Genomic DNA, 55,697 nt, shown 5'->3' with positions numbered 1-55,697 from the left:
GGAGGTGACATTGCTGCCCGCTTCCGGCGACGCCTGGCACCTGGCTGACGTACGCCTCAGCCGCAGGGAATCCGATGACGCCGCAGACACCGAGGCGGCCACGCTCCACTCGGCTCTCCGTGAGAGGCACACCAGCCGTTTCCCCTTCACGGAGGAGCGGGTTCCGGCCGAGGTCATGGCGAGGCTGAGCACTGCCGCGGCCCGTGAGGGCTGCCGGCTGGACGTGCCCGGGGACTGGTTCGCCGACGTCCTCATGGAGCTCGTACGCGACTCCGAGCGCCTGGAGGCCGCCGACCCCCGGATGCGTGCCGAGGTCGCCGCGTGGACGCGCACAGCGGCAGAGTGGGGCGGGGACGCGGCGGCGGAGGGGATACCCGCATACGCCTTCGGCCCCCGACAGTACGACGTGACCTCGCCGGTGCGCGACTTCGAGCCTCCGCACCCAGGACCTTCCCGTACCTCGGCCCGCTTCGAGAAGCGTCCCCAGATGGCCCTGCTCGGCACGAGCAACGACACACCGCGTGACTGGCTTGTCGCTGGGCAGGCCCTGCACCGGGTACTGCTCCAAGCCACAGCGGACGGCCTGTCCACGTCGCTCATGTCCCAGCCGCTGGAGTGGCCGGAGCTGCGGGCGCTGTCGCGCGACCCCCGGTCCGCGTCGGGCTTCGTCCACATGCTGCTGCGCCTGGGGTACGGGCCGCGTGGGCGGGCGACTCCGCGACGGCCGGTCTCCGACGTCCTCGTCTTCGTCTGATCAGCCCGAGATCGCCCCTGCGGCGCCCGACGGCCCCCCGACGCCGGGGGACGCGTACACCGCTCACAGCCGGAACCAGCGCTCCTCCCCCGGCGTGACGCAGATCCTTCGGCCGTCCGGCAGCAGGACGGGGACCGGCCCCCGGGGGGATTCGGGCACGCGGACGGCTAGCCGCCCGGGCAGCACGCGGACCCGGACCCCCTGGTGGCCCCGGAAGCAGATCGTGAAGGAGAAACGGGGTATTTGTGCAAGGGGAACGGGCTTGACCCGTAGCCCCTCGGGCCCGGCCTCCAGGCCAGTGATGCCGCGCTCGACCAAATCGACCGTTCCTGCCATAGCTCCGAGGTGGATGCCCTCGCCTGTCGTGCCGCCCTGCAGGTCGGCCACGTCCCCCAGGAGAGCGTCCCTGCAGTAGCGCCAGGCGTCCGCGCCCATGTCCCGCGCGCTCAGCCAGCCGTGGACGAGGCTGCTGAGCGTCGAACCGTGGCTGGTGCGGTGCAGACAGTACGCCTCTGTCGCGCGCCAGGTGCTGGCGTCCAGGCGATAGCCGAGCCGGGCGAACAGTTCATTCAGCTCCCGGGGCCGGAAGAGGTAGCCGAGCATGAGGGTGTCGGCCTGTTTGGTGGCTTGGTAGCGGTTCACGGTGTCGCCCTCGGCCTCCAGGATGCGGTCGAGGCGGCGGATGTCGCCGTAGCGGGCCCGGTAACCCTCCCAGTCCAGTTCCTCCAGATCTCCGTAGCCCTCGAACTGGTCGATCACCCCGTGGTGGAACGGGATGTGCAGGCGGCGCGACACCTCGTCCCACCGCGCCAGCTCCTCGGTGTCGAGAGACAGATCCTGTGCCAGTTCCGCACGTCGTGCGGCAGGCAGTTCGTCCAACAGGGCGAGACCGCGGGTGAGGACCCAGGCCGCGGTGGCGTTCGTGTACGCGTTGTCGTCGATGCCCGGTCCGCCCGCGCCGGGATAGGCGTCGTGGTATTCGTCGGGCCCGACCACGCCGCGGATTCGGTACCTGCGCAGATCCGCGTCGTACCGGGCGGCCCACGCCCAGTACCGGGCCACCTCAAGGATGATCTCGGCACCCGCCGAGTGGAGGAAGGCGCGGTCGCCGGTGGTCTGCGCGTACCGCCAGACGTCGTAGGCAACGGCCGACCCCACGTGCCGCTGGAGCCGTGAGTGGTCGGGCAGCCATCGCCCTGAGCGCGGATTGAGGTGCAGCTCCTGGGTCTCCTCCTGCCCCGAACCGGCGCTCTGCCACGGGTAGAGGGCGCCCGGGGCCCCGAGGTCGCGGGCCGTCGCGCGCGCGGCGGGGAGCCGGCGGTGGCGGTACATGAGCAGGGCCCTCGCCACTTCGGGGAAGTGCAGGTTCAGATAGGGCAGGACGAACAGCTCGTCCCAGAAGACGTGCCCGCGGTACGCCTCTCCGTGCAGCCCCCTGGCGGGGACGCCGGCGTCGAGGTCCGCGGTGTGCGGGGACAGCGTCTGCAGTACGTGGAACACGTGCAGGCGCAGGATGCGGCCGGCGGCGCCGGGTACGTGCAGCTCGCCCTGCTCCCACAGGCGCCGCCAAGCCGCCGCGTGCGCGGCCAGGAAACGGGGAAAGGCGGACGCGCGGGCGACAGCGGCGCACGCCTCCGCGCGAGGGTCGCCGGCCGGGCGGTCGGCCGAGGTACGCAGCGCCAGGGTCTTCACGACGCTCACCGTGTGGCGCGGGGCGACAGGCAGGCGGAACGCCTGGACGGACGCCGTGGGTGTGGCCGTCTGCGCGGCGGGAACCGGAGGTGTGGTAACCGTGCGGACGGCCAGCACCAGGCGGGTGCCGTCGTCCCCTGCGCGGCAGGTCAGCCAAGCGGTGCCGCCGGATTCGAAACCGCTTAGGTGGCCATTGAGATGGCGGCCCTCCAGGTTCCGGTACCGCTGGACTCCGGCATTGGTGACGGCTCCGTCAATGACGGCCTTTACCTCCACGACGCCGCTCCACCCGTAGGCACGGAACGTGCTGCGCTGGGCGGCCAGGTGCGGATCGCCCATGTGCACGATCCGCGTGTGGACAACGCGCAGTCCTCGTCCCCGCGCGTCCCGGAAGAGCATCTGCCGAGTGAGCGTCCCGGAGCGTAGATCCAGCCGCACGTGGTGGTGGCGCAGGTCCGCGGAGTCGGGCGTCAACCAAGGGCCGGGCGGTCCGTCGTCCGGGAGGCAGCGGTAGCGCAGCAGCGTCCAGTTGGGCAGGTTGACCATGTCCTCGTTCGTCACCCTGCGGCCCGCCACGGTCGAGGTGCGCCGGTCGTAGCAGCCGGCGAGATAGGTGCCCGGGTAGTGGACGGCGCCCGCAGGACACTCGGGGGCGGAGCCCCTGGTGGCGAATCTGCCGTTGCCGAGTGCGCACAGCGACTCGACCAGCCGTTCCCGTTCCGGTTCGTAGCGGTCGTATATCCACGTCCACCCGGTGCTCATGCTTGTTCGCCCCGGATTTCCCGCACCATGGCCAGAAGGTCCGGGACGACCACGTCGGTGCCCTCCTGTCGCAGGGCGCGTGCGCCGTGCGCATCGGAGCTGCGGTCCACGCCGACGACGCGACCGAAGCCTCCATGCCGCCCCGCCGCTACGTCGGCCAGTGCGTCCTCCACCGTGGCGGTGTCGTGAGGGGGTCCGAGCCGGCCGACCGCGTTGAGGGAGAGCGCGGGGTCCGGCTTTACGGGCGGCAGGGGTCGGACTGTGTCCTCGCCCTTGACGACGACGGCGTGAAGCCGGTCCAGTCCGGTGTCCGCGAGCAGGATCCGGGCATGCGGAGGCGCCCCAGCGGGAGCACGGTGGATCCCGCGCTCAGGGGGCGCTGTCAGCGCTTCCTCGGCCCCTGCGTGGGCGGCGGGGTGGGCGTCGAGCGACTTCCACGCGGCCGCGTGTACGAAGGCGGAGTCGCCCGGGGCACCGTCGGTGTCGAGCATCACTGTGCGCTGTGTCCGTGACGGCCCGCAGCCGGCGTTCACGCGGCGGCCGGTGGGCCGGGCACCTGCACGGCTGTGTGCTGCGGCGCGCCGAGCACGACCTTGATGGCACCCGTGTCGGCCGCACGGCCGAACACGTCGTACGCCTCCTCCATCTCCCCGAGTGCGAAGCGGTGGGTGACCAGCTCCGACGTCTCCAGGCGGCCGGCCGCCAGCATGCGCAGCAGCATGGGCGTGGACGCGGTGTCCACCAGGCCTGTGGTAAGCGTGACGTCCTTGATCCACAGCTCTTCGAGGTGGAGTGTTGCGGGCTTGCCATGTACCCCGATGTTGGCGACGTGGCCTCCTGGCCGGACCATGCGGGTGCAGCTCTCGAACGCCTCGGGCACGCCCACCGCCTCCATAACCACATCGGCGCCCAGGCCGTCCGTCAGGTCGGCGACGAGCTGTTCCGGCTCCTCGTCGGCGCCCACGGTGGCGTCGGCACCCAGCGCCCGTGCCGCAGCCAGCCGCGAGGCGGCGAAGTCGACGGCGACGATCCGGCCAGGGCTGTACAGACGTGCCGTGGTGATCGCGGCGAGGCCGATCGGGCCGGCGCCCACAACGACGACCGTATCGGCGGGCCGCACGTGGCCGTTGAGGACGCCCACCTCGTAGGACGTGGGGAAGATGTCGGCGAGCAGGACGGCGTCCGCGCTGTCCACGGCGCTGGGGAGCGGGTGGAGGGACAGGTCGGCGTACGGGACCCGGACGTACTCCGCTTGTGTCCCGTCGATGGTGTGCCCGAGGATCCAGCCGCCTCCGCCCAGGCACTGCCCGTAGCGGCCCTCCCGGCAGTACCGACAGCGGCCGCAGGCCGTGATGCATGAGATGAGAACCCGGTCTCCGGGCCGCACGGTACGAACGTCCCGTCCGGCCTCGACAACGGTGCCGACCGCTTCGTGGCCCAGGACCCGGCCCGGTGTGACCTCGGCGACGTCGCCCTTGAGTATGTGCAGGTCGGTTCCGCAGATGGTGACGAGGTCGACCCGCACCACGACGTCGCCCTGGTCCACGATGTCCGGGTCGGGTACGTCCTGCCAGGCGATGCCGCCCGATCCCTGAAAGACAGCGGCCCTCATGCTGTCCACCTTCCTCCTGCACGGCTTACGGGTTGCCCCTCTTCCAGGTTCGGCCGTCGCCCTCTGCGGCGCATGGGCCGGTCGGCCCTGGCCGAGGGCCGCTCGGACCCTGTCGGGGCTCCGCACTTCTGCGGCTGCGGCGGCGCCGGGCGCGTCGCAACTCGTCGGTGCCCCAGACCAGGAACGGGAAGGCCGCCAGCAGGAGCACCACGTCGGGCGGAAGGGCGGCGGTGCCGAAGAGGTGCTGGAGCGGAGGCGCGTAGACGAGCGCGGCCGTGAACGCGAGTTCGAAGGCGATTCCGGCGAGCAGGAGCGGGTTCGAGAGGACGCCGATCGCGCGAAGTGGCGCGTGGTCGGTCCGGGCGGCGAAGGCAGTACCGACCTGGCAGGCGACGATGCCGGCGAAGGTGGCCGTGGTGGCCGTGACGTAGGCGTGGTGCAGTGCGCTTCCCGGGCCAGTGGGGTCACCTGGCTGCCAGCCGGCGCGCCACAGGACGTAGAAGAAGCCCACCAGGACGAGAACGGCCGATACCGAACCGAGACAGCCCCAGCTGCGCACGAGCATGTCCCGGGAGATCACTCTTTGATCCCGTGGTCTCGGCGGGCGTGCCATGACACCGGGTTCGGAGCGCTCCCGGCCGAGAGCGAGCGCGGGAAAGGTGTCGGTGCCGAGGTCGATGGCGAGGATCTGGAGGACGGTCAGCGGCAGCGGCACAGCACCGGCGGTCAGTGCGAACAGGAGGAAGGGGACGATCTCCGGGGTGGCATGGGTGAAGATGTAGATGATGAACTTGCGGACGTTGTCGTAGACGCGGCGCCCGGCCTCGACGGCGGCCACGATGGTGGTGAAGTCGTCGTCCGTGAGCACCATGGCGGCGGCTTCGCGTGCGACATCGGTGCCGGAGCGCCCCATGGCGATGCCTATGTGGGCTCGGTGCAGGGCGGGGGCGTCGTTGACCCCGTCACCGGTCATGGCGACGATCTTCCCGTGTGCTCGCAGCGCGTCCGCGACCTTGAGCTTCGCCTCCGGTGAGGAACGGGCGAAGACGACTTCGCAGCCGGCGTTCAGTACCCGGTCCAGTTCCTCGTCCGTGAGGGACTCGGATGCGTCGATCACCTTCAGCTCGGGTACGCCGATGCCCACTTCGCGTGCGACCGCAGCGGCGGTGGCCCCGTTGTCGCCCGTCACCACGTGGACCATGACCCCGGCTTCGTGGCAGCGGCCGACGGCGGCCCTCACCTCGGGGCGCGGCGGGTCGTACAGGGCCACCAGGCCGAGCAGGGTGAGTCCTGCCTCGGCGTCCCGGCGTTCGGCGGGCGGCTCCGCCCCGGGGGCGATCTCGCGTACGGCCACCGCGAGGACGCGCATCCCGTTCTCGGCGAACCGTCGTGCGGCGGCACTTGCCTCCTGGACGGGTGAGCCGGGGCGGAGGCGGTCGATGACGGCTTCCGGTGCCCCCTTGACGATGATCCGTGCGGCGTGCGAGGTGTCCTCGGTCTGCACCACCGACATCAGCCGCAGCCGCGGGTCGAAGCGGAAATGAGCGCGCCGTCGCGCGTCCCGCGTGTCCGGGTCGACCGGAGTGTGATGGTCCATGGCGCCCAGGAGCAGCGCGGCTTCCATGGAATCACCGTGCAGCTCACCGCCGGCTTCACGCGTGACCGTCGTACACAGGGCTGCCGCCCGCACCAGTTCCCGCTCCCAGGGCCCGCCCTCCTCGCCATGGGCAGTCGTCCAGAACGCTCGCAACGCCATATGGTTCCGTGTCAGCGTGCCGGTCTTGTCCGTACAGATGACACTCGTCGAGCCGAGTGTCTCCACGGCGCTCAGCGGTTTGACCAGGGCCCCCCGGCGGGCCAGCGCCCGGACGCCGACCGCGAGGGAGAGGGTGATGATCGGCAGCAGACCCTCGGGGACGTTGGCGACGAGGAGCCCGATGGCGAACATCAACGAGTCGGTCACGGGAAGGCCGACGGCCACACCAACGGCGAGGAACGCCGCACCCATGCCCGTCGCCACGCCCGCGATGAGCCAGGCGGCCTTCCTCACCTGCCGCTCGAGCGGGCTCGACTCGCGGCGGGTGCGCTGGCTGAGGGCGGCGATGCGCCCCAGTTCGGTGCTGCCCCCGGTGGCGAAGACGATCGCCGTGGCCTGGCCTTCGACGCACGTGGTGCCGCTGAAGACCAGATTCGGTTCCTCGCTGAGCGGGGCTCCGAGGACGGCCTCGGCCGCCATCCGTTCGGCCGGCACGGATTCTCCGGTCAGCATCGACAGGTCGACTTCGACTCCTCCGTCGATGACTCGCGCGTCGGCGGGGACCTTATCGCCCTCTTCCAGGACGATCACGTCACCCGGTACAAGGTCGCGGGCCTCGACGGTGACGGGGTGGCCGTCCCGTACGGCGAGGGCGCGTTCGGGGAGGTAATGGGCGAGGGTCTCTACCGCGCGCTCGGCCTGGCGCTCCTGGAGGAGGGCGAAGGCCGCGTTGACCGCGATGACCGAGATGATCGCCCAGCCCAGGACCGCGATGTCCGCGACGAAGGCGAGTGCGGCGGCGGCCCACAGCAGCAGTGCCAAGGGGTGGGCCAGCTGTCCTGTCAGTTCTCGCACGAAGGAGGAGTGCTGTCGGCTGCGTACCTCGTTGGGTCCGTGTACGGCGAGACGGCGGGCTGCCTCCCGGGCCGATAGTCCCTCGGGCCCGGTGGCCAGTTCGCGGCGCAATCGGGGCAGCGGCTCCCTGGGATCGAGCGCCGCCCGGGGGCCGGTGCTGGTGGGCCCCGGGACGGTGTGCCTGGTGAAGTGGGCGTTCATCGTCGTCACCCGCTCGTGCGGGTGGTCAGTCCGGGGCGGCGGAGCATGGACGAGCCGGGTTCGCCGTCATGCCGCCTTTCATGTCCTCCCCGTGCCGCCACGCCTGACGGGCACACTCTGGCCGGCCTTCGGCGCCTTACCGGGCACAGGGGCCCGGACGGTCAGAAGACCGTCCGTGTACGTGGCGTCGATGCTGTCGGCCGGAACCGCCTGAGGAAGGCGCACGGTACGGCGGAAGGACCCGTACCGGAACTCCGAGTGCTCCTTGTCCTGGTCCGTCTCGTCGTGCTCCGCGCTCACGGTGACGAGGTTGTCGTCGACGGTGACACGGATGTCCTCCGGGTCCATCCCGGGCAGCTCGGCGCGCAGCACGTACATGCCGTCCTGCTGCGCGACCTCGACCGGGATGGAGTGGGGTGCTCCGCCCGGACGCCAGCCGGGCAGCCCCGGGAAGCCTCGCGCGAACCAGTCGTCGAAGTCCGGGGCGAGCCAGTGTTTGCTGTGTCCTGCCTTGCGTTCGGCCATGGCACTGTCCCTCGTTGCGGCCGGAGGCTCCCGGCACACGCTTCGGGCGCGGGACCGGGCGGTTCCGTACCCCGTTCCTCCAGCTTCACACCGCCCCCTGACAGGGGCGGCGGCCGTGCAGGGTGCATGGAAGGGCCGGAAGACCCCATTCGCGAGGGACCGGCCAGCCCCGGAACGAGGTCAGGTGGGAGCCGATCGGTCTCGCGCCGCAGAGGAGGCCCGCAGCCGGCTGTCTTCGCCTTCCGGACCACGTGACAGCGGCGGTACGGTGACGACCGGGCACTCCGCGTGGCGCAGGAGGCCGTGGACCACTGGGTCGAGCGGGGCAGCGACAGGACGGTCGCCGGGGGCGCGTCCGACGACCAGCGCGAGGGCCGAGTGGGAGACGAGGACGAGCTGTTCAACCGGAGGACCGTGCAAAACTTCCATGACGACGTCCAGTTCCGGGTGGCGTCCGGTCCATGTTCTCACGTACTCGGCAAGCATCCGCCAGCCCGTGTCAGGGCCGTCGTCGCCGCGAGGTGAGGCCGAGGGCGGCAGGACGCGGACGGCCCTGAGCCGGGCCCGGCGGAGCACCGCCTCCCGCGTACCGAAGGCCATGGCGGCCCGGCTTGCGGGGGTGTCGTCCACCGCGACGGCGAGCGTGCGCGGATGTACCTGCATGTGCTCCAGGGCTCGAACGACAACGACGGGGCAGTCCGCGAGCGCCGCCAGCAACGGCGCGACCGAGCTCTCGCCAAGGACCTCGGTGGGCCCATGCGGCGGGCGGTGCGCGCCGACCACGACGAGTGCCGCGTGCTCCGACCGTTCGCACAGCACGGGGACCGGCGGTCCGTCGATCAGTTCGGTCGCTGGTGACAGGTCGGGGTGAAGTTCGCGTACGACGTTCTCGGCGTTGGCGAGAGCCGACGCGGCACGGGCGCGCAGGGCACTGTGCCTGGAAAAGTCGCCGCGCGCGAGATGACGGCCGCCCTGTACCGCCGCCACCAAACGGATCCGGACGCCCCTGCGGGAGGCTTCGTCGGCGGCCCAGAACAGGGCCGGCACGGACGGCCGTAGGGGATCGACGCCCACCACGACGGCGTTCATGACCAGTTCCCTGATCCGGAATGCACTGCGCTGCCCAGGCCGGCGTGCTCTGCCACCGCCGTCCATGTGCGGCAGGCACGAGCCGGTCCGGGCCGAGCGGACATCGTGCTGCTCATGGCTCCTCCTCGACGGCGCCGACCTGCCTGGCAACTCCGGTGAACGACAGCTCCCACGCTCGCATTCCCGTACACCCGTGGGGATGGGCCGTTCGGGCCCGATCGATACCTGCCCGGCCCTGCTGAACCCCGCAGGGGAAAAGGCACGCTGAGGTTGTGGCCCCACACGAGGAGGTGCGTCATGACAGCACAAGTCATCGCCGGACTGGACGGCTCCGATGAAAGCCTCGCAGCCGTGGAATGGGCGGCGGAAGAGGCCCGGGCGCGGCAGGTACCGCTCGCTCTGCTGCACGTCCAAGAACTGCCCGCCAACCCGGAGGTACCTCTGGCGCAGGTCAGCGAGGCGGCCCAGCGTGCCGAGGAACTGCTCCGGGAGACGGCGGAGCGCCTGCGCGCCGAGCATGCCGGGCTGGACGTGTCCGCCTCGCAGACCACGGGCCGGGCGGCCGAGGAGTTGACGGCCGCGGCGAACACGGCCGACGTCACCGTCCTGGGGTCGCGGGGACTCGGCAGGGCGTCCGGCTTCCTCGCGGGCTCTGTCTCGCTCGCCATCGTCGGCGCCGCGCTGAACCCGGTCGTGCTGGTGCGGGCTCACGACGAACGGAAGGCGCCTCAGGGCGGCCTTCTAGTCGGCATCGACGTCGACCACGCGTCCGATGCGCTGCTCGCCTTCTCCTTCGCCGAAGCCGCCCGCCGCAAGATCTCCCTCCGGTTCGTGTACAGCTGGACCCTGCCGGCCTCGTACGGCTACGCCGCACTCATGGATCCGGCCCTCGGCATCGACCAGAGCGAACACCTCACCAGCACGATGCTGGACTTGATCGAGCCGTGGCGCCGGCAGTACCCGGAGGTGGAGGTCACCGCGAAAGCGGTCGTGGGGTCACCCGCTCTCCAGATGGTGGAGGCGTCCCGCGAGGCCGAACTGGTGGTCGTAGGTCGTCGCACCCGGCGGCTGCCGCTGGGCCCGCACCTCGGGCATGTCGCCCACGCCGTCATACACCACAGCCCCGCGCCGGTCGCGGTCGTGCCCCTCGCCTGAGACACGGGGTGCCTGAGCCGGCCCGAGCCTGGGGCGTACCTGAGCCCCCCGGACGCCGCGTGCGTCCGGGGGGCTCAGCGTGCCGACGTTGCGGGCAACGTCGGCCCTCAGCCGTTGCCGGCGTCCGGTTCGGACGCGGTGCCGGGGGCGCCGGGGACCAGGATGCGGCGGCCGGTGAGCCGTTTCGGGACGAGAGCCACCACTGTCGTACGTCCGTCCCCGGCCCAGGGTTCGGAGTCCCAGGTGCTTCGCAGGTGTTCGGACTCCGGACCGGCTGGAAGCGTACGGGTCGGGCCGACCGCCAAGACGCTCCAGCCCTGACTGAACGCCTCGTCCAGCCGGTCCAGCTCGAAGGCGACGTCGCCGCCAGCCGATGACGCCTGTGCAAGGCTCGACTCGGCGGCGGTCATGAAGACGATCCGCCCGCCTGTGACGTGGTAGTTCACGGGGAAGACCACAGGGCCCTCCGCTCCCGCCATCGCGATACGACCGACACCGTGGCCGTCGAGCAGCCTCCAGCACTCCGCTGCGTCGAGTTTCTCCATCCGCGGGTGGTGGCCTGCGGCGGCCCCGCCCTGCGGCAGATCCGCGTTGAATCCGGCAAGGTCTCGCACGGTCGTCTCCAGCGCGTCCGCGAGCCGGACGAGGAAGGCCGGTCCCGGAGCGGGCACCTGGTCCTCCACATAGGCGAGGTAGCTGGGCGTGGAGCCCGCCCGGTCCGCCACTTCCTCAAGGGACAGGCCGAGCTGGGCGCGCCTGGCTGCCGCGCGACGCCCCAGGTCTCCCGCGCCGTGCGCATCACGGGTTCCGCTCATCACGAGTCTCCTTCCATCTCCGCCTCCGGGGTACGGCGCGGAACGACGGCGACAGGGCACGAGGCGTGGTGCAGCGAGCGGTGGGCCACTCGGCCCAGCTCCAGCCCGATGAGTCCTTCCCTGCGTCGTGCTCCGACGACGAGCAGGTCCGCAGCCGCCGACCGTTCCGTCAGCACCCGATGGGGCAGGCCCTCGACCGTGCTCCTGCTCAGCTGGACCCCGGGGTAGGCGCGGGCCATGGGCTCAAGCGTCGGGTCGAGCAGTTCGGCGGCCCTCGTCTCGTAGCAGCCCGCCCCGCCGCCCGACATAAGCGGGTGCGCGGCAGGTTCATGGGCCGGCCGGCTCCAAACGCAGACGGCATCGAGTTCTGCTTCCCTCACAGCGGCTTCGCGGAACGCGAAGTGGAGGGCGGGCGAGTCCTCATCGTTCTCTGCGACCCCGAGCAGCACACGGCCGTGCCGTGACTCCAGTGCGCACCGGGCCCCCCGGACCACGACCACCGGGCCGCGGGAGCGCGCCGCCACGATGAGACCGACCGACCCAAGGAGCAGGTCGGCAAACCTGCTGCGTCCCCGGGAGCCCACTACGACGGCCGCAGCCTCAGTTCCCTCGCGCAGCAGCGCGCCCGCCGCGTCCTCCGCCAGCACCTCCGCAGTGATCTCCAGGTCCGATGCACGCCGCCGAGCTCTTTCCGCCGCAACCGCGACGACATTCTCCGCCAAGACCTGACCGGAAGGGCGATCGACCGTCCAGGCGGGCACCACTCCCTCGTACCGCTCCCACAAGGACGCGTGCACGACGCGTAGCGGGAAACCGTGCCGGACGGCCTCGTCGACAGCCCAGTCGAGTGCTTCGAGACTGGGATCCGAGCCATCGACACCCACCACTACAGGCAACCGCATCAGGCCCACCGCCTTCCACCTCCGCGGGGCTCCTCCTGCCACAGTCCCACCGCCGCACGGGGCCAGGAAGGGCCGGTCGGCCCCCTGTCGTGACCCGACGGGGGCCTGGCTCCGCACGGTGCCCGCCGGGCACGCTGCGTGCGGCCGTCAGGTGGCAGAAGGTACTGCCCTGGCAGCGGGGCGGCGCCTTCGTACGGGAGCCACGCACAGGGCCGAATGGCCCCGAAAGGGACCCTCACCGGCTCATGCACGGCAGGCGCCCGCCCGGAATGGTGGGCTACCCGGCCTCATGAACGTTCTCGGAGGTGCGTCGTGGATCGACCAGTCACCGTCGGACTGAACGGAACGCGGGCAAGCGACGCGGCTGCCGACTGGGGCGCCCAGGAGGCAGCCCTGAGACAACGCCCGCTGCGTCTGGTGAGCGCCTGGGAGTGGCAGCCCTACTCCCACACCCCTCTCACCGGAACCGAAACACCCGAACAGTGGTCGCGACGTCTGCCCCGGGAATCCGCAGCACGGCTGGCACAGAAGTATCCGCAATTGGTGATCGAGGCCGACCAACTCACCGGACCACCGCCCGAGATGCTCTGCCGAGCCGCCGCAGATGCCGAACTCCTCGCTCTCGGCAGCGCCGGGCTCGGGGCGCTCAAGGGCTTCTTCCTGGGCTCGGTCGCCATGTCTGCGGTCGCCCACGCCCACCAGCCCGTCGTTCTCGTCCGGCCGGACTCCACAGCCCCCGGCCTCGCTGCGCAAAGCCCAGCACGAGAAGCCCTCGGCTCGAAGGGGCAGGCCGCTGCTTCCGTCGTCGCCGGTATCGACCTCGGGCCCACCACGGACGGCGTGCTGCGCTTCGCCTTCGAGGCGGCAGCCGTTCGCTCGGCTGGTGTGGAAGTCCAGCACTGCTGGAACCCGCCGGTCGGGTACGTGCAAGGCATCGGCGGAGACCTGCGGTGGCGCACCGACATCGCCGCAGAAGGAACGGAAATGGTGCAGTCCCAACTCGCACCCTGGAAAGAGAAGTACCCCCAGATATCCGTGGAAGTGCGTTGCGAGATCGGATCGCCAGCGCGTCACCTCATCGATGCCGCCACCCATGCCTCACTGATCGCCGTCGGCCGGCGAGCCAGCCGCTACTGGCCCCACGAACCGCGCATCGGACACGTCACCCACGCCGTACTGCACCACTCCCCCGCCCCGGTCGCCGTAATTCCCCAGGACTGACCACCTCCCGCCCCGCCAGGACTTGGAGCAGTCCGTGCGAGCGAAACTGCTCGCCTCGCGGAACTCGTCAGATCCTCGGGGCTCCGTAAGTACCATCCGATTCCTGGTGCACGGCCCGTATCCGGGCGGCCGGCTTCGCGTCGGCCACCTGGCGGGCGGCCCGGGGTCCCGTGCTGTCGCACGGCGGTGAGGTCGTTGAGTGGAGCCGGGCAGCACGGGCGAGGCCCAGAGCAACCGTCCGAACGGGTCGGTGAGGACCCGGACGTTCATGCCGTGGCGCTTGCGCTTCCCGGAGTATGTCGGCGGCGATCCGGTCGATCGGCAGCAGGGTGCCGTCGAGGATGACGAACGCCTTCGCCCGGATCGCCTTGATCGGCTCGCTTTGATCGCCTAAGGGCTGTCCCGCAATTCCTGGTGGATCAGCGCGCGGCGTCGGATGCGGTGCATCGCAAGGCGGAGAGGCGCCCGCATACTGGATGTATTCGGGTGTTTCGGCAACACGGCGAGGTGCCGTAGCTGTCGTCGTGCGCCCGCCGGGCATTGCGGGACAGCCCTTAGGCCAGGGACGGGGCGAGGGTGGCCAGGATGTCGACGGCCTCGTGTATGTGGCGGAAGGCGATCGCGATCCCGATGCCGAAACGGGCCGCGAGCTGTGCGTAGGTGTCACCGCACCGCAGGTGGGCCAGGGCCAGCAGAGCCTGTCGCGCTGCGGGAAGCCGCCGCCACCGCGTGCCGATCTCCCTCCGCTGGACAGATCGATCGACGACGGGTAGACAAGCACACGAAGTTCCTGGCGGACACGGGTGATCTTGGTCGAGAACCCATCTCCAGGAGCTTCGTCGTTACGCAGGGCCGTCCAACTCGTGGTCAACGCCGCCAGCTTGGAGAAGGCTCCCTACGTTGTTCTGCGGGATGTGGTGAGCCCTTCGTATGGTTGACCCGCCCGGGGGTGCCGGGTTGTGCCACAAATTCCAGATCTGGATCCGCTTCGCCGACTGGCTCGGCGCGCGCGGTATCACCGAGCTCGCCCAGGTCACCACCGGCGACCTAAAGGCGTACGCCGAGCACCTGCGCCCGCTCGGCCGCCAGTGGCGCACCGACGCCAAGGCCCTGTGGGTGATCTCCCGGCTGTGGGGCCACGCCCCCTACCTCCCTGAGAGCGACCGGCTGGTCATGCCGCGGTGGGAGGACCCGGCCGCGGTCATGTCCGACTTCCTCGGCACCAACGACGACGCCCCGGGCGGCGAGAACAGCGTCGCGATCGTGCACCCGGCCGTCATGGCCCCGCTGCTGGTGTGGGCGCCGCGCACGGTCCTGGACCTGTCTCCAGACATCCTGGCCGCCGCCCGCGAGCAGCGCCGGCTGGTTGCCGCCATCCCCGACCGCCCCCCGCGCGGCGGCACCGAGACCGCGGTGGCCCACCTACGCGGCCTGCTCGCCGCCGGGCAGCAGCTGCCCTCCAGCGGTGCGCCCGGAGTGCGCCCAGGGGTGATGATGACCGAAGACCTGAGAAGTGCGGTGGACAGAAAGCCGGATGAGCCGGTCGACTGGGAGGCCGAGCGCCGCTGGAACGACCGGCCCTGGGTGCAGGTGGGGCTCATCGTGCTCGTCGCTGCCGGGGTGGCCATCGCCCTGAACGTCGCACTGAGCGTCACACTCGGGCATCCGAACAACGGGGGAATTGGTGGCGGCCTCGGTGCGGTGATCGCCTCATGGTGGAACGGCAGGCGTGTGCGTCGACAGATTGCCGAAGAGACCGGACTGAGCCCGTGGCAGGTGCCGATCGTCGGTCGGTGGCTGCGCCAGGGGCACATTCCCCGCGATCCGCAGGCCCGAAAGGCCATGGCCGCGCTCGTGCGGAAGCAGCAGCGTGCACTGACGAAGGGCAGGTGCTGGGTGCTGCCAGCCATGATGGCCGCCTTCGCCGCTGGCGGCGTCGTGTCCTTGGTGCTCGGGGAATTCACGCTCGGGATCGTGCTGTTGGTGGCCTCCGCGCTGCTGATACCCGCACTCCTCACTCAGCGACGCAACATCGAACGACTCCCCCAGATCGAACAGGAACTCGCAGCGCCGACAGGAGCGGCGGCCCCGCCCGACGGCTCCTGAACACGGCGTGCGGACCCGGCAAGCGGGCCTGGTGGACGGACCTGGACGCGGGAGGTCGTGCTCCGAGCCAGGGCCTTACCTTTGGGTCACCGGGCAGACCAGAGGAAGATTCCCGCGATGTGGAGCCCGGCCAGGTAGACCGTCGCGGTCTTCTCGTAGCGGGTCGCGAGCCCTCGCCACTGTTTCAAGCGGTTGATGCAGCGTTCCCCGCCGCATAACGGTGCACGCTTCGCCCAGCTCCCGTTCAGTGCCTCGTGGTTGTAGAGCCGGATGGTCGCATTGCGCCTGATCATGAAAGCTGAGTGCGCCCCTATCGAGGGTCGGGGGCCTGCCTGGGATGTGATGTGGGGTTCGGTGCAGTACTGTCGGGCGCCGCGCAGGGTGGTGCGCAGCTTCGCCTGGGTGGCTCGGCTGTCGAGGCGTACGTCGAGAGCGCCCGGCAGGCTGCTTTGTGCCCGCGCAGGCCCGCGCGCAGTCGGGAGGCGTCCAGGCCGTCGCGCCGGGTGATGAGGGTGCCCAGCTCGTGACGGCTTACCGCGTGGGCGCCGGCTAGGACTTGTCCGGCCGATCGTGGTTGTGGGCTGTCAGGCATGATGCCCGGATGAGCCTCATCGTGAAGTTCTTCGTGGCGCCGGACGACACGTCAGCGGGTCTGGCCCTCCGGGCCGGGCCGGGCCGGGCATTCGAGTCGCTCTCGTTCGGCAACTTCGATCCCGAAGAGGCGGTGGTCGAGTGGGAATGCCTTTTGGTGGACGGCAGCTTCGAGGAACTCGTCGAAGCCGGCGAGCCGCGCATCGTTGTCGATCAGGACGATGACGGGTGCGTCGTGTTCGCGATCTCGCCCCGCTTGTCCGCTGCACTCGCGGACGCAGGGCCCTCCAGGCTGCACGGCGTCGCTGCCTCGTGGGCTCGGCTGCGTGCGGAGGACAGCGAGGTCATCGATGCGGAGATCGCGGAAGCGATCGTGGGTGGATTGGCTGCCCTCGTCAGCAGCGCCCAGCGCCAAAACCAGGGCGTCTACTGCTGGGTCGCGTAGGACTTCATGTTCGAAGCAAGATCGCGACAGACGCTGCGGTGGCCGTGCCGAGGAAGACGTAGCCGCGCTTGTCGTAGCGCGTGGCGACCGCCCGGGACTGCTTCAGGCGGTTGATCGCCCGCTCGACGGTGTTGCGCTTCTGGTAGCGGTCCTCGCCGAAGCCAGGTGGCCGCAGCAATGCGGTCGTCGCCTGCCCCCACCATCCGCAACGCCGTCCCCGTCGATGTAGTCGAGCACGATATGGTCGTTGCCTTCGTCGCTGTGAACCCCGGCCTGATGCTCGTGGGTCCCGGTAGCTCTCTTACCGACGGACACGAAGTCGTCTCCGGCACCGGCCAGAACGAATGCCTCGCTCAGGTCACCCTTCATGACAATGGTGTCTTCGCCGGCGAGCCCCTCGACGGTCCTCACACCGTCCACGCTGTAGCAGTGCATACGGTCGGCCCTTCGGACCCCCAGATCACCCCATGGTCGTCGGGCGCAACACGCACCCCGCTGACAACGCAGGGCGGGGCGGCAGCAGACGGAGCGGCGGGTGCGGCGAAGGGCATCGCCAGACCGGTAAGGAGGACGCCGGCGGCGAGAGCGGCCAGACGTGTGTGAATACGCATGAATCCCCTGAGTCGAGATCAGTAGATCACTGAACAAACGAGCACCGAGCAGGGAGAAACGCACCTATAGCCCACATGGACCAGCCCAGACAGCGCGGGCCGCAGACCTGCCGGCCTCGACCGCGACCACCACCGGCGCCGCTCGCCTGGCCGTCTCACTTCGGGCAATGCTCTCACCTGACTGGCGGGAACCTCTCGCTCTCGCCGCACCCGCCGCTCCGACAACGCCCTCCGCGGCAGAATGCACTCGCGACGGGCAGCCCGCCCCGGTCGATCACGGGACGCCCCAGGGCGCCAACGGCAACGACACCACGCAAACAGCCGGGCCCGTGCTTGGTCCGTTTCCGCCGAGGACTCCGCATATCCTGCGGCGTCGTTCGCTCCGACGCGGGCCCGTACGAGGGGGGTTGGCATGTCGGCACCTTGTGCGGGCCGGCGGCCACCGCCGCGTCTTCGCCGCCCTCGGCACCATCGACCTTGCCCCCGCCGCCCCAGCCGACGAGGGCGAGAGTGATCTTCCACGGTAGCCCTGGGCGGGTGTGCCCCGGGCCGCTACCGGTGAACACTGATGCCTTCGGCTGCCGGCGGGGCAGGGGGGTGGCATGACGAAACAGCAAAAACAGCAGCCGGACCGGACCTGTGTGCTTCCCGGTGATCCGTCCTGGATCGAAGCCGCCGCCTACCTCGCGGAGGTCTTCGCCCTGCTGGGCCGGGGCTCCGAGATCACCGAGGCCGAGTACGACGCCGTCCGCTACGGCCTGCCCTCGCTCACGTACCGGATCGCCGGGCACGCCGTCCGCCGGCTCAAAGCGGATGTCCCCGGCCCGCAGGCCACTCGGGCCACAGTCTGTCTGGACATCGTGCCGGAATTCGAACTGGACGCCTTGTGGCACGTCCAGAGCGTTCTGCGCCGGGCGCGGGACGGCGAAGACACCGAAGTACTGGACCTGCTCGACCCCTTCCTGGACAGCTTCCCCCAGCGCCCGTCCATCGCGACGCTCACCGCCGACCTGGAAACGGTCCTCGCCGTACTCACCCTCGACATCCCAGCCGGCCGGGACATGGCCACCGCCCTCGCCCTGGGCGCACCCGACTTCGACTACGACACCGCATACACGCACCTGGTCACCGCATGGACCGCCGCCGGCATCACCCCCTGAACACCACCCACAAGCCGTTGGCTTGTGGGTGGTGTTCAAAGGGGCGCCTGCCAGACAACACGGCGTATGCCAGGCCGGACATCGACGGGGCTGGTTCACGAGAACGACAGCACCAGGACTCGCAGCGCGCCATGCCGCAGTGTGACCACTGCATCGGACAACCTGGACCTGCCTGCTCGCCGTCGCCGCTACGCGCAGCTGATCGCCGCCCTGACCACGCTGAGCGGAGCCTGCGCCGAGGCAGCCGGTGCGGTGTACCAGCCCATCGCCGCCGCACCGGGCAGGACGATGTCGAGGTGACGCTCTGGCCGTGTGTGCAGGTCGGCCTCACCGCTGCCGACCTGCTGGGCCGGGCCCGCGCCGAGGACGACGCCCGGCGGCCCGAGGCAGTGGCGCGGGAGCGGGCGCAGGCCCAGCAGACGGACGTATGCGGCGCGGTGCGCCGGGACGCGGGCCCCAGAGCTCGTCGAACAGGAAGACCCGACAGGCACGAACGGTGTGCCGTTGCCGACCGTGGCGCAGGCCGCCGCCTTGAACCTGGTGAGCGCCGGCGCCGAGGTCGCCGCCCTCTCCGCAACCCGATCCCCAGGAAGCGACCGCTCTGGTGCACGAACTGACGAGCGGTGGCGAACTCGCCGTGGACGAGATCCTGGACGAAGCTGCCGACACCGCGGTACTGGCCTGTCTGCTCGCGCTAGAGGAGGCGCGCACCGCCCCTGACCCGAGCACGGCGGCCGGACTCCGCCTGGGCGCGATCCCTCGCATCATCCTCGCGGTCGCCCTGGCCTCCGCCGACTTGGACTGATCGAAAGTCGCCCTCCCCCGGCGCCCCGGTGCGTGCAGACTCGGGGGAGGCGGGACCGGTCGTGGTGGCCGCACTCATCAGTACGTCAGGCGATGGCTTGGTCCAGCAGGGCCCAGATCCGATCCAGCTGCCCGTGCTCGATCGCTGCGCCCGGGTCCTGCGCGAGCAGCCGCGCCGCCCCGTGACCAGCGAGGCCACCGCCACCAACCGGATCTGCTGATCCGCAGTGAGCCACGGCGCGTCCTGGACCACGTACGGCACAGCGACCAGCTCACTGCGCGTCTCCTCGTCAACGCCGCCCGAGCCGTCGCTCACCACGCCGTAGGCGTCCATGCGGTCGCACTCCTCCGGGGCCGGCGAGGCCGTCGCTGTCTCATATTGTTTCGCCGGGCAGTTTTGGCCCCACTCCGCCGATTTGTTTGGCCCCACTTTCGAGCCGTATGGGGGGCGGAGTGGGAGGGCTGTGGGACGAACGGGTTGTTCTGGCCCCACCCTCGATCGGGTGACGTTTCGCGGGTGTCCTGGGGCGGAGTGGTACAGGTGCGGCCCCTGTGTCGGCGTACGCGCGGCTGTGCTCAGGTGGGTACACGTGAACGTGCCCGGGTGGCCGTGGGCAGCCGGCGGCTGGGCTAGCAAATTGGGGTGACAAATCCCCGCCCGGTAGGCATGATCGGGCGGTTGTTCCGTCTCGTCCGCCTCTGGAGGCACGCCACGACCATTCACCGTGAACACGCTCGGGACCTGCCGTGGCCCGCCGCAGACCCCCACCGGAACGCCTTCGACTGGGATGACGGCGAGGCGGCACGGCTGACGGCCCTGATCGTCCCCATGGTGCCCTCCGAGGCCGACCACGCGGCAGACCCGGACCGGATGGCGGGCTGGCGCTTCACCGACCGGGTCACCGCGTTGCTGGTGTCCCGGTACGGCCGGTGGGCCTGCGGCTGGGATCATTCGAACCACTTCGGTGGTCCCGTCGAAACCTGGTGCTGCGTCTCGGACTCGGTCGGAGAGGCGGAGGAGACGGCTGCACGCGTGGTGACCTGCCTGCTGGAGTGGCGTGCCTGGCTGCAGGACATCGCCGAGCGCTTCGAACAGCTCGCACCGAATCCCGACGCGGACGCCGAGGACCGCAGCTGGCACCTGGAACGCGCCGTCACCCGCCTGGTCACCGCGGTCGTCAACAGCACCCATGCCGAAGGGGGGTGGTACGGGCTCTGCGAGACGACGCTGACCTGGTTCCTCATCTCCACCGGCCTGGGACCGGACGAAGCCCGGAAGGCGGTGGGCGCTGCCATCGGCGGCCGGTTCAAGAGCTACGTCGCCCCCGCTACGACCCTGGTCGACACGGTCGGCGAGGACCTGGCGATCAGCCTGACCGGTCGAGGGTTCTACCGTGAGCGCTGACGCATTGGCCACCTGGTGCCCCGTCAGGCAGCAGATCGACTGGTCCTCGGCCGCCGAGGTGGACCCGACCCCGGTGCGCCCGGCCGTGGACGGACCCGCCGCTTGGTTCGACGGCCCGGTCCGCCTCCGCACCTCTGACCGAGCCGACCGTTTACTCGCAGCGATGACCGATTCCCGGGCTTCTGCCTCTCGGGGAGAGCCGCTCACGCCGCCTCTCCTGGCCGGCTGACAGAAACTGGTCCTCGGTGTGGACGAGGTGCACCTGCGCCGGAGCGACGCCTACGCCAAGGGCGGCCGGGAACGCTACGGGCTCACGCCCCACACCTGGCGGAACTTCGCCGCTTACCTGCACCAGAGCGCCGATCCGTCGCTGCCCCTGCCGGCCCGCGCCGCCAGGGCGTACCTCGACATTGCCAACCTCCATCCCTATCCGGATGGCAACGCCCGCCTGGCCACTGCTGGCCCTCGCCCACGTCCTGGACCGGGAGGGCGTACGCCTGGATGAAGTAGGACCACTGCAGACCACCCGCTACGCGGACGACCAGGACGGCGCCCTCGACCTGGCAGCTCTGATCACCGTACTGATCCGCGCCACTCACGGCCGCGCCACCACACGGTGCCAGAGGGATCCTGCCGAAGCTGACAGGTGAGCACGTTCAGCAGTACGCGGTTGAGTACTTATCCGAGTACACCGACACCCGTGGTCCGTGGCGGCCAGCGTGTGCCCCACGGAGTCCGCCCGGCTGCTGCTTCCCGACAGGAATGCGGGTCCTGCTCCAGGTTGTGAGGCTCGGAGCGGTGACGGAGTATCTGGGCCAGCAGCAGTTTCCGAGGACGACGCCGTGTCCTTGAGGCTGTGAACCCGTGAGGCGAGGCTCGCGCCAATGCTCCCGCACTGTCCTCAGAGCTGCGACCGCCACCGCTCCGCGCCCGGGGCGACGTGCTGCTACCGAGCTTGGCAGAGGCGGCACCACGGCCGCCCGGTGCGCGCGGCCGGCGAAGAGCGCCCCATATCTCGGCGGACCGTGGTGCCTACTGAAGCTGCCCGCAGGCGTTGTGACGGCTTTCGGGACGCTTCAGCGAGTGCTGACGCCAGACGGGTTGAGCCCGGGCGCAGCGATCGTGATTCTCGCGTGTCGGCGATCACTGGGAACTGATGCGCGCTGGGTGATTCGGTACGTCACTCCAACGGATGGTGATCGCCGCTTGCGGTCAACAGCGGCTGCCGCCGCAGAGTCTGTCGGTGCAGGGAACCCATGGGGGTTGAGTCGATTGCACGTGACGAAGCACCGTGGGCCCGACGGCATCAAACTGCGACTTTCCATGAAATTGGTGCTTCCTCGCGGGCCCGGTCGAGTTGGTTGTGTTCGGAGCGGGCGGTGGCGAGCAGGGTCCGCCAGGAGGTGACCAGGGGGCGCCGCCGCAGCAGGCCGCGGCGTTCGCGTTCGGTCATGCCGCCCCAGACGCCGTGTTCGATCCGGTGGTCCAGGGCGTAGGCCAGGCACTCGGTGCGTACGGGGCAGCCGGTACACACAATCTTGGCCCGGTTCTGGGCGGCGCCGTCCACGAAGAGCAGGTCCGGCTCGGCGGTGCGGCAGACGGCGTCCTTGCGCCAGGCTTCCTCATCGTCGCCGTTCACCCCACTCGCCACCCTCTCCCCGTCCCGGCCCGCCGCTTCGTGCAGGTGGGCGCGTGCGTGAAAGGTATGGCATACGCCGATGGCAAAGGAGAGTGCCGACGTGAGGCCACTCCTTCGAGTGAACCGGCCTTGACAATAGGGCGCTTACCTGTCCATACCCAGCCCGCGGACGCTGCTCTTTAATGTCGGCCGCGGCGCCGTTCGCCCGGCTTCCCCGCCTGGGGCGACGATCGCGGTGCGGGGCGCTGACCGGCCCTGCGCGTTCCGGGGTGGAGGAAGCCCCACCCCGGAACGCGCAGGGTCGCACGGCCCGAAGCCCTCCGGAGGCTACGGGTCGTGCGGCCCGGTATGCGGTGTGGCCGTCGTCAGAAGACCGAGGGGACGTAGCTGTAGCAGTAGTTCTTGCCGCCGTAGTACTGGTCGCCCTCCACCAGCAGATAGCCCCCGGTCCTGGGGCCCACGATGCCGTCCACCGTGAGGTTGAAGAGGGAGGGGGCGGTGCGCTGGTACCACTGCACCCAGCTGCGGGTGTTGGGACCCCAGAGGCCGTCCTCGGACAGCGGGCGGCCGTAGCCCTGGTCGGAGGCGATGTCGTTGAGGAGGTGCTGGACGCACCACACACCGTGCGTGTTGTTGGCGTAGCCGTCGCCGATGTAGCCGGCGGAGGGTGATGCCTGGGCTTGGGTGACCGTGCCGACGGTCAGGAGCGCGAGCCCGGCGGTCACGCCCGCCATCTTCGCGAGGACACCGCTGCGTCGGCCCTTGCCGGTCTTCGTAGCCATGGAGACTGTTGTCCCTTCGTTGTTCGACCCCGACGGCGGCGTGGGCCGCCGTCGGAATCCAGACTCGCCCGGGCGGTCCCCGCGAACTATCCGCTTCAGGAACGGGATTCGGCCGCGTTTGCGGATAGTCAGGACTGCCCCTTCGCCGTATCCGACGGCAGCCGCCCGTACACCCGCCGGTACGCCGCGCTGAAGCGGCCGAGGTGGGTGAAGCCCCAGCGGCAGGCGACCTCGGTGACCGATCCGGTGGCGCGCCCCGCGGCGAGAGCCGTCAGGTCCAGGTGGACGCGGTCGAGCCGGACCCTGCGCAGGTACGCCAGGGGTGTGGTGTCCAGGTGCGTACGGAAGCCCTCCCGCAGCGTCCGGACGCCGACCCGCGCGGCCTGCGCGATGTCGGAGACCGAGACGGGCTCGTGGGCGTGGTCCGCGCAGTACTCCGTCGCCCGGCGCAGGGCGCTCGGCAGCATCGTGGTGCCGAGGCCGGGCACCTCGTCGTTCCAGGAATGGGCCTGTACATCGAGCAGGGTGTCGACCAGGAGGCGCTCGAAATGCCGTGCGCCCAGGCCGGGGCGGAGCGCCAGCGGGGAGAGCAGGAACTGCCGGAACGCGCCGACGAGCGCCAGCCAGGAGCACACGGCCGGGTCCGCCCGGTCCAGATGCGGCCGGCAAAAGCGCAGCGGCTCCCGCGGTACGTCGCCGAGGCGCACCGCGGCCACCTCATCGACGACGGCGCGGGACATGGCGAGCGACCCGTTGACCGCCCTGTGGTCCCAGTCCATGGAGACCGCGTCCCCCGGTCCGGCCACGCACAACGGGGACGGCAGGGCGGTGCCGTTGACAACCAGCACTCCCCCGCCGGCCTGCGGCAGGACGACGTTGTAGAACTCGGGCAGCTCCTGCACCAGCAGCCGCACCGGGGCGCCGTAGACCAGGTCGTACAGCCCCACAGCCCCCTCGTGGAAGGCACGGAACCTGCTCGGCGTCCGCTGCGCCCCCAGCACGGTCAGCCGGTGCGGGGAGAGCCGCCCTCCGACGACCTGGCGCATCTCCTCGATGTCCCGTCCCTCGTAGATCGGCACCGGCTCCGCTCTACCGTTCCCCTGCTCCAGCGCGTCGACCGTCATCGCCAGCCCCCGTTGCCGTCCGCTCCCAGACGCCCCGCCCATGCGGAGACGCACAACTGTGCGGTTACGGTGTGCGGTGCGGCAAGGAGATCGGGGCGGCCGCCCGGCGTGTCGCGGGCGGTCCCGAATGCCGGACTTGAGCTGGAGCGCACTCCGCCTCGTACCGTCGCTGCCATGAACCGCGCCGATCAGCAGCCGCTCGGCTCGCCGTTCTCCGCAGCCGCTACCGCCGACCCGTTAACCCCCGGAGCTCGACCTCCCCGGCCGGCACACCGTCGTGACCGGTTGCGTATGCCGGACACCGGCCGGCAGGGTCGCTCCGGACGGGCCGAACGACGCCGTAGGCAACTGCTGCCAGGTACAACCCGACGTGGCCACGAAGACGATCGCGGCCGGCATCGGAGACGCTTGAGGTGAACGAACCCCGTGCCCAGCGCCTTCGGCCTTGCGCATGCATGGTGGACAGGTGAGAAGAACGGTAAGAGCCACGGGCTCGGCAAGCGTGGAATCGGTCTGGCGGCGGTACATCCACACGGATGCCTGGACTACGTGGGCCCCGCAGATCCGGGCCGTGGAGGCGGAGGCGGAACTGCGCGTGGGCCTGCGCGGCCGGGTGGTGCCCGTGGTGGGGCCCAGCATCGCCTTCGTCGTGGAGGCCGTGGACCATCAGGCCCGTACCTGGCAGTGGCGCGTGCAAGCGGGCCCGGTGCGGATGCGTCTGTGGCACGCCGTCCGACCCCGCCCACCGTTCGGGACGGAAACCGAGCTGCGCATCGACGGCCCCACTCCGCTCGTGATCGCATACGCGCCACTGGCTCGCCGCGCCCTGCGCCGTCTGGTCGACGGCTGAACCTCCGGACACGGCGCACCAGGGCCAGCGCAGTGACCGCTGTCTTCAGCGAGCGCCATGATGCTCCACGGCGGTGGCAGGTGCCGTTCCCACGGCGGACGAGAAAACACGTTGGCCGGCTGCCGTCGAACTGCGACGATGCGTCTGTTTCCCAGGCGGAGGACATTTGTTCGTTTTCGTGTGTGCGGGATGCGGCGCCGAGTTGACCACCCCGCTGTCCCAGGTCTCCCTGCCAGTCCACGCCCGTCAGAAGTACGGGAACGGGGCCCAGCTTCCTGTGCTCATGGAGTCCGGGACGTTTGCCGTGGACCCAGACCCCTGGGGAGGGCCGTGGCGGATGTGGGACGAGATCGATCCGGGCGAGGCGGAGGCACGCGGCATCTACGCGCCGGTACACGCCCTGTCCGACAGCACGCTCGGAGCGAGTCTCATCGCGCCCGGCGATATCCGCGGAACCCGGCTGATCCCCGAGAAGCGCGGCGGTGCCTGCTGCGGCCTCGACGGAGCCGACGGACCCAACATGGCCTGCGAGGCATGCGACCTGCCAGTGGCGACCAGGGTGGACGACTGCTCGCTCTGGCAGACGGTGCGGCCCAGCTCGGACGCCGTCCACCGCGTCCCCGTTGACGGTATGGGTCAGCTCCGGAATGCTTCAGTGGTGCTGCCTCCGCGTCACCGCGATCGAAGAGGTGTTCCCAGAGACGGAGTTGAGCAGTTGCTGGGAGTGGATCTGGGAGGAAGATGGGACGCGCTTGGGACGTCAGCCTCCGAGAAGGTCGAGAACAGCTTTCTGGTAGACGGCGTACGCCGCGGGGAGTTCGGCGAGGTGAGCGCGTTCGTCGATGCCGTGCAGGCCCTCGTACGGCACCCCGAAACCGGCGGTGGCCGCGATGCCCTCCCCGGCGAGCAGGTTGCCGATGTTCGACGGGCCCGCCGTCTTCGCCCGCACCATCAGCCCGGCCGCCGTGGCGGCTTCGAGGAGGGCGGCGGCGGGCTGTTCGTCCTCGGTGAGACGGAACGGCGGCCAGGCAGCGACCGGGGTGACCTCAGTGGGTGCCGGTGCGGGCAGCTCCGCGTCGAGCTCCGCGACGGCCTTGCGCACGAGTGTCTCGGCATCATGTGCGTCGAAGCCGGGGGTGGTGCGGACGTCCACGTTGATATCGACCCGGTCGGGGGTGACGGAGAAGCCCTGGCCGCCGTGGAAGGCAGTGACCGACAGCTTCGGCGCCAGCGGAAACCCCGAGCCGTCGTCCACGCCGGGCAGTTCGGCGGTGTCCAGAAGCCGTACGAGGTGGGCGGCGCACGTGATCGCGCCGATGACGGTCTTGCTGGAGCCGGAGTGCCCGGAGGGGGCGTGCACGGCGATGACGGCCCGCCACAGGCCGCGGCCACCGACCACGACCTCGTCCATGCCGGGGTAGCCGATCATCACCCCGGCCGGGCGGGGCGCTGCCCGGTCGGTGAGGTAGGCGCGGGCGCCGCCGAAGCCGCCGGTGTGCTCATCCACGTCCAGGAGCACCGCGAGCCCGCCGACCGGCTCAGCGGCGCGACCTTGACCACCACGGTGGTCCCGGAGGTCTCCAGCACGCTGGTGGCCGCGCCGTCCTGGTGGGCGAACAGCACCTCCGGGCGCTCGCGCTACACCTGGCACAGACCGGACCGATTCCGTTTGCCCGTACGGCGCCGGCCTGACTCCCACGCGCTCATCAGGCTCGTGTCCGTCGCCCCGCCCATGATCGCGCGCAAGGCGTCGGCGGCCTCCTCCAGCGTCATATTCGTGTGGACCGGAGCCGTTTTGGAGCCGCCCTCGTTGTCCTGTGGCTTCGGGCCTTTTGATACGTGCCCGGTTGCGGCCGGTCCGCGAGCGCGCCTGCAGGGGACAGCGGGGGGGGTAGACCGGGCCCCGCGCAGGCTGACCTGGGGAGGGGGGTCAGGACTCCGTCAGGTCCTCTGAAGCGCTCTGCTCGTTGATCTTTCCGAAGGGGACGTGGACGCTGGGGGTGGTCCGCGAGGTGCTGGCCAGGTGGCTTGCCTGGTCGTCAAAGAAGATGTGCGGCCTGAGAACCTTCATGATCTCGCCCTTGTCGATGCCTCCGAGGAAGAAGGCGTCGTTGACGGTCACCCCCCAGCTCTTCAGGCTCATCACTGCCCGCTCGTGCGCGGGGGCGTTGCGCGCGGTGACGAGGGATACGTGGAGGCGGATGCGGTAGTTGGCGTTCTTCTGCCGCTCCTCTTCCTCCCGCTGCTGGATACGGTTGATGCTGGCAAGGAACTCCTTCAGGGGTCCCGCGTCATGCGGCACCGCGGCGTTGAGTACCTCATGGGCGCGGAACCCCTCGATGCCTCCCGTCTGGTACACCTGCTCCGAGTCGTCGGTGGCCAGGACACCGTCGAAGTCGAACGAGATGCGCAGGTCGTGGTCGCTGGTGTCGTCGTCGTAGGGCTCGCCCAGCACGTGTCCTGCCGGCAGTCCCTGGGAGACGGCTTCGTGCACGTCGACGGCGTTGGCTGACAGGAACAGGGACATGTTGAGGGCGGGCATGAACTTGTAGGGCGAGCGGCCCTGCATGAAGACGGCCCGGCTTATCGGCAGAGAATGTGCCTGTATCGACCGCATGACACGAAGCCCGGTGTCGGGGTCGTTCCGCGACAGAACGATGACCTCTACCAGCGGGTCGTTTTCCTCGCGCAGGTCGTTGAGCGAGAGCAGTCGGCGGATGAACGGGAACGCGACACCGGGGCGCAGCGTGTGGTCGAGGTGCTCCGCCTGGTAGGCGCGGTAGCTCTCCTCGCCCTGTTCGCGGAAGACGGCGTCCGACTCTGAGAGGTCGAACAGCGCGCTGGAGGCGATACCGATGACAAGCCGGTTCGTCAGTTCGTAAGCGGCCATGAAAACCCCTCTGATCAGCCCGTTCTCTGTGGGCTTAGATCATCGCATCAGCCGTATCGCCGAGATCGTCCCCCGTGCCCGGGGTGTGGAGGCAGCGAAACGCCGATGCGCGCGGGACGTCGCCCAGGCACTCGGCCGTCACTCCTCCAGGGGCGCCGTGAACGCCGTCCGCAGCGCCCTCGAGAGCCTCGTGGCCGCCTTCCGTGCCGCCCGTGGCCTCTACCATGCCACTGCCACCAGCTGATCCAGCACAGGCAATCGCCGTTGACACCACAGCGCCGGTCCTGGCGGATGGCGGCAACTCGCGCTGTGGTCCGTGCCCTCACACTGGTCTGCTGAAACCCAGCTACGCACCGTGGCGGGACCGATCCAACGAGGGCTGCGGCGTCGTGTGCACGTTCGCCGGCTGCTCAGAGCCGCACCTCGCCCAGGCCGCCGCAGCCTCTCGTCGCCACCGGTGTCAACAGCCGGCATGCGTTCCAGCCCAGACGGCGAAGTCAGACCTGGCCCCCCGTGTGCTTGTTCATGGCGCCGCCCCAGGCACGGGGCGAGCGCCGGTTGCCGCGTTGTCAGGCATCACGTCGGTGCATTGCCCACCATCCGGCCACGAGCGCGGCTGCCGCCCACAGCGCAGTCACGGCGAGACCTGTCCAAGGGCCAAGGCCTCCTGCCGGGTCCTGGTGGAGGACTTGTTGTCCGGCACGGTCGGGAAGACAGGAGGCGGCGCCCTCGGCGATGCCTCCGACCACGAAGGACACGATCAGGATGAAGGGGATCAGCAGGCTGAGCACTGCCGTGGCGCTGCGCAGGAGGAAAGTGAGTCCTGTAGCGAACAAGGCCATCAGAGCGAGGTAGATCCCCCCGCCGATGCAGGCCCGCAGGGCGCCCGGCTCACCGAGGCCGATCGCGTAGTTTCCTAGGAACGCCTGGCCCGCGAAGAAGGTGGCGAACGCTGTGGCGATTCCTACGGCGAGGGCGGCGGTGGCCACGACTGCCGTCTTGGCCGCGTAGAAGAGACCCCGGCGTGGCAATGCCGACAGGGAGATCTGTAGGGCACCGCTCGTGTACTCGGAGGAGACGGCGGTGGCCCCGAAGGCGATCGCGGCGATCTGCGCGAAGTTGATCGCGTAGAAGGCTCCGAAGACGGGATCCTCGCCGCCTTCCGCCTCCGCGCGGCCTACGGTGGCGAACACGAGCAGGGTGGTGGCCAGCGTGGCGGCGAAGACCGCTAGGAGTGATCCGAAGCTCGCCCGGACCGACCTGATTTTGATCCACTCGGAGTGGAGTACCGCGGGGACGGACATGGTCAGGCCTCCTGCGGGGTCGGAAACGCGGGGGCCTCGGCGGCGAATTCCGCGTCGGCGGCCGTGAGAGCGAGGTATGCCTGCTCCAGGGAGGCACGTTCGTCGGTGAGTTCGAGGACGGGGATGCTCTCGCGGGCTGCGACGGCTCCGATCTGTTCGGCTGTGGCGCCGTCGACGATCCATCGGCCGTCATCGTCTTCCGCGACTGTGTGTCCCTGAGCCAGCAGTGCGGTCCGCAGTCGGCTGGGGGCACTGGTGCGTACGCGTACGCGTGGGTGGCTGTGCCGTTCGATGAAGTCCTGTGTCGGGATGTCGGCGAGGAGGCGTCCCTTGCCGAGGATGATGAGATGGTCGGCGAAGGATGCGGTCTCGTTCATCAGGTGGCTGGAGACCAGGACTGTGCGGCCTTCGCTGGCGAGCCTGCGCAGCAAGTGGCGGATCCAGATGATCCCTTCCGGGTCGAGGCCGTTGGTGGGCTCGTCCAGCATGAGCACGGGTGGATCCCCGAGGAGTGCGGCGGCGATGCCGAGCCGCTGGCGCATGCCGAGTGAGAAGGTTCTGATACGGCGGTGTGCGACAGCGGTGAGACCGGTGTTCCGAAGGACGTCGTCCACGCGGCGTGCCGGGAGGCGGTTGCTGACGGCGAGGAAGCGCAGATGGTCCCGTGCGGTTCGGGAACCGTGGGCGGCCTGCGCGTCCAGCAGGGAGCCGACGGTGCGCAGGGGTTCGCGCAGCGTCGCATAGGGGTGGCCGCCGACCATGGCGGTGCCGGAGGTGGGGCGGTCCAGGCCGAGGACGAGGCGCATGGTGGTGGACTTGCCGGCACCGTTGGGCCCGAGGAACCCGGTGACCCGGCCCGGTTCGATGCTGCACGTCAGACGGTCCACAGCCCGGGTACCGCGGTACTCCTTGGTGAGTTCTTTTACGTCGATGCTGGTCATGGCCTCAGCGTGGTCGGGCAAGCGCGGGCAGGCATCCCCCGCCCGGGGGGCACGTCTCCCCCGCACGGGGGAGACGGCGATCCCTGCTGCTCTGTCACGATGTCGGTATGCCTGGCCTCCTGCTGCCGCTGACACGTGCGGTGACCTACACCCGCTGGCTGCACATGATGGTGGGTGCGATCGTGCCGTTCGCCTGCGCCACGGTCTATCCGGGGCTGAGCAACCCGTCACCGCACCACTTGTTGCTGGTCGCGGTCCTTCCCATCCCCCTGGCTCTGGCCGCCGGCATGGTGCCCTCGGTCCGTCATGCGGAGGGGCTGCAGGCACGGCTGATGTTGTTTCCCGGGCCGCACGCCCGCGTGAGGCATGACGAGGACCCTGGCGTCTCCACCGTTTTCTCCGCCTCGTGGACCGACCGGGCGAGAACCGGTGCCTGGCTGATCCTGCGTCTGGAAACAGGGCTTGCCCTCGCACTGGTGACCAACACCTTGCTGACACTCGCGCTGTCGCTTGCCGGGGCGGCCGCCGGGGAGCCGGGCCTCGCCGACCCGCTGCTGAACGTTTCGGGCGCGGGCTGGGTGTATGCCTTGCTGGCACCGCTACCCGTGCTGGTGCTGGTCATGGTGGCCGCGGGGGCGGGAGCGCTCATGGCCCAGGCCGCGCGCCGGCTGCTCGGGCCGTCGGTCACGGAGCGGCTGGCCGAGTTGGAGAAGCGCACCGAGCGGCTGCTGGAACGCAACGAAATTGCACGGGAGTTGCACGACACTCTCGGCCACGCGCTGACGTTGGCGGTAGTGCAGGCGGGTGCCGCCCGGGCGGCAGGTGACCCGGAATTCACCGACCGGGCGCTGGAGGCCATCGAGGAGACGGGACGGGCCGCGCTGGAGGATTTGGACCGTGTCCTGCTCGTACTGCGCGATACAGGCCAGCCGGCCGGCGCACGTCCGGCTCTCGACGAGGCGGCCCGTCTGCTGGATTCCGCGCGGTCCTCGGGTGCGCAGGTCGATGCTGAAGTGACCGGACCGTTGGAGCACCTTCCGGGACCGGTCTCCCGCGAGGCCTACCGGATGCTTCAGGAAGCGCTCACCAACGTGCTGCGGCACGCGGGCCCTGTCCGCATCGGCGTGCGCATCACCGTGGAGGCAACGCGGCTGCGGCTTGAGGTGGGCAATCCGGTGCCCGATCCGGCAACGGTTGCCAGTACGGGTGGTGGCAGGGGGCTGCGTGGGATCCGTGAGCGTGCCGCGCTGCTCGGGGGCGTGGCCCGGGCGGGACAGCACGGCGGCCACTGGCTGCTGCACGTCGATCTGCCGCTGTAGTTGATCTAGGCTGTCCGGATGCCGCTCACCGTTCTCCTAGTCGACGACGAGCCGCTCGTACGGGCCGGACTGCGCGCCGTGCTGGGGGCTCAGCCGGACATCGAAGTGGTTGGCGAGGCCGCCGATGGGGCCGCCGTGATCCCCTTGGTACGGCAACTGCGCCCCAACGTCATCGTCATGGACGTACGTATGCCGCTGATGGACGGCATCGAGGCCACGCGGACGGTGCTGCGCACCGTAGCGAACCCGCCGAAGATCGTGGTGGTGACGACCTTCGAGAACGACGAGTACGTGTACGGGGCGCTGCGCGCGGGAGCCGACGGCTTCCTACTCAAGCGGGCACGACCGGCGGAGATCGTGCACGCCGTACGGCTGGTGGCCGAGGGCGACTCCCTGCTGTTCCCGGCGGCGGTGCGGCAGATGGCTTCCTCCTACGGCCGGGACCACGGCACTACCGCCGCGCGGGCCGCCATGGAACGTGCCGCACTGACCGAGCGCGAAGGGGAGGTGCTGCGTCTCATGGCGCGAGGTCTGTCGAACGCAGAGATCGCCGCGCGCCTGGTCGTGGGGACCGAAACCGTCAAGTCGCACGTCAGCTCCGTACTGGCGAAAGTTGGCGCACGGGACCGCACCCAGGCGGTCATCGCGGCATACGAGTCCGGCTTCGTCTTTCCGGGCTGAGGATCGGGCAGGGTCGCTGACTGTATCGTCCGTTGTCCTGCTCCTCGGGGCGGACGCCAATCGATCTACTGACGAGGCCGGCCCCGCCTGTCAGTTCGGGATGCCGTGGTCTTCCTCGTCCAGTCCCTGGGCGTCATGATCGCGAAGTGGGTGCGGTTCAAGTCGCTGTGGCGGGCGATGCCTGCGGCCCGGGTGGGGTTGCGGATGGGGCGGAAGGCTACGTGCTCCCGTCTCCTCCCAGGATGTCCGGTCTTCGCCGTCGTGTGCTTCTGTCGTCATTGTTGTGCGCCTGGGTGCACTCGGTCCGGCGCGGTACGCCGGAAACATGCCGAAGCGACGTCCGTATCCAAGTGATCTGTCTGGTGCCCGCTGGGAGTTGATCGAGCCGGTCCTGGTCGCGTGGCGCTTCGAGCGCCGTGGCAGGGCCCTGGCTTTCGGCCGGCCGCCCGAGCACGACCTGCGCGACATCATGGACGCGATCTTGTACGTGGAGCGCACCGGGGTCCAGTGGAGGTACCTCCCGCACGACTTCCCGCACTGGAACACCGTCTACGGCTACTTCGCCAAATGGGCCGACGAGGGCTCCAACACCCGCTCACGGCGCGACAAACTCACCGCGGAGCAGCTCGCCGCACTCGCCGAACTGGGGCTCGACTGGGCGGCATAGCTGGATGGCCGGTACCTCAGTACATGACGATCATCTGGGCTGAGTGTCACGACGTTGCCCGGAACTGCACCGCCTTCAGTACCTTTGCATCCACGTGCAATGTACGAGCGGCTGGGAACAAGCGGCCGCCAGGGACCTGGGGGTACTCGCAATGGCGGTGGTGAATCTCTCGGCGATTGATAGGAGCGTACGTAGTGAGGTGGCAGCAAGGGGCCTGCACCTCGTCTCTGTAGACGAGCATCCTGGACCGCCGCGGGTCTTCATATGTACAGACCCGGATCCGGATGACATCGGCTTCACCTTGAGGGGACACGTGACCTTCGATGCTGCCGACTGGTATACCGCCTACGGGATGAATGGCCTCCTGCGGATGGGGGGACCAGATATCGACGTGATTTACAGCATGCCCCCGTTCCCGAGTTGGGAAGCCGGGATCATGGCCGTACTCAGCGCGTTCGACCGATATACCGAAAGCACCCACTACTAAGGGCTGTCCCGCAATTCCTGGTGGATCAGCCGCGCGGCGTCAAATGCGGTGCATCGCAAGGAGGAGAAGCACCCGCATACTGGATGTATCCGGGCGTTTCGACAACGCGGCGAGGTGCCGTAGCTGTCGTCGTGCACCCGCCGGGAATTGCGGGACAGCCCTTAGGGAGGTCGAGGCCCGCGCCGTCCCGATCCCGCAGGACGTCACCGTTCTGCTCGACCGGCTGCGGGAGCGGCTGGACGTCTTGGCCTACGAGGCGCCCCTGGCAGCTCTACGTGTCGTTGCTGCCCTGAAGCACGCGACCGCCGAGGCCGGCAAGGCGGCCGCGCATGCTGCTTGATTTGATGAGCAGACCTTGGGCACGATCGCCACCGGCCTGGGCCTCACCGAGTCTGAGACCCGAAGCCGTCTGGGCCGCCACGCACGCCAGTTCTGACCAGCGCGCCGTCCAGTTGGCGGCGTGCCGGCGGGCAGGCTCGTGTAGCCCGACAAGGCTGGGGCCAGCGGGCGAGGGCGACGGTGACCCGCTTCCGCGGCGGTGACCATCACGCCCAGCAGCAGGCCAAGAGTGTCGACCACGACGTGCCGCTTGCGGCCGTTGACCAGCTTGCCGCCGTCGAAGCCGCGGCTGTCCGGGCCGACGACGGCGTCCGCCTTGACGGACTGCGAGTCGATCACCCCGGCTGTCGGCTCTGTATCCCGGCCCGACTCCTCGCGCACTCGGCCGCGCAGCAGATCTCGGCCGCAGGTGGCGCAGGTGCCGGTCCAGCACCTCGGCAGGTCCTGTGGAGGGTGCCGAGGACCTGGTAGAGGGTCAGGCCGGCCCGTGGACCTCGGGTCGAGCCGCCTGAGGGTGAGGAATGCCTGGGCGGCTTCGGCGCTCTCGAGCGTCATGCTGTGGGCGGATACGTACGACCAGCTGGAGTGTCGCATTCCGTGACAGCTTCTTGATCAAGCTGTGGCCTCTGTGACTGGTGGCAGAACGTATTGTTTCGACCCCGCCACTGGCCGCACCACGACGGCAGTGCACCGTCTCTGGAGTTATCGCTGTGAGTTCTGCCGTGCCCGTCGATGGGCGCTCTGACTTCGACTTCATCTTCGGCAACTGGAAAGTGCGCAACCGCAAGCTCGCCGACGTCACCGATCCTGCCTGCGAGAAGTGGATCGAGTTCGATGCGACGGCCTCCGCGGAGCCGATCCTCGGCGGGTTGGGACATGTCGACCGGATCTGGACCGATACCTTCGAAGGGTTCACGCTGCGGCAGTTCGATCCGGAAGCCAGAGTATGGCGGATCTGGTGGGCCTCCAGCGGCCGGCCTGGCCACCTGGACCCGTACGTCGAGGGCTCCTTCACCGACGGTGTCGGCCAGTTCTTCTGCGATGACGTCCTGGGCGGGCACGAGGTCACGGTCCGCTTCCAGTGGACCACCCACGAGGCGCACGCCCCGCGCTGGGAGCAGGCATTCTCCTACGACGACGGAGCCACCTGGCGAACCAACTGGATCATGGATCTCACCCGAACCGCATAGGAGCCCCGCACGCTGCGTGATCGTCGGCGGCCAGATAACCGCCCGCGATCTGGCCGCCCGTGAGGAATTGCAATCGGCCGCTGCCACCACGCTGCCCCCGTCCGTTCAGCAAACAGCAGGTCACGTCCCTCGTCAGCTCACACGCCCCACCGGACAGCCCAAGGCCCGCATCGATGTGGATGATGGAGCCCGGGGGCTTGGTCCGGGAGCCTGGTCGGCCGCTTACTTGTCGACCATAGCGGCCTTGCAGCGCTCGTCGGTCTGCTGATCCGGGGTGAGCCACGGTGCGTCCTGGACCTCGCACTACACGGCGGCCAGCTCGCTACGAGTCACTTCGTCGAGGCCGCCTGTCCCATCGCTCGTCTCGCCGTAGGAATCCATTCGGTCACACTCTTCCGGGGCCAGAGAGGCCGTCGCCGTCTCGATCACCTCCGGCAGCTCCCGGGCGAGCCAGGCGCCGCCCGGACAGGGGGTCGGTGCGCCGGGCAGGGAGCGGATCCTGGCCGCTGCCCGGCGGCCAGCAGCCGCGGCGGGGGCCAGGCCTCGTCCTCCCATAACTCGACGGAACGACCGAGATGAAGGGCAATCAGCTCCCGGCCGCAGTTGTGCAGCCCGTACGCGCGAGAGACGACCGTGCAAGAGGTGTACGGCACTCGCTCTGGCCGGGTGCAGCTCGTACGCAGACCGTTTATCCACAGCCCCGTCCAGACTTCGACCGCTCGCCGCAGCGTCCTGGTTCACCGAACAACCGGGGGCAGGAGGCGGAGTGTACGACTGGACCGGCTTGCCGCCGAGGTTATGAGCGAGCCGGCGCCCGAGGCAATGAGGGTGGTACAGCCTCTGCTCGCCGAGAAGGTGGGCCGTCCGAACCGGCCCGCCCCCGGTGGCGAGGAGGTTGCCGAGGCGTTCGGGCCGTCGAGCTGGAGCGTCTTCATCGCGTACCTCGACGGGATCGAGGTACGCGACGTCGGCTGGCTCGGCTGACCGGGGCCTCCCTTTCGTGGCCGAGTCCTCGGCGATTTCGGCCGCCCAGCGTGTGCGGTGAGCGAACGCATCCCCGGGCTGACCACGGACGCCCCTGCGAAGCGGGACCCTCCGCCGCCGAGTGCTGCGTTTGAGCACGACGGCCGGCTCGGGACGGGCCCGCAGACCTGGCAGGGGTCTGCGGGCCCTTCCATCACGGGCAGTTGACGATGGCTCCTGCCAAGGCTTCGGTGGCAGCGAAGGCGCTCACCACAACGGTGGCGAGCGTGGCGGCGGCAAGAGTCATGAGACGACGGCGCATGCTGAATCCCTCTCCAATGCTGGGACAGTTCCACCGGGACGGCGTCACACCGCCCCGGCCATGCCAGGGAGCGTAGAAGCATCGAGCCCGGCGGTATTTGCAGTCCGTGCACGCCTTCTTGACCATTCATACCGGCCGCCCGCCTGGCTTTCGCGGAGCCCTCTCGGGCGAGTCATCGGCACGGGCAGGAGACGGAGCGCTTCTTCGAGGACGTGGCCGTCTTACGTCGGCCGCCGGTAGACACCGGGACTTTCCGCCATGTGGCCCCTCCCCAAGCTCGTGAGCGACTGACACGCCCTCCTGGTAGATCATGCCCCTGCCCTTGCTTCGGGCGGTTCGTTGCACACGGCTTCGCCTGATGGGATCCGCCGTGATCAGCCGCCTGCCTGTTCAACTGCCGGCCCCGTCAGGTCACTGCAGTCGCTAAAACAGGGGACACCGCCGCACGGGGCAGTGCTCAGGACCTGTGGATCGGTTCCGGGAGGGCATGCGAAGGGCGTACGTTCCCGAGTGATCCGTAAGGTCTCCGAGTAGGCCCGCGTTGCAGCGCGGGTCGGGAAGGCACGCCCGTGCTCAGCGTAGTCACTGACGACGGCTCCACCCAGTCCGGCTCCCTGATCGACGAGTTCGTCCGCGAGGGCGCCCGGCGGATGCTGGCCGCCGCGCTGGAGGCGGACGTCGACCAGTACATACCTGAGTTGACTGCCGAGACCGACGAGCGCGACCGTCGCCTGGTCGTCCGCAACGGCCACCACCGACCCCGCACCGTGGTCACTGCGGCCGGACCGATCGAGGTCACAGCGCCCCGGGTGAACGACCGCCGCATCAATGACGCGACGGGCGAGCGGAAGCGGTTCTCCTCGAGGATCCTCGCGCCGTGGTGCCGTAAGTCGCCGAAGATCTCCGAGGTGCTGCCGCTTCTCTACCTGCACGGCCTGTCGTCCGGCGATTTCGTCCCCGCGCTGGAGCAGTTCCTCGGCGGCACCGCCGGTCTGTCGCCTGCCACCGTCACGCGGCTGACCAAGCAGTGGAGCGACGACCTCGCCGCCTTCCAGGACCGAGACCTGTCCGACCGTGACTTCGTCTACGTGTGGGCCGACGGCGTGCACCCGAGGGCCCGCCTCGGCCAAGCTCAGTCGTGCGTCCTGGTTCTGCTCGGGGCCCGTCTCGACGGCACCAAGGAGCTGATCGCGATCGGCGAGGGCCTGCGGGAGTCCACCGAGTCGTGGGCGGACCTGCTGCGCGACTGCCGCCGACGCGGCATGCGCGACCCCGAACTGGTGGTCGGCGACGGCGCCATGGGCCTTTGGCGTGCGCTCGCCGAGGTGTTCCCGGCCGCGCGGCCGCGGAGATGCTGGGTTTACAAATCCCGCAATGTCACCAACTGCCTGCCCAAGTCCGCCCAGCCCGACGCGGGGAAGGCAATGCAGGAGATCTACAACGCCGAGGACCGTGACCACGCCGAGAAGGCGATCGAGACGTTCGCGAAGACCTACGGCACGAAGCGGCCCAAGGCCGTCGCGAAGATCACTGAGGGCCGGAACGAGTTGCTCGCGTTCTACGACTTCCCGGCCGAGCACTGGATCCATCTGCGAACCACGAATCCGATCGAGTCGACGTTCTCCACGGTCAAGCTCCGCACCAAGGTCACCCGCAGCGCCGGCAGCCCGGCGGCCGCGCTTGCGATGGTGTTCAAGCCGGTCGAGTCTGCTCAGGACCGCTGGCGCGCGATCACCGGCGCCCACCTGGTGTCCTTGGTCCGCTCCGGCGTACGCTTCGAGAACGGCGTCCTGGTCGAGCGCGAGGAGCAGGTCGCATGAACGTCCACGACATCGCGCAGAACCCTGACGAACACGTCCGCTTCGCGGCCTACCTCGCCGAGCTGCAGCACGTCGCGGACGCGGACGAGGTCGACCTGGTCGACCGCGTGCTCACCGACCCGGACCAGACGATGGCCCAGTCCGCCGTGCTGCGGCACCTGGACCGCCGCGCTGCCGACCTCTACCCAGGTCTCGCTTACGAGGAGTGGGTGCGGACGATGACCCAGGCCACGAGCGGCCATCCCTTCCTGGCTCAGCGCCTGCGGGAGTGGTCGATCTTCCGGGCTGTCACGCTCAAGCTGCCCTGGCAGCTGGACGACCTCCTCGCGTCGTCCAACTGGCTCCAGCTCAAGACCGCCTCCGGGATGAACGCCGAGGCCATCGAGGTTCTCGCCGACGCAGGCCGCACCAAGCGGATCCGCACCACTGCCAGGACCGGCCTCACCCACCGCAGCAAGAGCTGAAATCAACTCACCCACAACCCTTGACCATTGCTCAGGCCTGTGGCGGCGAAGCCTGGAGCCCGAAGACCCCGCGGGCTCGCAACTCGGCCAGGTCCGGCACTCGGATGCCGGGTAGTGAGTCGCTGAGGTCGGCCTCAGCGGCACGGATACTGCTCCGTGCGGCGGACTCTGTGGGGACTGCGCCAGGGCGCGACGGTTGGTTGGCCTCCGTGGACCTGGTCGCGCACCGCGACACCTGGGAGTGGCTCACAGCCCTGGCCGTCGACCACGACCACTTCCGCACCCCGCCCTCGGTCGAAGACGTCAAGGAAGGACGCATCCAGACCGTCCTGTCCGGCCGCTCCCTCGCCCCGTTTCGCCGCGTCTGAGAAGGGGCCGGTGCCGTACCCCATCGGCTGGAGTGCACGCGGTCGACCTTCTGAGCCCCGAGGACGTCTGCGCACCCGGTGAAGCACAGGACAAGGAAGCCTCAGAGTGACGCGGCCCGGAGGCAGTGTGCCGAGTGGGTCAGTTGCGTCCGGCCATGACGCCGCCGTCGACGTCCCAGATCGCGCCGGTGACCCAGGCGGTCTGGTCGGACAGGAGGAAGGCGACGGTGGCGGTGACGTCGTCGGCGGTGCCGGTGCGGCCGATCGGGTGGAAGGAGTCGAAGCCGTCCATCGCGGAGTCGAGATCCGACTTGGGGATGAACTCTTCGTAGATCGGGGTGCGCACGACGGCGGGGGCGACGGCGTTGGCGCGGATGCCGTGCGGGGCGAGCTCCATCGCGAGGTGCTGGGTGAGGGAGTGCAGTCCCGCCTTGGCCATCGAGTACGCCGAGGAGGGGGTGGCGGCGATGGCCTGGTGGGCCCACATGGAGCCGATGTTGACGATGGCGCCCTTCGCGCCGCGCTCGATCATGTTGGCGGCGAAGGTCTGGGTGAGGAAGAAGAAGGCGCGGTTGAGGTCCTGGTAGCGGTCGTAGTCCGCGGCCGTGTGCTCCAGGAAGGGCTTGGGTGCGAAGACGCCGGCGGCGTTGACCAGCAGGGTGGCGTCGGCGTGCTCCTCGGTGAGGGTGGTGCGCAGGCGGTCGACGGCCGTGGGGTCGGTGAGGTCGGCGGCCAGGCCGATGACCTGCCCGTGGGCGGACAGAGCAGTCACTGCTTCATCGGCGCTGGGCCGGCTGCGGCCGGTGATGACGGCGGTGCCGCCGGCGTCGAGGATGTGGGCCGCGATGGCCTGGCCCATGCCGCTGGTGCCGCCGATGACGATGACCTTCTGGCCGGTGAAGTCGAGGGTGGTGCTGGACATGTGGTGCTCCTGTTTCAGCGTGGTGTGGTGAAGGGCGATGTGGTCAGGGGGGTGAGGTAGCAGGCGAGCCGGCCGTGGGCTCGGTGGCTGCGGTGCTCGGTCGGCTCATGGCTTTTTGCACACGGGGGTCTCAGATGGCCATGGCCACCAGGAAGCGCGAGACCATGTTGTAGGCCGCGACGGTTGCGACGGCTTCGACTGTTTTGGCTTCGCCGAACAGGCGCTTCACCTCATCGATGACGTGGGCATCGACTTCGACCTGTTGGGTGGACTGGTCAGTCAGAGCGAGCAGGGCGAGTTCTTCTTCGTTGAATAGACCGCTGTCGATGGGGCCGGCCTTGAGTGCTTCGGCCTTTTCCCCCGTGCCGCCTGCCCGCAGGTAGGCCGGGTGGTGGACGCCCCACTCGAAGTCGGCGCGGTTGAGCACGGCCACGCGCAGCATGATCAGTTCGCGGTATTCCAGTGCCAGGTCGAACTCGGCGCGGACCCGGCCCAGGAGCGCGTTCCATCCTGTGGCGAGCGGGAAGCTCCTCAGCAGGACACGGTCGATGCCGATCAGCTCGCCGTTGGGCCGACGCGCCTTCATGCCAGCGAGGAGTTCGGGCGGGGGCGGAGGGAGGGTTCCGTCCTGCCAGGGGGTGACGCGCACGCTGCTCACGTTGTGCTCCTTGATGGTGCACCGGCCCACGATGGAATCGGGTCCTTGCCGGTGAGGGGTTGCTGCCGGCTTCGCCGGGCGAAGGTGCAGAGGTCAGGCGTAGGGATTGCAGACGAGGTAGCCGTCGATGCGGCTGAGCCGGTCCGAGACGGGGTCCGACGGGAGGGCGTGGCCGAGGTTTTCGGCCCGGACCTCACTGATTCACTGGTCGTGCTGGTACTCGTGGTTGCTGAGCGCGACCAGCAGGTGATTCGCGACGATGGTCAGTTGGGCCGGTGCGCTGACCCGGCCGGAGGCGATGTCGCCGATGGGGGCGTGGACGCGTTCGGCGGCGGTCTCGCGGAAGGCACCGAGCCGTTCGACGGTGGGCAGTGCGCCGCGGGACTTCTCCGGGTTGGCCGAGTCCATGATCCCGTCGAGTTCCGGGTCCGGACCCGGTTCGGCCGCGGTGAGGTTGCGGATCATGAAGTGGGCGACATGGGCCTGGCGCCCGAGGTGCCAGCCGATGGCGCTGGAGTCCTCGTGCGGGCGCCAGGTCACCTCGTCCGGGTTGAGGTCTTTCCACAGGTCGTCGGTGTACGCGCGGGCCCGGTCGTATTCGCGCAGCAGCGCCGTCAGCTCGTGCGTCATCGGCGCTCAGACGGTGTCGTAGACGCGCACGTCGGGTTCGGCCTTCAGCAGCGGGGACAGGCCGCCGACGACGTCACATGCGAACAGCTCGCTCGCCAGGTACGCCTGGGCGTCGGCCACGGTCCGGAAACCGTGGAGGACCTGGACATCTTCGTCGCGGACGAGAAGATCCTTGGTAGTCGCGCCGGGGGCGGTGTCGAGGAACGGCTGCTTGCTACTTCTCGTACACGCTTACGGCAGCGGCACGGTTGGCCGAGTCGACCCGCAGGGTGATCTGGAGATACGCCATGGTTATGCCTCACTCAATCAGCAGGAAGGGGGCGGGACGAGGTGTCCCGCAACGTGCCTGCCACGTTAGGCATTGCCGACAAGGTCTGGTAGATGATCTCGGTGAATCTGGCTATAAGCGATGCGTATGGGTTAGCGACGGGGGGCCGCGAGGCTGTCGGCAAGACGGAGCAGGTCCGGGCCGGCCGGGGAGTCGGCGCTCCAGACCGCTTCGAAGGAAATCTGGACCTCGCGGCCCTGGTCCATCAGGGGGCGGTGGCAGACGTCGGGCGAGGTGAGCTTGGAGCGGGGGACCATCGCCGATCCCAGGCCGAGCTTCGTCCAGTCCTCCAGGACCCGGTAGCTGGCGGCCTCGCCCGGATAAGTGTTCAGGGGCATCTCGTGCGCCTGGAAGAGCTGCGTGGTGAAGGTGGTCAGACCACAGGTGTCGGGGACGAGGATGAACTGGCCCTTGCCGGCCTCCGTGAGTTCGACGGGGGTCGCCTCCGCCGCGTCAGGAGTGACGACGACGATCGGCTCGACGTCGATGACCCGGTGTTCGAAGCGGGGCATCGCGGCCACGGCCGGGATCAGGATGATGTCGAGCTGCCCGGCCAGCAGGCCTTCACGCAGCTCCTGCATGTTCGCCTCGCGCAGCACCAGGTCCCGCGGCGTGGGAAGGCCCTGAACCATGCTGAACGCCCGGGCTACCAGGTGCGAGCCGATCAGCGGCGAAACGCCCATGCGGATCTTCTGCTCGCCGGGTTCGGTCAGCCGCCGGGCCTCCGCTCCGACGGCGTCGAGCGCGACGAGGGCGCGCTCGATCAACGGCAGGATCCGAATACCGAACGCGGTCTGCGTCACGCCGCGCGGCGACCGCTCGAACAGCTTGTCACCGAGGCGTTCCTCCAGCTTGGCGATCCCGTTCGACAGCGCGGGCTGCGTCACCCCGTAGGCTCTTGCGGCGGCGCTGAACGACCTGGTCTCGGCGACCGCCTGCGCGTACCGGAGACCTTCGAGATTCAGGCGGTCCATTGCCATAGCCAAGGCTTATCGCTCCATTCACTGATGTCCCCTACCGGGCCGCATTTCCTCTGCCTACGGTGAGGATCTCTCTCATGCAGCATAACCAGCAGCTATAAGCACCGTCGTGCAGAACGGAAGGCATCATGTCGGACAAGGCCGTGGCCGTGGTCGTGACCGAGCCCCGCGGGCCCCTGCACCCCGCCACGGCCGAGACGCTCCCGCCACCCACCGGGTGGGTCCGCGTATCGGTGGTGGCGAGCGGGGTGTGCAACGCCGACATCGCAACAGCCGCCGCCACCGGCAAGGACACCGCCTTCCCCGTCACCCCAGGCCACGAGGTCGCCGGCGTCATCGCCGAGATCGGCGACCAGGTCGAGGGGTGGGCGGCCGGCGACCGGGTGGCCGTTGGCTGGTTCGGCGGCAGCTGCGGCCACTGCACGTACTGCCGTACAGGCGATGTCGTCCACTGCGCCGAGCGCAAGATACCCGGCCTGTCCTACCCGGGCGGATGGGCGCAGAGCATCACCGTGCCCGCCGACGCGCTCGCCCGCATCCCCGACCGCCTCGACCTCTTCGACGCCGCCCCGTTCGGCTGCGCGGCCGTGACGACCTTCAACGCCATCCGCAGGGCCGGCACCCGTGCCGGAGGACGGGTCGCCGTCTTCGGGATCGGCGGCCTGGGCCATCTCGCCGTGCAGTTCGCCGCGAAGCTCGGCTACGAGACCGTCGCCATCGCCCGCGGCGGCGACCGCGAGAAGCTCGCCCGCGAACTCGGCGCCCACCACTACATCGACAGCGACACCCAGGCCCCCGGCGCCGCCCTCACAGCACTCGGTGGGGCCGACCTGATCGTCTACACCGCCTCCACCACCACCCCCGTGGACGAACTCCTCACCGGCCTGGCCGTGCACGGGCAGCTCACCCTCGCCGGCATCGACGCCGGCTCCCTCACCGTCCCGGCGGCCCGGCTGGTCATGAACGGCCACACACTCACCGGACACCTCACCGGCAGCCCCCGCGAGACGGAAGAAGCCATGGCCTTCGCCGTCACCACAGGTGTGCGCCCCCTGATCGAGCGGATGCCGCTGGAGAAGGCCACCGACGCCGTCACCCGACTGCGCGTGGGAGCTCCCCGCTTCCGCACCGTCCTGGACACCGGCGTCAACGAGTAGCCGGCCACCCTTGCCCTCGACCCGATGCCGTAACCACCGACGACCGCGGGGGTTCAGCCTGCTCGGAATGGAGCCACACATGTCCCACCAGGAAAGCCACGACGTCATCGTGGTCGGTGCCGGAGCTTCCGGCCTCGCCGCTGCTACCACGCTGCACGCCGCCGGCCGTGACGTCGTCGTCCTGGAGGCCCGCGACCGCACTGGCGGACGCCTGCTCTCCGCTCCTGCCGAGCACCCGGGGCGTGCGCTCGATCTGGGAGCCACCTGGTTCTGGGACGGCGAGGAGCGCGTACGGGCGCTGGCCACGCACAACGGCCTCGCCACCTTCGAGCAGCACCTCGCAGGCGACACGATGCTCCAGGAGACGACCGGCATCCGCCGCCTCACCGGCAACCTGATCGGCGTCCCCTCCCGCCGTTTCGCCGCCGGGGCGCAGAGCATCACCGCCGCCCTCGCCGCCGCGCTGCCCACCGGCACTCTGTGGCTGGACACGCCCGTCACCGCAACCCAGCCGGGCGGCCACGGCGGCCTCGACGTACTCACCCCGGCCGGCAGACTGCACGCCGACCACGTGATCCTTGCCGTTCCCCCGGCCCTCGCCCTGGAGCGCATCGACCTCGCCGACACGCTCCCCGCCGACCTCGTACGCCTGGCCCGGTCCACACCGGTCTGGATGGGCACCGCCGTCAAGGTCGTCGCCCACTACCCTGCCGCCTTCTGGCGCCAGGACGGGCTGGCGGGTGCGGCGTTCAGCAGGACCGGACCGCTCCAGGAGATCCACGACATGTCCGGGCCCGACGGCGACCCCGCCGCGCTCTTCGGCTTCGCCCACGCCCGCACCGTGCGCCCCGGCTTCGAGCAGGCTGTCACCGCACAACTCGCCCGGCTCTTCGGCCCGGCCGCCAGCTCCCCTGTGGCCCTGCACGTGCAGAATTGGAGCACCGAGCAGTGGACCGCCCCGTCCACCGTGCAGCACCTCACCGACCATGCGCTCTTCGGCCACCGCCTCTATCAGCAGCCGGCCCTCGACGGGCGTCTGCACTGGGCCTCGACCGAGACGGCCACCGACCACGCCGGACACATCGAAGGCGCCCTCGCCGCCGGCGAACGCGCGGCCCGAGCCGTCCTTGCAGCGCCCGCTGACGCCAGCGACACCGCCCTCGGCACCACCGCCCCCACCAGGTAGCCCACACGGATCCGAAGTCGACGTCGTCCTCGTTGGCGGGGACCCGCCACCCGGATCGGCTGCGGATCAACGCACGGCTTCCGTACAGACCAGGAGAGAGATGATCAACGCCGCACCCGATGCCACGCTGGGACATATATCCCACCCCGCACATGCCCAACGGCGGATCCTACGCGTCCTGGTCGCCTCACAGATCCTCAGCGGCGCCGGTCTCGCCGCGGGCGTCACCGTCGGCGCCCTCCTCGCCCAGGACATGCTCGGCACCACCAGCCTCGCCGGACTGCCCAGCGCCCTGTTCACCGGCGGCTCCGCCCTCGCCGCCATCAGCGTCGGCCGCATCTCCCAAGCCAGAGGACGCCGCCCGGGCCTCGCCACCGGCTACCTCACCGGCGCCATCGGCTCCGCAGGCGTCATCACCGCCGCCGTCCTCGACAACCCCGTACTGCTGTTCATCGCCCTGTTCATCTACGGCGCCGGAACCGCCACCAACCTCCAAGCCCGCTACGCCGGAGCCGACCTCGCCCCACCCGGCCGCCGCGCCCGCGCCGTCTCCACCGTCCTGGTCGCCACCACCCTCGGCGGCGTCGCCGGCCCCAACCTCGCCGCCCCCGCAGGCACCCTCGCCGAACACCTCGGCATCCCCCACCTCACCGGCCTCTTCGTCATCTCCGGCGCCGCCTACGCCCTGGCCGCAACCGTCCTTGCCCTCTGGCTCCGCCCCGACCCGCTGCTCCTGGCCCGAGCCATCGCCCAGGCCAAGGAAGCCGACGCCGCTGCCGACCCGGCCACCACCGACAAGGCCGAAACGGGTGAAGCTCGCGGCGGTGTGGTCCTCGGCGCCCTGGTAATGATCCTCACCCAGCTCGTCATGGTCGCGATCATGACCATGACGCCAGTGCACATGCACGACCACGGCCACAGCACCGCAGCCTCCGGCCTCGTCATCGGCATTCACATCGGCGCCATGTACCTGCCCTCCCCCTTCACCGGCTGGCTCGTCGACCGCTACGGCCACATGAAGATCGCCGCCGCCTCCGGAATCACCCTGCTGGCGGCCGGTGTCCTCGCCGCCACCGCGCCCGCCGACTCCGTCGCCCTCCTCGCACTGGCCCTGGCCCTGCTCGGGCTCGGCTGGAACTTCGGCCTCGTCTCCGGCACCGCGATCATCACCGACACCGTCCCGCTCGCCACCCGCGCCAAGACCCAGGGACTGGTCGACGTCTCCATCGCCCTCGCCGGCGCCACCGGCGGCATCACCTCCGGCATCATGGTCGCCGCCACCAGCTACCCCGCCCTCGCTTTCACCGCGGGCACCCTCTCCCTCGCCCTCCTGCCCGCCGTCGCCGCCACCGCCTACCGCCGATGAACCCTGACATCCCCGCGCCGGACATCACCATCGACGGCACCGGCCTGCTCTGCGTCACCCTCCTGCTCCGCCTGCGCAAAGAGATCGACGGCGCCGAGCCGGGCACCGTCGTCCACATCATCGCCACCGACCCAGCCGCACCACTCGACCTGCCCGCCTGGTGCCACATGACCGGCCACCACTACCTCGGGCCTGTACCGAACGCCGCCGACGTGCCGGTGTACGCACTGCAGATCGCTGCGGGTGCCCGCTCTGTCCGAGCAGGCGCCCCTTGGCGTGCGGATGATTCGGAAGGCTGACGGCTCGTATCACCTTGGCAGCTTCGCCGTGCGTTCGGGATGGGCGGTCCCCACGTAGTGCATGGCGGTCTTCTCCGTGATTCCGAAGAGCCTCATCAGCCGGAGGGGATCCGCTGTTTCTGCTGCTTCGTTGAGAATGCGGTCCTGGCGCAGGTGGACCAGGGTGAGGCCTGGCGGCACGTCGACACGGAGCAGGGTCTTACCGACGGCGGGGTGGTCGGGGTCAAGCGCGGATCTCTGACTGACGGGCAGGCGGGGGTTGGTCGAGGCGGGCCAGCGGCGGTGTCGGTAGTCAAGCCAGTCGGCGGCGATCTGGTGGGTGAGTTCCTCCAGGTAAAGGGTGTGCCTCCGAAGGCCGCGACGGATGGCGAGGGTGCCGCCCGGCCTGGACGGCCCGCGACGGGAGGCACCACCCGGATTACCGGGGGCCGAGGCGTCGGGCGGCACGCTGCTCCGATGGGCACACCTATGACGAGAAGCTGCGGCTGTTACCGGTGCTGAGAGCACGGACGGCAGGCACCTGACCGCCCTCGGCGCCTCCACCCAGGGCTCAGATGTCGCTGTCGATTCCGGTCACCGCGGGCGGGCCGAGAGAGGCGTCGGATTCGTCGATTCCTGCCTTCTGCAAGGCTGCGGATAGAATTCTGCTGGCATTTAGTTCGGCCTCGTATCGATCCCGGGCCTCCACTTCCAGACGTACAGAGAAGGTACCGTCTTCGTTGAGCGTGAGCAGGTCCAATCCCTCGCTCTCGCTCACATTCGTGTGCTGCGAAGCCAGTGTGCCCTCCAGGGCGGCCCTCGTGGAGTCGGTGATATCGGTGCCAAATGTGCCGGGAACGGTGATGACGAAGTTGGTCATCGTGGCTACCGGTCCCTTTGCTCGAAAACACGCCGCGCCACCGCTGCCTCGTCATCCACCAAACCCACCGCGTCGGGCCGCCCGAGCACGGCGCCGCAGTTCTCGCACAGCTTCTCGTCGCCGGCGGGTGTACCGCACGCCTTACAGAATCGTTGAGCCTGTTGGTCCTTTTCTGATGTCACGATGATTCCGCCCTCTGCTGTGTACGAACGGCTGCAAAGATCGGGTACCCAGCCGTGGCCCTCTGACTCCTGGCTATTCACTACCCTGGGATCCCGTGAAGGCTTTTCGGCCCTACGTCGGGCGCGCCACCGACGGCTCGGTGCGTCACCTGCCCGACTACAACCGCCCCAGTCGCTGGTGCCTTGGACGACATCCGAGCAGCCACGGCACCGGCTCCGCTGGTTTCATCCGTCGTTCACTGTCAGGCGAGGAAGATCCCGACGACCAGGAGGTCGCCGTGGGGATGGACGCTCACTGCCTGGTCACGGCTGGGCAGGGGACGGCCTACGGCTGCGTACGCGAAGCCGTCATGGAGGGCGGTGTCCTTCGCGTCATGCCGGACCCCCAGGCGCTGGAGAGATCGAAGCCGTCATTGAGGCGCCGGCGCAAGATGTGGTTCCGGGAACTGGCGAAAGCCCACCCCCACCCTCTCGCCATCCGATCCCGCACTCGCCCTGAGCGTGTTCCCTACGCCCTCCTGGACGCCCGGACAACCGAGACCGGCGGCCTGCGATGGGTACGCCAACTCCGCCTGCTGAACCGCTGGACAGTGGACGCGGCGATTCCCTCGCTGCGTCTCACCTCCTGGCCGACGGGGACTACTGGCACGGCCTGCACTCCGAGTAGCACGCCGCCCCACACGTACGGCGCAACGTGGCCAACGACGCCTAGGCGGAGCGCTCGGACCGGTGGCCGGCCCCAGGAGGCGAACGGGTGGCGGAGGCCTTCGGGAGCGAGTGCTGGATCGTCTACTTCGCGTACCCCGATGGCATCGAGGTCTGCGACATCAGCCGGCTGAGCTGATAGGCGCCTCGCTTCACGGCGGCCTGTTCCAGCGGCGGCATTACATCGTGAGAGGTGGCGACATCGGCCGCTGCAGCGCTCTCACGTCTGCCCCGACACACACCGGGCTGCCACCCGGCCCCGTTGCCGGCTGTGGCATCGCGAGCTGAGGTGTGGAGGAGCACGCTGGATGTTAAGAGCACGTCCATCGTCATCCACGCCCCCGTGCTATCGCGCAGCTCGTGTGCTCGACACCCTGCACGCAGAGAGTGCCTTCCTCTTGGACCGACAGAACCTGTCGACAGGATTCACCGTCCCAGCTCAGGAGGCAATTTCGTAGTCCTTCCCCACTTCCGTTCCTATCTCAACCGAACGGCGGGGCTAGGGCGTGTTTCGAAAGTAGCGCCGTCCGCCCGGAGGGCGGGTCCGGCGGCGTCTGGTGCGTGCGATCGCAAGGCGGAGGGTCGCCCCGATACTGGGTGTATCGGGGTGATCCCGACAACGCGGCGAGCGTGCGTGCCAGGCGCCGCCGGACAGGCGGGACTTTCGAAACACGCCCTAAGGGCTGTCCCGCAATTCCTGGTGGATCAGCGCGCGGCGTCGGATGCGGTGCACCGCAAGGCGGAGAGGCGCCCGCATACTGGATTTATCCGGGCGTTTCGACAACGCGGCGAGGTGCCGTAGCTGTCGTCGTGCGGCCGCCTGGAATTGCGGGACAGCCCTTACGAGCACACCGACACCAGCGTCGCTACGTGTCCGTTCCCCATCTCGCCACGGGCCCGCCACCGCCCGAAGAATGATCCGATCTCGTGCCCGGCCACGACTGCGCCCGGAACCGTGAGCGTGCCGACGAACGTTCCGGTGTCCATGGTCGCCCCATCGCCGGTGCCCATGGCCGACCCGTCGAAGGAGATCGCGCATGCGTCGAAGTCGAGCCACCGTCCGGTCAAGGGGAACCATGCTTTGAAGACGCTCTCCTTGGCGCTGAAGATCAATCGGTCCCAGGCGATCTCTGGACGGCGTAGCGCGAGTCTCGCGACATCGTCGCGCTCCTTCGGGAGGAGCACCGCATTCGCCACTCCCTCGGGCAGTGCGAGATTCGGTTCGGCATCCACGCCGATCGCGGTGACCGATGAGCGGGGCGCCACCACCGCCGCCCGGTACCCGTCGCAGTGAGTCATGCTCCCGACGATACCGACCGGCCAGACAGGGGCCCGTAGCTCCTGATACACAATGGGCCCCTGGGCTGCCCCGAGGCGCGTCAAGGCCCTACGTGCGCACCATCGCACCGTGGCGAATTCGCGCCTGCGCCGCTCCACAGCGTTGCGTACGAGTTCCGCTTCCTCCGGGTACAGGGGAACGTGCGGCGGATCGGCAAACGATTCTGATAGTTCCGCTTCCGGAGGCTGAAGTCCGACCAGCAGCCCGGATGCCGCCTTGGTGCCGGATTCCTCGGTCTGCGGCGTCGTGTCGGGGCCTGGCGTGGTCACGTCTGGATTCCTTCGGGTGGGCCGTATCACGGAGGCGTGCCAGGAACCCGTGCTCCGAAACGGCCCGGGGCGGGCCGGGCCGCTCCGAGCGTGCCGAGCGATCACGCCGCAGCACAGGAGAGCAGCGGGCGCACAGGCAGCAGATCAGGCCGGGACCTCATCGAACTGCCGCCAGGGCCTCTGAGCCCCGCACGGCGCAGATGCTCACGCGGCGGCTGTAGCGCTGCAGGGCCAGCTGCCCGTCGTGCGGTTCCCCCGCATAGCTCTCCAGCATCGCCCCGAGGGGGACGACGCGCAGGGCGCCGGCGCGGAAGAACTCGGCAGCCAGAGGCACCGTGCTGCTCCCCTCTGCGTGGAGGCCCACGGTCTGCAGGTAGCGGCGCATCGGATGGAGGGTCCGCACGATTTCCTCTCGCGGCAAGGGCTTGACCCAGACCGTTCCGAACAGGGGGGAGGCGGAGAGGCCGGGCCGGGTGTCCGCGAGAACGTGCCAGCAGCCGTTGGGCGCGCTGAATATCCGTGTGAGGCCCAGGTGCTCCTCCAGGTGCGCGACGGCGACCACATTGGTGATCTCCGCCTGCTCAGCCGTCCCTCTCGGGAATTCCGGGAAGGCGGGCGCCTCCGCCGACAACGCGTCCGCGATGGCGCGGGCCTCCGCGAACAGCACGTCCGGATCGGCCGTGTCGACGTAGACGACCTGAGGGCTGGTGCAGGTGCGCTGGCCGTTGCTCAGCACGTCCCGGGCCAGCCTCCGCAGCGTCTCCCCGCTTCCGCGGGCACCCGTGCGGTCGAGATAGGCGAGGGAGATCTTGGGCCCCCATTCTACGAGCCTGCACCCCTGCGGAAGGAACTGGGCGACCCCTGCGACGGCTTCCTCGGTTCCCCAGACCGCCACGGCGTCGGCCGGCCGGCACAACTGACGCAGCCACTCGGTGTTGCGGGAGGAGAAGCGCAGCACCACCAGTCGGCTGCGGAGCTCTCCGGACGGATCGGCGTCAGCGAGGGCGGCCAGGGCGTGCTGGGTGAACAGGCTCTCGGAACCGCTGGTCTTGACGACGTTGACGTTTCCGGCGAGCAGGCCTTCGACGACGCTCAGCACCCCGCCCGCCGCCACGTTCTTCGGGGCGATGTGGACCAGTGTGCCGATGGGCTGCCACAGCTCCACGGCGTCGTCCGCGAAGGGCGCCGGGACCGGCCGGTGCGGCGAGCTGCCTCCGAGCTCGGCGGTCAACTGGGCGGACAGCAGCTCGGGAGCGAGGGCCGAGGCGAGGGCGGCCAGGGAGGATTCCGCGTCGGCGGCGGGCAGACCGGTAGTGGAAGGGTCGGTCAGGTCGGCGAACAGCCGACGGTACTCGGCGCTGTCCGGATCGGCGAGAAGGCTCGCGAACCTGCCGCAGGCATCCAGGACATGACTGGTTTCGAGAGGGCCTGGCAGGGAGGGCAGGATGCCGCCCAGGGCGCCCAGACGGCAGCCGGCCTCCTGGTCGTCGATCCACTCCCCCTGCCAGTAGTAGGGAGTGGTGTGCGAGGCGGTCTTCATCGGGTCTCCAGGAGTTCCGCCGCGGCGACGGCGCAGTTGCGGTTGCGGCGCACACCCGCCCGGCCGTGGACCTCGAACCACGGGGTGGCGATCCCGCAGTCACCCGGCGGGTGCAGGGTGCCCAGGTCGGCCATCAGGATGGTGTGGGCGGGGAGCGACGTGATGAACGGAGAGACGAACTGCAGGTACCCGGGGGTACCGTGCTCCAACGGCTCCAGGGTGCGCACGTCTCGGACCACGCACCGGGACCAGACGGGCACGTGGAAGTGGTGTGCGTGGCACTCGATGTACGGCAGACAGTGCTCCACCGATCCGTAGCAGTCCCGGATCCGCTCCTCCGCGATGCCGAGCCGGCGCTCGATCGCGGCACGGAACTCGCCCCGGCCGATGGCCCGGTCCGCGTGCCCCTTCCATCCGCCGCCGGTCAGAACCGTCGATCCCTCCGGCAGGTCCAGACAGGGAACGCCCATCGCTTCCATGCGCTCCAGCACGGCGTGCAGCAGTGCGGGGAACCCGACGATCCGCACCGGCTCGTCACGCGCCGCGAACTCCAGAAGGGCGTCGACGGAGCCCATGATGTTGAACTCGTGCCCCTCTCCGGTGTTCCGCAGCGTGTGTACGGCCGAGGCGACGGGCGCGAAGTCGCAGAGTTCGTTGAGTCCGTGCGCGGCACCGACGGAGAGCCGCGGATCCGGCTCGTAGCCGCAGACGAGGTAGTTGGCGGGGCGCTCGACGTCGATCAGACCGAGCGCCTTGATCGTCCAGGCGTCCATGCGCTGGGCCGTTCCGAAGGACCAGTCGTCGAAGCCGATCTCGGTCTTCTCTCCGCCTGTGCCGGAAGAGGTGAGCCGCAGCGTAATGGAATCACCGGCGACGGAACTCAACGCATGCCGCTTGAACAGGTTCACGTGGATGTAGGGCAGGTCGGCGATCTGCTCGATGCCGGTGATGTCCGGCGAACCGGCTCCCCGCCACATGGCCCCGTACAGCGGGTTCCGGGCCGCGTGCCATGTGTTGATCTCCCGCATGGCCGTGACGAACAGGTCGTCGGCGGCCTCGTCCGCACGGAACGGGTCGGAGATGTCGCACAACTCCTGGACTTTGGCCAGAGCCTCCGTGTCAGGCACCTCCAGCGGTCGGAAGTACTTACCGAGGGAGGGGAGTCGGCGTGCGAGGTCGGCGTCGGAGGACGACGCGGTTGTCATGGCACTCCTTGGTTGATCAGCTCGTACATGGATCTCAGCGAGGGGCGCCGGGGTGATGGGGGCCGGCGCCGGCCCCCGCCGCCGGGCAGCGGCACCACGCGGGCTCCGCGGGGATCGCTCGCACGATCCCCGCCCCCCGCGTCCGGACAGGGTGGTGATGCCGCCGAGGCCTTGCCCATCGCCCCGGAGGGCCAGGAACGTCGGTGTCAGGCGACCAGCGCGCCTTCGGACGCCGCGAGCTTCTCGGCGCCGGCCGCGGCGGAGAGCTCCGCGAAGGCCGCCGCCAATTCCTGCGCACCCCGACGAACCGTCTCGAACGGACGCGCCAGCGAGATCCGGATGAACCGCTCGCCGCTCTTCGGGTCGGCCCAGTGGAATGGTGAGCAGGGCAGCACGTGCACACCCCGGGTGACCAGCAGTTTGTACAGGTCACCGGAGCCGGGCCCGTCCTCGGGCAGCGAAACCCGGGCGACGCTGATCTGCGAAGTCGGGTCGGCCAGCTCCAGGCCGACCGCCTCGATCGCCTGCTTGACCACCGCACGGTTGCGCCCCACCATGTCGCGGGCCCTCTCGTAGCCGCCGTCGACCCAGTCCCCTGCCAGCGCGGTGACCAGGCGCAGCACCACGGGCGAGGCCGCCAGCAGCGACTCCGAGAACGCCCGGTAGAGAGGCAGGGTGGTGCGCTCGCTGAAGGCCAGCAGGCCAATCTTCAGCTCGTGGGTGGGCCACAGCTTGCCGGTGTCCTCGATGACGATCCAGTCCGCGCCGGCTGCGTCCAGCACCTCGTAGGCGTCGTACTGCGCGTCCCGGACCTGGCCGCGGAAGCTGGCGTCGATGATCACGGTCTGCCCGTTCCGGGCGGCGTGCTCGGCCAGCGAACGCAGGTGGCCGCGCGGCGTGATGAGACCGGTGGGGTTGTTGGGGTGGGTCACCACGATGGCGTTGACCGGTGCTTCGGGCCACTCCCGGTTCATGAGCTGGCGCTCGGACATCGGCACCAGCTTCAGCCCGCGGGTGGTGAACAGGTCCGCGATGTTGTCGAAGGTCGGGTGCAGCACTGCGATGGTGGCTCCGGCCGGCAGGGCTCGCGCGACGATGTCCGTGGCCAGCGTGGACGAGTAGCAGCTGAAGATCCGCCCTGTCCCGATGGGCGCGCTGTACTGGCCGATGCCGTGCAGGAACGCCGTGTGTGCCTCGCGCTCGATGTCCTGGAACGGGCGGCTCGACGCCTCCGCGAACATGTCCGGAATGCGGGCGACGATGGCGGCCTGCTCCGGCGTGAGACCGAGGCGGGCATGACCGTCCGTCAGGTTCAGTCCGCCGTCGGCATCCGTCAGCGCGTCGACCTCCATCGTCGTCAGATTAACAACGTCACTCATGGAAAAATCAGCCCCTTGTAGCTGTTCGGAAGACATTGCGAACCGAATTCACTGACGAACCTTATGCACTGGCGTATTTTTACGCCTGTCCCTTCTAAGGGGGACCGAATTGCCGGGGCGGCCGCTCCTATACTGCGTATTCCGGCCGGGAAGAGGGGCCGACCCGTTCTGAGGAGAACATCCCATGCACCACCTGATGCTGACGGCGGAGGAAAACGCCGCCCTGCTCCCCTGGCTCACCGAACTCGCCTCCGTCCACAGCACGATCGAGGATCCGGAACTGCTCAGGCGATCCCCGGTGCTGGCCTGTTCCCTACCCTCGCGGCTGCTCGAATTCCTTGAGGAGTACCGCCGGAACGAACCCTCGGCCGTGTGCCTGATCTCCGGCCTGGCCGTGGACGAACGGACGCTGGGGCCGACGCCGGAACACTGGCGCAACACCCAGCACGGCTCGACGGCGCTGCCGCAGGAGATCTTCTTCATGCTGTGCGCCGCCCGGCTGGGCGACGTGTTCGGCTGGTCCACCCAGCAGGACGGCCGGCTCATGCACGACGTCCTGCCGATCAAGGGCCACGAACACTACGAGCTGGGCTCGAACAGCCTGCAGCACTTGTCCTGGCACACCGAGGACGCCTTCCACCCATGCCGGGGCGACTACGTCTCACTCATGTGCCTGAAGAACCCGGACGACGCCGCCACCATGATCTGCGACGCCGGCTCGCTGGACTGGCCGGCTCTGGACGTGGACGCCCTGTTCGAATCGGTCTTCACTCAGATGCCCGACAATTCCCACCTGCCGCAGAACACCGCCGAGTCCACCGGCGACCCCGTACAGGACCGGTTGCGGAAGCGGAGTTTCGATCTCATCCGGTCCTGGAACGACAATCCGGTGCAACGACCCGTCCTCTTCGGTGACCAGCACGGTCCCTACATGGCACTGGACCCGTACCACATGAAGCAGGAAGACTGGTCAGAGCGTTCGGTAAATGCGTTCCGGGAACTCTGTGAACAGATCGAGAAAAACATGCGGGACCTGATTCTGCGGCCCGGTGACATAGTCTTCATCGACAATTTCCGCGCGGTGCACGGCCGCCGTTCCTTCCGGCCCCGGTACGACGGTTCGGACCGCTGGCTTAAACGGTTGAACATCACACGGAACATCCGCGGCTCCAGGAGCTGGCGTCCCTCGGCCGCGGACCCGGTCATCTACTGAGCGAGGCAGGCGCCGAGTTCGTCCCCGGCCAGCACGAGGCGCCGGCGGAGTTCATCGAGCTCCGCCTCCTCCACGTTGCTGAAACTCACCCGGAAGGTGCCCCGGTCGTCCGGCCGGAAGGCCGTACCGGGCAGGACCAGGGTGTCGTACCGGACGACCAGGTCGCGGACCACTTCCTCAGTACCCCGGTCCGCGAAGGGGTGCCGTACCCAGCCGAAGAAGCCGCCGCTGGAGAGGAGTTCGAAGCCGCCCGGCCTGCCCGCCATCACTGCGTCGAACCGTGCCTTCTTCGCCGCCACCTCGGCGGCCCGGGCGGCCCTCCATTCCCCGGCCGCGGTCAGCCCGGCCCAGGCGGCCTCCTGGCCGACCCGGGGAGCGCAGATGGCCACGCAGTCCAGCAGCTTCATCACCTCCCGCCCGACCTGGGGAGAACCGACCACCGCACCGACCCGGTAGCCGGGAATGGCCAGGTCTTTGGAGAAGCTGTGCAGGCTGATGACACTACGGCCCCAGTCGGGCCGCGCGAACAGTCCGTGTGCCGGATCCTGCGTGCCGCGGAAGGTCCGGTATGTCTCGTCGAGAACCAACGCTACGCCCCGCCGCTCGGCCAGGGCGGCGAACCCGGCGATGACATCGGGCGGGAGCACGACGCCGCTCGGGTTCCCGGGCGTCACCAGGACGATGGCCCTGGTCCGCTCGTTCAGCAACTTCTCGCAGGCGGTCGGGTCCGGGAGCAGGCCGGCCCCCGGCTCCAAGTAGGCCGGCCGGATGCCGTTCATCCGCAGCCACATGTCGTGGTTGAAGTAGTAGGGCAGGGCGTGCTTGGGGCTGATCTGCAGGCCGGCGGCGAGCCGGGCGGGCCGCCAGCC

At 69.5% G+C, this 55,697-nt stretch carries 54 protein-coding genes and 6 pseudogenes (1 of these 60 running past the window's edge); 28 read left to right on the top strand and 32 right to left on the bottom strand.

What is annotated here, in order from left to right; translation table 11 throughout:
* On the top strand, positions 1-754 hold the 3' portion of the coding sequence (locus ACN6LM_RS10010) for an Acg family FMN-binding oxidoreductase (protein WP_445064978.1). Its footprint begins 335 nt before the window's first position; only the last 754 of its 1,089 coding nucleotides appear in the window; its start codon lies beyond the left edge, outside the window; it ends in the stop codon at positions 752-754.
* A gap of 63 nt (positions 755-817) precedes the next feature.
* Here ACN6LM_RS10010 and ACN6LM_RS10005 read toward each other — a convergent pair whose 3' ends face one another.
* From ACN6LM_RS10005 to ACN6LM_RS09980, 6 genes are all read right to left on the bottom strand, one after another.
* A complete protein-coding gene (locus ACN6LM_RS10005; protein WP_445064952.1) occupies positions 818-3,208 on the bottom strand; it encodes a glycoside hydrolase family 65 protein in 2,391 nt (796 codons plus the stop codon).
* Positions 3,205-3,699, bottom strand: coding sequence for an HAD family hydrolase (locus tag ACN6LM_RS10000; RefSeq protein ID WP_445064951.1), 495 nt, complete (start codon positions 3,697-3,699; stop codon positions 3,205-3,207). Before ACN6LM_RS10000 ends, ACN6LM_RS10005 begins: the two co-directional genes overlap by 4 nt.
* Before the next feature lie 38 nt (positions 3,700-3,737).
* Positions 3,738-4,820 carry an alcohol dehydrogenase catalytic domain-containing protein gene (locus ACN6LM_RS09995; protein ID WP_445064950.1) on the bottom strand — a complete coding sequence of 361 codons (1,083 nt, stop codon included), beginning with the start codon at positions 4,818-4,820 and terminating at the stop codon, positions 3,738-3,740.
* 25 nt (positions 4,821-4,845) lie between these two features.
* The gene (locus ACN6LM_RS09990; RefSeq protein WP_445064949.1) at positions 4,846-7,632 is read right to left on the bottom strand and encodes a cation-translocating P-type ATPase; all 2,787 of its coding nucleotides are present in this window, start codon (positions 7,630-7,632) and stop codon (positions 4,846-4,848) included.
* Positions 7,633-7,710: 78 nt separating this feature from the next.
* Entirely contained in the window at positions 7,711-8,157 is a 447-nt protein-coding gene (locus ACN6LM_RS09985; RefSeq protein WP_445064948.1) for an Hsp20/alpha crystallin family protein, read from the bottom strand.
* A 180-nt stretch (positions 8,158-8,337) separates the two neighbouring features.
* Positions 8,338-9,246, bottom strand: coding sequence for a universal stress protein (locus ACN6LM_RS09980; RefSeq protein ID WP_445064947.1), 909 nt, complete (start codon positions 9,244-9,246; stop codon positions 8,338-8,340).
* Positions 9,247-9,543: 297 nt separating this feature from the next.
* Between ACN6LM_RS09980 and ACN6LM_RS09975 the strand changes: the two genes are divergently transcribed.
* Positions 9,544-10,401 (top strand): universal stress protein, encoded by an 858-nt coding sequence (locus tag ACN6LM_RS09975; protein ID WP_445064946.1) that lies wholly within the window; start codon positions 9,544-9,546, stop codon positions 10,399-10,401.
* A gap of 107 nt (positions 10,402-10,508) precedes the next feature.
* On the opposite strand, the gene ACN6LM_RS09970 is transcribed toward ACN6LM_RS09975, so the two are convergent.
* Both ACN6LM_RS09970 and ACN6LM_RS09965 read right to left on the bottom strand, forming a co-directional pair.
* Positions 10,509-11,216: a helix-turn-helix domain-containing protein gene (locus tag ACN6LM_RS09970; RefSeq protein WP_445064945.1), complete on the bottom strand. Its 708-nt coding sequence runs from the start codon at positions 11,214-11,216 to the stop codon at positions 10,509-10,511.
* The gene (locus tag ACN6LM_RS09965; protein WP_445064977.1) at positions 11,216-12,118 is read right to left on the bottom strand and encodes a universal stress protein; all 903 of its coding nucleotides are present in this window, start codon (positions 12,116-12,118) and stop codon (positions 11,216-11,218) included. Before ACN6LM_RS09965 ends, ACN6LM_RS09970 begins: the two co-directional genes overlap by 1 nt.
* 312 nt (positions 12,119-12,430) lie before the next feature.
* On the opposite strand from ACN6LM_RS09965, the gene ACN6LM_RS09960 reads away from it, so the two are divergent.
* The gene (locus ACN6LM_RS09960; protein ID WP_445064944.1) at positions 12,431-13,339 is read left to right on the top strand and encodes a universal stress protein; all 909 of its coding nucleotides are present in this window, start codon (positions 12,431-12,433) and stop codon (positions 13,337-13,339) included.
* A 167-nt stretch (positions 13,340-13,506) separates the two neighbouring features.
* Here ACN6LM_RS09960 and ACN6LM_RS09955 read toward each other — a convergent pair.
* Positions 13,507-13,700: pseudogene (locus tag ACN6LM_RS09955) on the bottom strand (transposase family protein); the annotation flags it as partial.
* A 196-nt stretch (positions 13,701-13,896) separates the two neighbouring features.
* Positions 13,897-14,088, bottom strand: a pseudogene (locus tag ACN6LM_RS09950) (transposase family protein); the annotation flags it as partial.
* A 208-nt stretch (positions 14,089-14,296) separates the two neighbouring features.
* On the opposite strand from ACN6LM_RS09950, the gene ACN6LM_RS09945 reads away from it, so the two are divergent.
* A complete protein-coding gene (locus tag ACN6LM_RS09945) occupies positions 14,297-15,445 on the top strand; it encodes a hypothetical protein (protein ID WP_445064943.1) in 1,149 nt (382 codons plus the stop codon).
* 86 nt (positions 15,446-15,531) lie between these two features.
* On the opposite strand, the gene ACN6LM_RS09940 is transcribed toward ACN6LM_RS09945, so the two are convergent.
* Positions 15,532-15,738: a hypothetical protein gene (locus tag ACN6LM_RS09940; RefSeq protein ID WP_445064982.1), complete on the bottom strand. Its 207-nt coding sequence runs from the start codon at positions 15,736-15,738 to the stop codon at positions 15,532-15,534.
* 66 nt (positions 15,739-15,804) lie between these two features.
* A pseudogene (locus ACN6LM_RS09935) lies at positions 15,805-15,998 on the bottom strand (dTDP-4-dehydrorhamnose reductase); the annotation flags it as partial.
* 48 nt (positions 15,999-16,046) lie between these two features.
* Here ACN6LM_RS09935 and ACN6LM_RS09930 point away from each other — a divergent pair.
* Positions 16,047-16,481 (top strand): hypothetical protein, encoded by a 435-nt coding sequence (locus ACN6LM_RS09930; protein ID WP_445064942.1) that lies wholly within the window; start codon positions 16,047-16,049, stop codon positions 16,479-16,481.
* A 4-nt stretch (positions 16,482-16,485) separates the two neighbouring features.
* Here the strand turns inward: ACN6LM_RS09930 and ACN6LM_RS09925 are convergent, their stop codons facing one another.
* Positions 16,486-16,659: a hypothetical protein gene (locus ACN6LM_RS09925; protein ID WP_445064941.1), complete on the bottom strand. Its 174-nt coding sequence runs from the start codon at positions 16,657-16,659 to the stop codon at positions 16,486-16,488.
* A gap of 1,035 nt (positions 16,660-17,694) precedes the next feature.
* Between ACN6LM_RS09925 and ACN6LM_RS09920 the strand changes: the two genes are divergently transcribed.
* The 7 genes from ACN6LM_RS09920 to ACN6LM_RS09890 all read left to right on the top strand — a co-directional run bounded on the left by ACN6LM_RS09920 (position 17,695) and on the right by ACN6LM_RS09890 (position 21,111).
* Positions 17,695-18,252, top strand: a complete 558-nt coding sequence (locus tag ACN6LM_RS09920) for a hypothetical protein (RefSeq protein ID WP_445064940.1) — start codon at positions 17,695-17,697, stop codon at positions 18,250-18,252.
* A 141-nt stretch (positions 18,253-18,393) separates the two neighbouring features.
* Positions 18,394-18,552 carry a hypothetical protein gene (locus ACN6LM_RS09915; protein ID WP_445064939.1) on the top strand — a complete coding sequence of 53 codons (159 nt, stop codon included), beginning with the start codon at positions 18,394-18,396 and terminating at the stop codon, positions 18,550-18,552.
* A 304-nt stretch (positions 18,553-18,856) separates the two neighbouring features.
* Complete coding sequence (locus ACN6LM_RS09910) at positions 18,857-19,057, top strand: hypothetical protein (protein ID WP_445064938.1); 201 nt, start codon at positions 18,857-18,859, stop codon at positions 19,055-19,057.
* Positions 19,058-19,154: 97 nt separating this feature from the next.
* Positions 19,155-19,277: a hypothetical protein gene (locus ACN6LM_RS09905; protein WP_445064937.1), complete on the top strand. Its 123-nt coding sequence runs from the start codon at positions 19,155-19,157 to the stop codon at positions 19,275-19,277.
* 458 nt (positions 19,278-19,735) lie between these two features.
* Positions 19,736-20,461: a hypothetical protein gene (locus ACN6LM_RS09900; protein WP_445064936.1), complete on the top strand. Its 726-nt coding sequence runs from the start codon at positions 19,736-19,738 to the stop codon at positions 20,459-20,461.
* A gap of 247 nt (positions 20,462-20,708) precedes the next feature.
* Positions 20,709-20,966 carry a Fic family protein gene (locus ACN6LM_RS09895; RefSeq protein ID WP_445064935.1) on the top strand — a complete coding sequence of 86 codons (258 nt, stop codon included), beginning with the start codon at positions 20,709-20,711 and terminating at the stop codon, positions 20,964-20,966.
* A complete protein-coding gene (locus ACN6LM_RS09890) occupies positions 20,896-21,111 on the top strand; it encodes a hypothetical protein (protein WP_445064981.1) in 216 nt (71 codons plus the stop codon). Before ACN6LM_RS09895 ends, ACN6LM_RS09890 begins: the two co-directional genes overlap by 71 nt.
* Positions 21,112-21,767: 656 nt before the next feature.
* Here the strand turns inward: ACN6LM_RS09890 and ACN6LM_RS09885 are convergent.
* The 3 genes from ACN6LM_RS09885 to ACN6LM_RS09875 all read right to left on the bottom strand — a co-directional run bounded on the left by ACN6LM_RS09885 (position 21,768) and on the right by ACN6LM_RS09875 (position 24,006).
* Positions 21,768-22,100 (bottom strand): WhiB family transcriptional regulator, encoded by a 333-nt coding sequence (locus ACN6LM_RS09885; protein WP_445064934.1) that lies wholly within the window; start codon positions 22,098-22,100, stop codon positions 21,768-21,770.
* A gap of 365 nt (positions 22,101-22,465) precedes the next feature.
* A complete protein-coding gene (locus ACN6LM_RS09880) occupies positions 22,466-22,882 on the bottom strand; it encodes a peptidoglycan-binding domain-containing protein (protein ID WP_445064933.1) in 417 nt (138 codons plus the stop codon).
* Between the two features lie 128 nt (positions 22,883-23,010).
* Positions 23,011-24,006: an AraC family transcriptional regulator gene (locus tag ACN6LM_RS09875; RefSeq protein WP_445064932.1), complete on the bottom strand. Its 996-nt coding sequence runs from the start codon at positions 24,004-24,006 to the stop codon at positions 23,011-23,013.
* 502 nt (positions 24,007-24,508) lie between these two features.
* On the opposite strand from ACN6LM_RS09875, the gene ACN6LM_RS09870 reads away from it, so the two are divergent.
* Positions 24,509-24,856: an SRPBCC family protein gene (locus ACN6LM_RS09870; RefSeq protein WP_445064931.1), complete on the top strand. Its 348-nt coding sequence runs from the start codon at positions 24,509-24,511 to the stop codon at positions 24,854-24,856.
* Between the two features lie 166 nt (positions 24,857-25,022).
* Positions 25,023-25,487, top strand: a pseudogene (locus tag ACN6LM_RS09865) (hypothetical protein); the annotation flags it as partial.
* 129 nt (positions 25,488-25,616) lie between these two features.
* On the opposite strand, the gene ACN6LM_RS09860 reads toward ACN6LM_RS09865, so the two are convergent.
* From ACN6LM_RS09860 to ACN6LM_RS09845, 4 genes are all read right to left on the bottom strand, one after another.
* Positions 25,617-26,363, bottom strand: coding sequence for a M20/M25/M40 family metallo-hydrolase (locus ACN6LM_RS09860; protein ID WP_445064930.1), 747 nt, complete (start codon positions 26,361-26,363; stop codon positions 25,617-25,619).
* A 423-nt stretch (positions 26,364-26,786) separates the two neighbouring features.
* Positions 26,787-27,746, bottom strand: a complete 960-nt coding sequence (locus ACN6LM_RS09855) for a 5'-nucleotidase (protein ID WP_445064929.1) — start codon at positions 27,744-27,746, stop codon at positions 26,787-26,789.
* Between the two features lie 569 nt (positions 27,747-28,315).
* Positions 28,316-29,050, bottom strand: a complete 735-nt coding sequence (locus ACN6LM_RS09850) for an ABC transporter permease (protein ID WP_445064928.1) — start codon at positions 29,048-29,050, stop codon at positions 28,316-28,318.
* Between the two features lie 2 nt (positions 29,051-29,052).
* Positions 29,053-29,991 carry an ABC transporter ATP-binding protein gene (locus ACN6LM_RS09845; RefSeq protein ID WP_445064927.1) on the bottom strand — a complete coding sequence of 313 codons (939 nt, stop codon included), beginning with the start codon at positions 29,989-29,991 and terminating at the stop codon, positions 29,053-29,055.
* A gap of 107 nt (positions 29,992-30,098) precedes the next feature.
* Between ACN6LM_RS09845 and ACN6LM_RS09840 the strand changes: the two genes are divergently transcribed.
* The 4 genes and pseudogenes from ACN6LM_RS09840 (at position 30,099) to ACN6LM_RS09825 (ending at position 33,145) form a co-directional block, all read left to right on the top strand.
* Positions 30,099-31,310 (top strand): sensor histidine kinase, encoded by a 1,212-nt coding sequence (locus tag ACN6LM_RS09840; protein WP_445064926.1) that lies wholly within the window; start codon positions 30,099-30,101, stop codon positions 31,308-31,310.
* 18 nt (positions 31,311-31,328) lie between these two features.
* Positions 31,329-31,991: a response regulator transcription factor gene (locus tag ACN6LM_RS09835; protein WP_445064925.1), complete on the top strand. Its 663-nt coding sequence runs from the start codon at positions 31,329-31,331 to the stop codon at positions 31,989-31,991.
* Between the two features lie 325 nt (positions 31,992-32,316).
* Positions 32,317-32,574, top strand: a pseudogene (locus tag ACN6LM_RS09830) (transposase); the annotation flags it as partial.
* A 235-nt stretch (positions 32,575-32,809) separates the two neighbouring features.
* The gene (locus ACN6LM_RS09825; protein WP_445064924.1) at positions 32,810-33,145 is read left to right on the top strand and encodes a hypothetical protein; all 336 of its coding nucleotides are present in this window, start codon (positions 32,810-32,812) and stop codon (positions 33,143-33,145) included.
* Positions 33,146-33,673: 528 nt separating this feature from the next.
* Here ACN6LM_RS09825 and ACN6LM_RS09820 read toward each other — a convergent pair.
* Positions 33,674-33,886 (bottom strand): annotated as a pseudogene (locus tag ACN6LM_RS09820) (transposase); the annotation flags it as partial.
* Positions 33,887-34,194: 308 nt separating this feature from the next.
* Here ACN6LM_RS09820 and ACN6LM_RS09815 point away from each other — a divergent pair.
* The 5 genes from ACN6LM_RS09815 to ACN6LM_RS09795 all read left to right on the top strand — a co-directional run bounded on the left by ACN6LM_RS09815 (position 34,195) and on the right by ACN6LM_RS09795 (position 38,611).
* Positions 34,195-34,674 (top strand): hypothetical protein, encoded by a 480-nt coding sequence (locus tag ACN6LM_RS09815; protein WP_445064923.1) that lies wholly within the window; start codon positions 34,195-34,197, stop codon positions 34,672-34,674.
* An 828-nt stretch (positions 34,675-35,502) separates the two neighbouring features.
* Entirely contained in the window at positions 35,503-35,658 is a 156-nt protein-coding gene (locus tag ACN6LM_RS09810) for a hypothetical protein (protein WP_445064922.1), read from the top strand.
* An 870-nt stretch (positions 35,659-36,528) separates the two neighbouring features.
* Positions 36,529-37,779: an IS256 family transposase gene (locus tag ACN6LM_RS09805; protein ID WP_445064921.1), complete on the top strand. Its 1,251-nt coding sequence runs from the start codon at positions 36,529-36,531 to the stop codon at positions 37,777-37,779.
* Positions 37,776-38,243 (top strand): hypothetical protein, encoded by a 468-nt coding sequence (locus ACN6LM_RS09800; RefSeq protein ID WP_445064920.1) that lies wholly within the window; start codon positions 37,776-37,778, stop codon positions 38,241-38,243. The genes ACN6LM_RS09805 and ACN6LM_RS09800 overlap by 4 nt, the downstream gene beginning before the upstream one ends.
* A gap of 209 nt (positions 38,244-38,452) precedes the next feature.
* On the top strand, positions 38,453-38,611 hold the full coding sequence (locus ACN6LM_RS09795) for a hypothetical protein (protein WP_445064919.1): 159 nt from the start codon (positions 38,453-38,455) through the stop codon (positions 38,609-38,611).
* A gap of 139 nt (positions 38,612-38,750) precedes the next feature.
* On the opposite strand, the gene ACN6LM_RS09790 is transcribed toward ACN6LM_RS09795, so the two are convergent.
* From ACN6LM_RS09790 to ACN6LM_RS09775, 4 genes are all read right to left on the bottom strand, one after another.
* Positions 38,751-39,533 carry an SDR family NAD(P)-dependent oxidoreductase gene (locus ACN6LM_RS09790; protein WP_445064918.1) on the bottom strand — a complete coding sequence of 261 codons (783 nt, stop codon included), beginning with the start codon at positions 39,531-39,533 and terminating at the stop codon, positions 38,751-38,753.
* A 130-nt stretch (positions 39,534-39,663) separates the two neighbouring features.
* Positions 39,664-40,191, bottom strand: coding sequence for a carboxymuconolactone decarboxylase family protein (locus ACN6LM_RS09785; protein ID WP_445064917.1), 528 nt, complete (start codon positions 40,189-40,191; stop codon positions 39,664-39,666).
* Between the two features lie 201 nt (positions 40,192-40,392).
* Positions 40,393-40,821 carry a DinB family protein gene (locus ACN6LM_RS09780; protein WP_445064916.1) on the bottom strand — a complete coding sequence of 143 codons (429 nt, stop codon included), beginning with the start codon at positions 40,819-40,821 and terminating at the stop codon, positions 40,393-40,395.
* A 420-nt stretch (positions 40,822-41,241) separates the two neighbouring features.
* A complete protein-coding gene (locus ACN6LM_RS09775; RefSeq protein ID WP_445064915.1) occupies positions 41,242-42,123 on the bottom strand; it encodes a LysR family transcriptional regulator in 882 nt (293 codons plus the stop codon).
* 134 nt (positions 42,124-42,257) lie between these two features.
* Between ACN6LM_RS09775 and ACN6LM_RS09770 the strand changes: the two genes are divergently transcribed.
* The 4 genes from ACN6LM_RS09770 to ACN6LM_RS09755 all read left to right on the top strand — a co-directional run bounded on the left by ACN6LM_RS09770 (position 42,258) and on the right by ACN6LM_RS09755 (position 46,137).
* Positions 42,258-43,286: an alcohol dehydrogenase catalytic domain-containing protein gene (locus ACN6LM_RS09770; protein WP_445064914.1), complete on the top strand. Its 1,029-nt coding sequence runs from the start codon at positions 42,258-42,260 to the stop codon at positions 43,284-43,286.
* A gap of 79 nt (positions 43,287-43,365) precedes the next feature.
* Complete coding sequence (locus ACN6LM_RS09765) at positions 43,366-44,472, top strand: flavin monoamine oxidase family protein (protein ID WP_445064913.1); 1,107 nt, start codon at positions 43,366-43,368, stop codon at positions 44,470-44,472.
* A gap of 100 nt (positions 44,473-44,572) precedes the next feature.
* A complete protein-coding gene (locus tag ACN6LM_RS09760) occupies positions 44,573-45,838 on the top strand; it encodes an MFS transporter (RefSeq protein ID WP_445064912.1) in 1,266 nt (421 codons plus the stop codon).
* Positions 45,835-46,137 carry a sulfurtransferase TusA family protein gene (locus ACN6LM_RS09755; protein ID WP_445064911.1) on the top strand — a complete coding sequence of 101 codons (303 nt, stop codon included), beginning with the start codon at positions 45,835-45,837 and terminating at the stop codon, positions 46,135-46,137. The genes ACN6LM_RS09760 and ACN6LM_RS09755 overlap by 4 nt, the downstream gene beginning before the upstream one ends.
* A 9-nt stretch (positions 46,138-46,146) precedes the next feature.
* Here ACN6LM_RS09755 and ACN6LM_RS09750 read toward each other — a convergent pair whose 3' ends face one another.
* From ACN6LM_RS09750 to ACN6LM_RS09725, 6 genes are all read right to left on the bottom strand, one after another.
* Positions 46,147-46,584 (bottom strand): hypothetical protein, encoded by a 438-nt coding sequence (locus ACN6LM_RS09750; RefSeq protein ID WP_445064910.1) that lies wholly within the window; start codon positions 46,582-46,584, stop codon positions 46,147-46,149.
* Positions 46,585-46,687: 103 nt separating this feature from the next.
* Complete coding sequence (locus tag ACN6LM_RS09745) at positions 46,688-46,996, bottom strand: hypothetical protein (RefSeq protein ID WP_445064909.1); 309 nt, start codon at positions 46,994-46,996, stop codon at positions 46,688-46,690.
* A 1,727-nt stretch (positions 46,997-48,723) separates the two neighbouring features.
* Positions 48,724-49,491 carry a 4'-phosphopantetheinyl transferase family protein gene (locus tag ACN6LM_RS09740; protein WP_445064907.1) on the bottom strand — a complete coding sequence of 256 codons (768 nt, stop codon included), beginning with the start codon at positions 49,489-49,491 and terminating at the stop codon, positions 48,724-48,726.
* Between the two features lie 157 nt (positions 49,492-49,648).
* Entirely contained in the window at positions 49,649-51,031 is a 1,383-nt protein-coding gene (locus tag ACN6LM_RS09735) for an acyl-CoA reductase (RefSeq protein ID WP_445064906.1), read from the bottom strand.
* Positions 51,028-52,236, bottom strand: a complete 1,209-nt coding sequence (locus ACN6LM_RS09730) for a LuxE/PaaK family acyltransferase (protein ID WP_445064905.1) — start codon at positions 52,234-52,236, stop codon at positions 51,028-51,030. The genes ACN6LM_RS09735 and ACN6LM_RS09730 overlap by 4 nt, the downstream gene beginning before the upstream one ends.
* Positions 52,237-52,442: 206 nt before the next feature.
* On the bottom strand, positions 52,443-53,615 hold the full coding sequence (locus ACN6LM_RS09725) for an aminotransferase class I/II-fold pyridoxal phosphate-dependent enzyme (RefSeq protein ID WP_445064904.1): 1,173 nt from the start codon (positions 53,613-53,615) through the stop codon (positions 52,443-52,445).
* A gap of 184 nt (positions 53,616-53,799) precedes the next feature.
* On the opposite strand from ACN6LM_RS09725, the gene vioC reads away from it, so the two are divergent.
* Positions 53,800-54,828 (top strand): arginine beta-hydroxylase, Fe(II)/alpha-ketoglutarate-dependent, encoded by a 1,029-nt coding sequence (gene vioC, locus ACN6LM_RS09720; RefSeq protein ID WP_445064903.1) that lies wholly within the window; start codon positions 53,800-53,802, stop codon positions 54,826-54,828.
* Here vioC and ACN6LM_RS09715 read toward each other — a convergent pair.
* A partial coding sequence (locus tag ACN6LM_RS09715) for an aminotransferase class I/II-fold pyridoxal phosphate-dependent enzyme (RefSeq protein ID WP_445064902.1) occupies positions 54,822-55,697 on the bottom strand: 876 nt, incomplete at its 5' end. The genes vioC and ACN6LM_RS09715 overlap by 7 nt on opposite strands.

Source organism: Streptomyces sp. SAS_281 (genome assembly GCF_052542855.1).
Note: the sequence above shows the minus strand (reverse complement) of the source record. Positions and strands in the feature narration are given on the sequence as shown.

Coding starts and splice junctions, on each gene's coding strand:
- ACN6LM_RS10005 (WP_445064952.1), bottom strand. CDS start 3,208: ATGAGCACCGGGTGGACGTGGATATACGACCGCTACGAACCGGAACGG.
- ACN6LM_RS10000 (WP_445064951.1), bottom strand. CDS start 3,699: ATGCTCGACACCGACGGTGCCCCGGGCGACTCCGCCTTCGTACACGCG.
- ACN6LM_RS09995 (WP_445064950.1), bottom strand. CDS start 4,820: ATGAGGGCCGCTGTCTTTCAGGGATCGGGCGGCATCGCCTGGCAGGAC.
- ACN6LM_RS09990 (WP_445064949.1), bottom strand. CDS start 7,632: ATGAACGCCCACTTCACCAGGCACACCGTCCCGGGGCCCACCAGCACC.
- ACN6LM_RS09985 (WP_445064948.1), bottom strand. CDS start 8,157: ATGGCCGAACGCAAGGCAGGACACAGCAAACACTGGCTCGCCCCGGAC.
- ACN6LM_RS09980 (WP_445064947.1), bottom strand. CDS start 9,246: ATGAACGCCGTCGTGGTGGGCGTCGATCCCCTACGGCCGTCCGTGCCG.
- ACN6LM_RS09975 (WP_445064946.1), top strand. CDS start 9,544: ATGACAGCACAAGTCATCGCCGGACTGGACGGCTCCGATGAAAGCCTC.
- ACN6LM_RS09970 (WP_445064945.1), bottom strand. CDS start 11,216: ATGAGCGGAACCCGTGATGCGCACGGCGCGGGAGACCTGGGGCGTCGC.
- ACN6LM_RS09965 (WP_445064977.1), bottom strand. CDS start 12,118: ATGCGGTTGCCTGTAGTGGTGGGTGTCGATGGCTCGGATCCCAGTCTC.
- ACN6LM_RS09940 (WP_445064982.1), bottom strand. CDS start 15,738: ATGATCAGGCGCAATGCGACCATCCGGCTCTACAACCACGAGGCACTG.
- ACN6LM_RS09930 (WP_445064942.1), top strand. CDS start 16,047: ATGAGCCTCATCGTGAAGTTCTTCGTGGCGCCGGACGACACGTCAGCG.
- ACN6LM_RS09920 (WP_445064940.1), top strand. CDS start 17,695: ATGACGAAACAGCAAAAACAGCAGCCGGACCGGACCTGTGTGCTTCCC.
- ACN6LM_RS09890 (WP_445064981.1), top strand. CDS start 20,896: ATGGCAACGCCCGCCTGGCCACTGCTGGCCCTCGCCCACGTCCTGGAC.
- ACN6LM_RS09880 (WP_445064933.1), bottom strand. CDS start 22,882: ATGGCTACGAAGACCGGCAAGGGCCGACGCAGCGGTGTCCTCGCGAAG.
- ACN6LM_RS09875 (WP_445064932.1), bottom strand. CDS start 24,006: ATGACGGTCGACGCGCTGGAGCAGGGGAACGGTAGAGCGGAGCCGGTG.
- ACN6LM_RS09855 (WP_445064929.1), bottom strand. CDS start 27,746: ATGGCCGCTTACGAACTGACGAACCGGCTTGTCATCGGTATCGCCTCC.
- ACN6LM_RS09850 (WP_445064928.1), bottom strand. CDS start 29,050: ATGTCCGTCCCCGCGGTACTCCACTCCGAGTGGATCAAAATCAGGTCG.
- ACN6LM_RS09845 (WP_445064927.1), bottom strand. CDS start 29,991: ATGACCAGCATCGACGTAAAAGAACTCACCAAGGAGTACCGCGGTACC.
- ACN6LM_RS09840 (WP_445064926.1), top strand. CDS start 30,099: ATGCCTGGCCTCCTGCTGCCGCTGACACGTGCGGTGACCTACACCCGC.
- ACN6LM_RS09835 (WP_445064925.1), top strand. CDS start 31,329: ATGCCGCTCACCGTTCTCCTAGTCGACGACGAGCCGCTCGTACGGGCC.
- ACN6LM_RS09825 (WP_445064924.1), top strand. CDS start 32,810: ATGGCGGTGGTGAATCTCTCGGCGATTGATAGGAGCGTACGTAGTGAG.
- ACN6LM_RS09800 (WP_445064920.1), top strand. CDS start 37,776: ATGAACGTCCACGACATCGCGCAGAACCCTGACGAACACGTCCGCTTC.
- ACN6LM_RS09790 (WP_445064918.1), bottom strand. CDS start 39,533: ATGTCCAGCACCACCCTCGACTTCACCGGCCAGAAGGTCATCGTCATC.
- ACN6LM_RS09780 (WP_445064916.1), bottom strand. CDS start 40,821: ATGACGCACGAGCTGACGGCGCTGCTGCGCGAATACGACCGGGCCCGC.
- ACN6LM_RS09775 (WP_445064915.1), bottom strand. CDS start 42,123: ATGGACCGCCTGAATCTCGAAGGTCTCCGGTACGCGCAGGCGGTCGCC.
- ACN6LM_RS09770 (WP_445064914.1), top strand. CDS start 42,258: ATGTCGGACAAGGCCGTGGCCGTGGTCGTGACCGAGCCCCGCGGGCCC.
- ACN6LM_RS09765 (WP_445064913.1), top strand. CDS start 43,366: ATGTCCCACCAGGAAAGCCACGACGTCATCGTGGTCGGTGCCGGAGCT.
- ACN6LM_RS09760 (WP_445064912.1), top strand. CDS start 44,573: ATGATCAACGCCGCACCCGATGCCACGCTGGGACATATATCCCACCCC.
- ACN6LM_RS09755 (WP_445064911.1), top strand. CDS start 45,835: ATGAACCCTGACATCCCCGCGCCGGACATCACCATCGACGGCACCGGC.
- ACN6LM_RS09745 (WP_445064909.1), bottom strand. CDS start 46,996: ATGACCAACTTCGTCATCACCGTTCCCGGCACATTTGGCACCGATATC.
- ACN6LM_RS09735 (WP_445064906.1), bottom strand. CDS start 51,031: ATGAAGACCGCCTCGCACACCACTCCCTACTACTGGCAGGGGGAGTGG.
- ACN6LM_RS09730 (WP_445064905.1), bottom strand. CDS start 52,236: ATGACAACCGCGTCGTCCTCCGACGCCGACCTCGCACGCCGACTCCCC.
- ACN6LM_RS09725 (WP_445064904.1), bottom strand. CDS start 53,615: ATGAGTGACGTTGTTAATCTGACGACGATGGAGGTCGACGCGCTGACG.
- vioC (WP_445064903.1), top strand. CDS start 53,800: ATGCACCACCTGATGCTGACGGCGGAGGAAAACGCCGCCCTGCTCCCC.